Annotated in this window: 54 protein-coding genes and 1 pseudogene (1 of these 55 cut by a window edge); 34 read left to right on the plus strand and 21 right to left on the minus strand. The window is 69.3% G+C overall.

Going from position 1 to position 55984, the window contains the following annotated elements:
- Positions 1-1462: 1462 nt before the first annotated feature.
- Genes ACOJUJ_RS01930 through ACOJUJ_RS01940 form a run of 3 tightly spaced genes read right to left on the minus strand, consistent with a single transcriptional unit; the run spans position 1463 to position 4823 of the window.
- A complete protein-coding gene (locus ACOJUJ_RS01930) occupies positions 1463-1927 on the minus strand; it encodes a response regulator (RefSeq protein WP_420125155.1) in 465 nt (154 codons plus the stop codon).
- 8 nt (positions 1928-1935) lie between these two features.
- The gene (locus tag ACOJUJ_RS01935) at positions 1936-2352 is read right to left on the minus strand and encodes a response regulator (protein WP_420125156.1); all 417 of its coding nucleotides are present in this window, start codon (positions 2350-2352) and stop codon (positions 1936-1938) included.
- A complete protein-coding gene (locus tag ACOJUJ_RS01940) occupies positions 2349-4823 on the minus strand; it encodes a PAS domain-containing sensor histidine kinase (protein ID WP_420125157.1) in 2475 nt (824 codons plus the stop codon). Before ACOJUJ_RS01940 ends, ACOJUJ_RS01935 begins: the two co-directional genes overlap by 4 nt.
- Before the next feature lie 675 nt (positions 4824-5498).
- Between ACOJUJ_RS01940 and ACOJUJ_RS01945 the strand changes: the two genes are divergently transcribed.
- From ACOJUJ_RS01945 to ACOJUJ_RS01960, 4 genes are all read left to right on the plus strand, one after another.
- Positions 5499-6098: a short chain dehydrogenase gene (locus tag ACOJUJ_RS01945; protein ID WP_420125158.1), complete on the plus strand. Its 600-nt coding sequence runs from the start codon at positions 5499-5501 to the stop codon at positions 6096-6098.
- A gap of 183 nt (positions 6099-6281) precedes the next feature.
- The gene (locus tag ACOJUJ_RS01950) at positions 6282-6716 is read left to right on the plus strand and encodes a DoxX family protein (RefSeq protein WP_420125159.1); all 435 of its coding nucleotides are present in this window, start codon (positions 6282-6284) and stop codon (positions 6714-6716) included.
- A gap of 306 nt (positions 6717-7022) precedes the next feature.
- Positions 7023-8243, plus strand: a complete 1221-nt coding sequence (locus ACOJUJ_RS01955) for an RCC1 domain-containing protein (RefSeq protein ID WP_420125160.1) — start codon at positions 7023-7025, stop codon at positions 8241-8243.
- Positions 8244-8581: 338 nt separating this feature from the next.
- Positions 8582-8953 (plus strand): hypothetical protein, encoded by a 372-nt coding sequence (locus ACOJUJ_RS01960; RefSeq protein WP_420125161.1) that lies wholly within the window; start codon positions 8582-8584, stop codon positions 8951-8953.
- A gap of 199 nt (positions 8954-9152) precedes the next feature.
- Here ACOJUJ_RS01960 and ACOJUJ_RS01965 read toward each other — a convergent pair whose 3' ends face one another.
- Complete coding sequence (locus tag ACOJUJ_RS01965; protein ID WP_420125162.1) at positions 9153-9887, minus strand: hypothetical protein; 735 nt, start codon at positions 9885-9887, stop codon at positions 9153-9155.
- A 295-nt stretch (positions 9888-10182) separates the two neighbouring features.
- On the opposite strand from ACOJUJ_RS01965, the gene ACOJUJ_RS01970 reads away from it, so the two are divergent.
- The gene (locus ACOJUJ_RS01970; RefSeq protein WP_420125163.1) at positions 10183-11655 is read left to right on the plus strand and encodes an MDR family MFS transporter; all 1473 of its coding nucleotides are present in this window, start codon (positions 10183-10185) and stop codon (positions 11653-11655) included.
- A 348-nt stretch (positions 11656-12003) separates the two neighbouring features.
- On the opposite strand, the gene ACOJUJ_RS01975 is transcribed toward ACOJUJ_RS01970, so the two are convergent.
- Positions 12004-12201, minus strand: coding sequence for a pinensin family lanthipeptide (locus tag ACOJUJ_RS01975; protein ID WP_420125164.1), 198 nt, complete (start codon positions 12199-12201; stop codon positions 12004-12006).
- A gap of 64 nt (positions 12202-12265) precedes the next feature.
- Positions 12266-12472 carry a hypothetical protein gene (locus ACOJUJ_RS01980; RefSeq protein ID WP_420125165.1) on the minus strand — a complete coding sequence of 69 codons (207 nt, stop codon included), beginning with the start codon at positions 12470-12472 and terminating at the stop codon, positions 12266-12268.
- 161 nt (positions 12473-12633) lie between these two features.
- On the opposite strand from ACOJUJ_RS01980, the gene ACOJUJ_RS01985 reads away from it, so the two are divergent.
- Positions 12634-12813: a hypothetical protein gene (locus ACOJUJ_RS01985; RefSeq protein WP_420125166.1), complete on the plus strand. Its 180-nt coding sequence runs from the start codon at positions 12634-12636 to the stop codon at positions 12811-12813.
- A gap of 163 nt (positions 12814-12976) precedes the next feature.
- On the opposite strand, the gene ACOJUJ_RS01990 is transcribed toward ACOJUJ_RS01985, so the two are convergent.
- Positions 12977-15028 carry a multicopper oxidase family protein gene (locus tag ACOJUJ_RS01990; RefSeq protein ID WP_420125167.1) on the minus strand — a complete coding sequence of 684 codons (2052 nt, stop codon included), beginning with the start codon at positions 15026-15028 and terminating at the stop codon, positions 12977-12979.
- 228 nt (positions 15029-15256) lie between these two features.
- Positions 15257-16159: an SDR family oxidoreductase gene (locus ACOJUJ_RS01995; RefSeq protein WP_420125168.1), complete on the minus strand. Its 903-nt coding sequence runs from the start codon at positions 16157-16159 to the stop codon at positions 15257-15259.
- A 250-nt stretch (positions 16160-16409) separates the two neighbouring features.
- Between ACOJUJ_RS01995 and ACOJUJ_RS02000 the strand changes: the two genes are divergently transcribed.
- Positions 16410-18287, plus strand: coding sequence for a diguanylate cyclase (locus tag ACOJUJ_RS02000; protein ID WP_420125169.1), 1878 nt, complete (start codon positions 16410-16412; stop codon positions 18285-18287).
- A gap of 492 nt (positions 18288-18779) precedes the next feature.
- Here the strand turns inward: ACOJUJ_RS02000 and ACOJUJ_RS02005 are convergent, their stop codons facing one another.
- Both ACOJUJ_RS02005 and ACOJUJ_RS02010 read right to left on the minus strand, forming a co-directional pair.
- A complete protein-coding gene (locus ACOJUJ_RS02005) occupies positions 18780-19865 on the minus strand; it encodes an alpha/beta hydrolase (protein ID WP_420125170.1) in 1086 nt (361 codons plus the stop codon).
- A 235-nt stretch (positions 19866-20100) separates the two neighbouring features.
- Positions 20101-21612, minus strand: a complete 1512-nt coding sequence (locus ACOJUJ_RS02010) for a flavin-containing monooxygenase (protein WP_420125171.1) — start codon at positions 21610-21612, stop codon at positions 20101-20103.
- Between the two features lie 339 nt (positions 21613-21951).
- Between ACOJUJ_RS02010 and ACOJUJ_RS02015 the strand changes: the two genes are divergently transcribed.
- Positions 21952-22371, plus strand: a complete 420-nt coding sequence (locus ACOJUJ_RS02015) for a hypothetical protein (RefSeq protein ID WP_420125172.1) — start codon at positions 21952-21954, stop codon at positions 22369-22371.
- Positions 22372-22474: 103 nt separating this feature from the next.
- On the opposite strand, the gene ACOJUJ_RS02020 is transcribed toward ACOJUJ_RS02015, so the two are convergent.
- A complete protein-coding gene (locus ACOJUJ_RS02020; protein ID WP_420125173.1) occupies positions 22475-23554 on the minus strand; it encodes an aldose epimerase family protein in 1080 nt (359 codons plus the stop codon).
- Between the two features lie 402 nt (positions 23555-23956).
- Between ACOJUJ_RS02020 and ACOJUJ_RS02025 the strand changes: the two genes are divergently transcribed.
- The 20 genes and pseudogenes from ACOJUJ_RS02025 to ACOJUJ_RS02120 all read left to right on the plus strand — a co-directional run bounded on the left by ACOJUJ_RS02025 (position 23957) and on the right by ACOJUJ_RS02120 (position 40896).
- On the plus strand, positions 23957-25090 hold the full coding sequence (locus ACOJUJ_RS02025; RefSeq protein WP_420125174.1) for a hypothetical protein: 1134 nt from the start codon (positions 23957-23959) through the stop codon (positions 25088-25090).
- A gap of 275 nt (positions 25091-25365) precedes the next feature.
- Positions 25366-25815, plus strand: a pseudogene (gene galT, locus ACOJUJ_RS02030) (galactose-1-phosphate uridylyltransferase).
- 242 nt (positions 25816-26057) lie between these two features.
- A complete protein-coding gene (gene galT, locus ACOJUJ_RS02035; protein ID WP_420125175.1) occupies positions 26058-26366 on the plus strand; it encodes a galactose-1-phosphate uridylyltransferase in 309 nt (102 codons plus the stop codon).
- A gap of 31 nt (positions 26367-26397) precedes the next feature.
- The gene (locus ACOJUJ_RS02040) at positions 26398-27885 is read left to right on the plus strand and encodes a family 43 glycosylhydrolase (protein WP_420125176.1); all 1488 of its coding nucleotides are present in this window, start codon (positions 26398-26400) and stop codon (positions 27883-27885) included.
- Complete coding sequence (gene galE, locus ACOJUJ_RS02045; protein WP_420125177.1) at positions 27882-28886, plus strand: UDP-glucose 4-epimerase GalE; 1005 nt, start codon at positions 27882-27884, stop codon at positions 28884-28886. The genes ACOJUJ_RS02040 and galE overlap by 4 nt, the downstream gene beginning before the upstream one ends.
- A gap of 23 nt (positions 28887-28909) precedes the next feature.
- Positions 28910-30091: a galactokinase gene (gene galK / locus ACOJUJ_RS02050; RefSeq protein ID WP_420125178.1), complete on the plus strand. Its 1182-nt coding sequence runs from the start codon at positions 28910-28912 to the stop codon at positions 30089-30091.
- A 480-nt stretch (positions 30092-30571) separates the two neighbouring features.
- A complete protein-coding gene (locus tag ACOJUJ_RS02055; protein ID WP_420125179.1) occupies positions 30572-31228 on the plus strand; it encodes a hypothetical protein in 657 nt (218 codons plus the stop codon).
- Positions 31229-31499: 271 nt separating this feature from the next.
- Positions 31500-32369 carry a phytanoyl-CoA dioxygenase family protein gene (locus tag ACOJUJ_RS02060; RefSeq protein ID WP_420125180.1) on the plus strand — a complete coding sequence of 290 codons (870 nt, stop codon included), beginning with the start codon at positions 31500-31502 and terminating at the stop codon, positions 32367-32369.
- Positions 32370-32987: 618 nt separating this feature from the next.
- Positions 32988-33317: a low molecular weight protein tyrosine phosphatase family protein gene (locus tag ACOJUJ_RS02065; protein WP_420125181.1), complete on the plus strand. Its 330-nt coding sequence runs from the start codon at positions 32988-32990 to the stop codon at positions 33315-33317.
- 70 nt (positions 33318-33387) lie between these two features.
- Complete coding sequence (locus ACOJUJ_RS02070) at positions 33388-33783, plus strand: nuclear transport factor 2 family protein (protein ID WP_420125182.1); 396 nt, start codon at positions 33388-33390, stop codon at positions 33781-33783.
- A gap of 17 nt (positions 33784-33800) precedes the next feature.
- Positions 33801-34367: a hypothetical protein gene (locus ACOJUJ_RS02075; RefSeq protein WP_420125183.1), complete on the plus strand. Its 567-nt coding sequence runs from the start codon at positions 33801-33803 to the stop codon at positions 34365-34367.
- Entirely contained in the window at positions 34364-34906 is a 543-nt protein-coding gene (locus ACOJUJ_RS02080) for an MOSC domain-containing protein (protein WP_420125184.1), read from the plus strand. Before ACOJUJ_RS02075 ends, ACOJUJ_RS02080 begins: the two co-directional genes overlap by 4 nt.
- A 112-nt stretch (positions 34907-35018) precedes the next feature.
- The gene (locus ACOJUJ_RS02085) at positions 35019-35459 is read left to right on the plus strand and encodes an RBBP9/YdeN family alpha/beta hydrolase (protein WP_420125185.1); all 441 of its coding nucleotides are present in this window, start codon (positions 35019-35021) and stop codon (positions 35457-35459) included.
- 90 nt (positions 35460-35549) lie between these two features.
- On the plus strand, positions 35550-35762 hold the full coding sequence (locus tag ACOJUJ_RS02090; protein WP_420125186.1) for a prevent-host-death protein: 213 nt from the start codon (positions 35550-35552) through the stop codon (positions 35760-35762).
- Positions 35759-36016, plus strand: a complete 258-nt coding sequence (locus tag ACOJUJ_RS02095; RefSeq protein ID WP_420125187.1) for a Txe/YoeB family addiction module toxin — start codon at positions 35759-35761, stop codon at positions 36014-36016. Before ACOJUJ_RS02090 ends, ACOJUJ_RS02095 begins: the two co-directional genes overlap by 4 nt.
- Positions 36017-36115: 99 nt before the next feature.
- Positions 36116-36862 carry an isoprenyl transferase gene (locus ACOJUJ_RS02100; protein WP_420125188.1) on the plus strand — a complete coding sequence of 249 codons (747 nt, stop codon included), beginning with the start codon at positions 36116-36118 and terminating at the stop codon, positions 36860-36862.
- A 2-nt stretch (positions 36863-36864) separates the two neighbouring features.
- Positions 36865-37719, plus strand: coding sequence for a phosphatidate cytidylyltransferase (locus ACOJUJ_RS02105; RefSeq protein ID WP_420125189.1), 855 nt, complete (start codon positions 36865-36867; stop codon positions 37717-37719).
- Between the two features lie 7 nt (positions 37720-37726).
- Positions 37727-38875: a 1-deoxy-D-xylulose-5-phosphate reductoisomerase gene (gene dxr / locus ACOJUJ_RS02110; protein WP_420125190.1), complete on the plus strand. Its 1149-nt coding sequence runs from the start codon at positions 37727-37729 to the stop codon at positions 38873-38875.
- Positions 38869-40215 carry an RIP metalloprotease RseP gene (gene rseP / locus ACOJUJ_RS02115; protein WP_420125191.1) on the plus strand — a complete coding sequence of 449 codons (1347 nt, stop codon included), beginning with the start codon at positions 38869-38871 and terminating at the stop codon, positions 40213-40215. Before dxr ends, rseP begins: the two co-directional genes overlap by 7 nt.
- Before the next feature lie 297 nt (positions 40216-40512).
- Positions 40513-40896 carry a TraR/DksA family transcriptional regulator gene (locus tag ACOJUJ_RS02120; protein WP_420125192.1) on the plus strand — a complete coding sequence of 128 codons (384 nt, stop codon included), beginning with the start codon at positions 40513-40515 and terminating at the stop codon, positions 40894-40896.
- A 325-nt stretch (positions 40897-41221) separates the two neighbouring features.
- Here the strand turns inward: ACOJUJ_RS02120 and ACOJUJ_RS02125 are convergent, their stop codons facing one another.
- From ACOJUJ_RS02125 to ACOJUJ_RS02145, 5 genes are all read right to left on the minus strand, one after another.
- A complete protein-coding gene (locus tag ACOJUJ_RS02125; RefSeq protein WP_420125193.1) occupies positions 41222-42043 on the minus strand; it encodes an MBL fold metallo-hydrolase in 822 nt (273 codons plus the stop codon).
- Positions 42044-42148: 105 nt separating this feature from the next.
- Positions 42149-43366 carry a putative sugar nucleotidyl transferase gene (locus ACOJUJ_RS02130; RefSeq protein ID WP_420125194.1) on the minus strand — a complete coding sequence of 406 codons (1218 nt, stop codon included), beginning with the start codon at positions 43364-43366 and terminating at the stop codon, positions 42149-42151.
- A gap of 160 nt (positions 43367-43526) precedes the next feature.
- Positions 43527-44621: a mannose-1-phosphate guanylyltransferase gene (locus ACOJUJ_RS02135; protein WP_420125195.1), complete on the minus strand. Its 1095-nt coding sequence runs from the start codon at positions 44619-44621 to the stop codon at positions 43527-43529.
- The gene (locus ACOJUJ_RS02140; protein ID WP_420125196.1) at positions 44618-45040 is read right to left on the minus strand and encodes a response regulator transcription factor; all 423 of its coding nucleotides are present in this window, start codon (positions 45038-45040) and stop codon (positions 44618-44620) included. Before ACOJUJ_RS02140 ends, ACOJUJ_RS02135 begins: the two co-directional genes overlap by 4 nt.
- A gap of 52 nt (positions 45041-45092) precedes the next feature.
- A complete protein-coding gene (locus ACOJUJ_RS02145) occupies positions 45093-45446 on the minus strand; it encodes a roadblock/LC7 domain-containing protein (protein ID WP_420125197.1) in 354 nt (117 codons plus the stop codon).
- A gap of 221 nt (positions 45447-45667) precedes the next feature.
- Between ACOJUJ_RS02145 and ACOJUJ_RS02150 the strand changes: the two genes are divergently transcribed.
- From ACOJUJ_RS02150 to ACOJUJ_RS02165, 4 genes are all read left to right on the plus strand, one after another.
- The gene (locus ACOJUJ_RS02150) at positions 45668-46231 is read left to right on the plus strand and encodes a hypothetical protein (RefSeq protein ID WP_420125198.1); all 564 of its coding nucleotides are present in this window, start codon (positions 45668-45670) and stop codon (positions 46229-46231) included.
- Positions 46231-47514: a serine--tRNA ligase gene (gene serS / locus ACOJUJ_RS02155; protein WP_420125199.1), complete on the plus strand. Its 1284-nt coding sequence runs from the start codon at positions 46231-46233 to the stop codon at positions 47512-47514. The genes ACOJUJ_RS02150 and serS overlap by 1 nt, the downstream gene beginning before the upstream one ends.
- 88 nt (positions 47515-47602) lie before the next feature.
- A complete protein-coding gene (locus ACOJUJ_RS02160) occupies positions 47603-48889 on the plus strand; it encodes a sensor histidine kinase (RefSeq protein ID WP_420125200.1) in 1287 nt (428 codons plus the stop codon).
- A gap of 436 nt (positions 48890-49325) precedes the next feature.
- A complete protein-coding gene (locus tag ACOJUJ_RS02165; RefSeq protein ID WP_420125201.1) occupies positions 49326-51668 on the plus strand; it encodes an ATP-dependent helicase in 2343 nt (780 codons plus the stop codon).
- A gap of 58 nt (positions 51669-51726) precedes the next feature.
- On the opposite strand, the gene ACOJUJ_RS02170 is transcribed toward ACOJUJ_RS02165, so the two are convergent.
- Positions 51727-52305, minus strand: coding sequence for a hypothetical protein (locus tag ACOJUJ_RS02170; RefSeq protein WP_420125202.1), 579 nt, complete (start codon positions 52303-52305; stop codon positions 51727-51729).
- 271 nt (positions 52306-52576) lie between these two features.
- Here ACOJUJ_RS02170 and ACOJUJ_RS02175 point away from each other — a divergent pair, with 271 nt between their 5' ends.
- Together ACOJUJ_RS02175 and ACOJUJ_RS02180 are read left to right on the plus strand one after the other, a co-directional pair.
- Positions 52577-53356 (plus strand): esterase/lipase family protein, encoded by a 780-nt coding sequence (locus ACOJUJ_RS02175; protein ID WP_420125203.1) that lies wholly within the window; start codon positions 52577-52579, stop codon positions 53354-53356.
- Positions 53357-53434: 78 nt separating this feature from the next.
- Positions 53435-53770: a GNAT family N-acetyltransferase gene (locus tag ACOJUJ_RS02180; protein WP_420125216.1), complete on the plus strand. Its 336-nt coding sequence runs from the start codon at positions 53435-53437 to the stop codon at positions 53768-53770.
- Here the strand turns inward: ACOJUJ_RS02180 and ACOJUJ_RS02185 are convergent, their stop codons facing one another.
- The 4 genes from ACOJUJ_RS02185 to ACOJUJ_RS02200 form a co-directional block, all read right to left on the minus strand.
- Entirely contained in the window at positions 53771-54082 is a 312-nt protein-coding gene (locus ACOJUJ_RS02185) for a type II toxin-antitoxin system RelE/ParE family toxin (RefSeq protein WP_420125217.1), read from the minus strand.
- Positions 54079-54345, minus strand: a complete 267-nt coding sequence (locus tag ACOJUJ_RS02190) for a ribbon-helix-helix domain-containing protein (protein ID WP_420125204.1) — start codon at positions 54343-54345, stop codon at positions 54079-54081. Before ACOJUJ_RS02190 ends, ACOJUJ_RS02185 begins: the two co-directional genes overlap by 4 nt.
- A 341-nt stretch (positions 54346-54686) precedes the next feature.
- Positions 54687-54983 carry a hypothetical protein gene (locus ACOJUJ_RS02195; RefSeq protein WP_420125205.1) on the minus strand — a complete coding sequence of 99 codons (297 nt, stop codon included), beginning with the start codon at positions 54981-54983 and terminating at the stop codon, positions 54687-54689.
- Positions 54984-55287: 304 nt separating this feature from the next.
- Positions 55288-55984, minus strand: the 3' portion of a protein-coding gene (locus ACOJUJ_RS02200) for a zinc dependent phospholipase C family protein (protein WP_420125206.1). It continues 230 nt past the right edge of the window; only the last 697 of its 927 coding nucleotides appear in the window; its start codon lies beyond the right edge, outside the window; its stop codon occupies positions 55288-55290.

Below are 55984 nucleotides of genomic sequence, written 5' to 3' on the forward strand. Positions count from 1 at the left end.
GGAACGGCTCGTAAGGCTGGGCCCGGCGCGACCCGACAAAGATCCTTCGGTCGCGCGCAAGCTTATGTGGTTATGAGAGTTATGGGCGTGCGCTCCCTCAGGATGACAGTGTGCGGCCGGCTGGAGAAGGGGAGGTTTGACAACCCTTCTCAGAGCCCCCGTCCGCCTCCACCTGTCATCCTGAGAGAGGCGCCGCCCTGAACCGTCAGCGATACACGGCACCCCGTGCGCCGACCGAAGGATCTCTATCCGAAGCGCCTCGAACCCTGCCCCACGCCCGTCGGGGCAGGTGAGGTTTGGCGACAGAGGGAGTGGAACGGCTCGTAAGGCTGGGCCCGGCGCGACCCGACAAAGATCCTTCGGTCGCGCGCAAGCTTATGTGGTTATGAAAGTTGGGGGTGTGCGCTCCCTCAGGATGACAGTGTGCTGCCGGCTGGAGCAGGCGAGGTTTGGCAACACCCTCTCAGCCTTAGAGCCCCCGTCCGCCTCCACTGTCATCCTGAGAGAGGCGCCGCCCTGAACCGTCAGCGATACACGGCACCCCGTGCGCCGACCGAAGGATCTTTATCCGAAGCGCCTCGAACCCTGCCCCACGCCTGTTGGGGCAGGTGAGGTTTGGCAACAGAGGGAGTGGAACGGCTCGTAAGGCTGGGCCCGGCGCGACCCGACAAAGATCCTTCGGTCGCGCGCAAAGTTCTGCGGTCACGAAGGTTATGGCGTGCGCTCCCTCAGGATGACAGTGTGCGGCCGGCTGGAGCAGGCGAGGTTTGGCAACACCCTCTCAGCCTTAGAGCCCCCGTCCGCCTCCACTGTCATCCTGAGCGAGGCGCCGCCCTGAACCGTCGCCGACACAGGGCACCCCGTGCGCCGACCGAAGGATCTCTATCCGAAGCGCATCGAACCCTGCCCCACGCCCGTTGGGGGTAGGTGAGGTTTGGCGACAGAGGGAGTGGAACGGCTCGTAAGGCTGGGCCCGGCGCGACCCGACAAAGATCCTTCGGTCGCGCGCAAGCTTATGTGGCTATGAAAGTTAGGGGCGTGCGCTCCCTCAGGATGACAGTGTGCGGCCGGCGGGAGCAGGCGAGGTTTGGCAACACCCTCTCAGCCTCAGAGCCCCCGTCCGCCTCCACTGTCATCCTGAGAGAGGCGCCGCCCTGAACCGTCGGCGACACACGGCACCCCGTGCGCCGACCGAAGGATCTCTATCCGAAGCGCCTCGAATCCTGCGCCACGCCGTTGGGGGAGGTGAGGGTTGGCAACAGAGGGAGTGGAACGGCTCGTAAGGCTGGGCCCGGCGCGACCGGACAAAGATCCTTCGGTCGCGCGCAAGCTTATGTGGCTATGAAAGTTGGGGGTGTGCGCTCCCTCAGGATGACACCGCACCCCCAAGGGGCAAGTGCGATTGGGCGTGGGTCTGAGCCGGGTGCGTGGGCAGAAGAGATCCTCAGGTCGCTCGCCGGCCTCAGCCCGGGGTGGCGAGCCGGTGCCGCACGCCGGCGTTGCCGCCGCAGCAGGTGCTGAACGCCTGCAGCAGACGCTCCGGGGTAAGCAGCGACTTGGGGATGTAGTCGGAGGCGCCGGCCATCACCAGGTCCGCCACCACCTCGGGGTCGGTCTGCCCGGTAAGCATCACCACGGGAACGGAAATGCCGGCGGAGCGCAACCCGCGCAGAAAGGTGAGCCCGTCGCCGTCGGGAAGGTTGAAGTCCAGCAGCACGCAGTCGTACGCGGAATCCGCCAGCTGGCCGATGGCTTCGAGCACCCCTTCGGCTTCGCCGGTCTCGACGGAGATGCCGGTGCGGGCCAGCTGGCGCTTTACGGCCATGCGGTCCACCGCGTCGTCATCCACCACCAGCACGCGTAGTGGAGCGTCGCCCCCCAGCCCCGGGGAGTCGGTCCCGGCGGATCTCTTTACGGTATCGTTCATCGGCACGTTCAGGGAAGCTCCACCAGCGACCAGTACTTGTTCAGCGTCGCCATGGCCTCGCAGAAGTTCTGAAAGGTCACGGGCTTGAGGATGTAGCCGGCCACGTTCAGCTGGTACGCCTCTACCCGGTCGCGCTCGTCGTTGCTGGTGGTGAGCACGACCACGGTGGTGGAGCTGAGCTCCGGGTCGGCGCGAAGGACGCGCAGAAACTCGATGCCGTTCATGCGCGGCATGTTCAGGTCCAGCAGCACCAGCCGGCGCTCGCGCGGGATCTCGCCGCCGCGCAGCATCACCAGCGCCTCCTCGCCGCCCTCGGCCACAAAGAGCGGGTTGGAGATCTTGTTGGTGCGAAAGGCGCGCTGAACGTTCATCACGTCCACCTCGTCGTCTTCCACCAGCAGAATGTTCAGCATGCGATCCTTCATCCCTCGCCCGTTTCTTCCGCCGGCTGGGCCGGCCACAGAAAGTGGAACGCCGCTCCCTGGCCGGGGGCAGACTCCAGCCACACCCGGCCGCCACGGCTTTCCACCATCTTCTTGACGATGGAAAGGCCGATTCCGGTTCCCTCTACCTTGTCGCGCGCCGCCAGCGTCTGAAAGATGGCGAAGATGCGCTCGTGGTACTCCGGCGCGATTCCCGGGCCGTTGTCGCGGACGACGAAGTGGTGCCCGTCTTCATCCCGCTCCGCCGAAACGTCGACCTGCACGCCGGGGCCACCATACTTGACCGCGTTGCTGACCAGGTTCATGAACACCTGCTGCAGCGGCGTACGTTCCGTATACACCACGGGCATGCCGGGGTGCGCCACGATGCGCGTGCCTTCGGGCGGGGCAATGAGGTCGGCGACCTCGTCCAGCAGCGCGGCGGTGTCGATCCGCTCCGGCGCCTCGTGCGTGCGGCCGGCGCGCGAGTACTGCAGGATGCCGTCGATCAGCGCCTCCATGCGGTGCACGCGGCCCCGCAGCAGGCGCATGTGCTGGTGTGCCTCCTCGGTAAAGCGGTCGGCCAGGTCGTCCTCGATCCACTGCGACAGGTTGGCGATTCCGCGCAGCGGGGCCTTGAGGTCGTGCGAGGCCACGTAGGCAAACTGGTCCAGCTCGCGGTTGCTCACTTCCAGCGCGCGCGCCAGCCGCGCCAGCTCCTCGGCCTTCTGCTCTACCTCGCGCCGCGCGCGCACCTGCGTGGTGACCTCCACGGCGTGCACCAGGATGTCGCGGCGGTCGGGATCGTCGCTTTCCAGCGGGCGCCACACCAGGTTCCACCAGGTGTCTTCCAGCACGCCCCACCGCTCCAGCGGCACGTTCACCTCGGGGTCCACGAACGGCTCGCCGGTGTCGTAGGTGTGGTCCAGCGCCTCGAACAGCCCGGTGCCGGCAAACTCGGGAAACACCTCGCGAAACGGGCGGCCCAGCGCGCCGGGCTTGCCCACCGTCTTTTCCCAGGTGGGGTTCACCAGCGAGACCACGTGGTCGCGGCCCGTGTACAGCGCCATCACGGCCGGCGCCTCGGTAAAGATCTGCGACAGGCGGGCGCGCTGCGTCTGGGCCTCGCGCAGCAGCTTTTCGCGCTCGGCCTCGGCCACGGTGCGCTCGGTCACGTCGATCACCGTCCCCGCGAACCGCACCGCCTCCGTTCCCTCGGCGTCGAAGAACGCCTTGCCGCTGGCGCGGATCCACCGGGTGCCCTGGGTCTCCGTCTCCACCCGGTAGTCCGTCTCGTACGTGCCGGTGCCCGCGGGGTCCAGCGCCGCCTGCACCGCGGCGTTGGCCCGGTCGCGGTCGTCGGGGTGAAGGCGCTCCAGGAACACGCCGTAGTCCAGCGGCGCGTGGGGCGGCAGGCCCAGGATGCGGCGCGCACGCTCGTCCCAGATGAGCCGGCCCGAGCGCGGCTCAAAGTCCCAGGTGCCGATGTCGGCCGACTCCAGCGCCAGGCGCAGCCGCTCCTCCAGCCGCTCCACCCGCCGACGCGCGCGCACCTGCTCGCTTACGTCCACCGCATGCACAAAGATGCCGGAGATGCTTCCGTTGGTCTCGGTGATCGGCTGATAGGTGAAGTTCAGGATGTGCTCCACCGGCTGGGCGTCCGGGGTGCTCTGCAGCAGGATGTTGGCCTCGGTGCCCACAAAGGCCTCGCCCGTCTGGTACACGCCGTCCAGCAGGCCGATGAAGCCCTGCTCCACCACCTCGGGCAGCGCCTCGCGCACCGGCTTGCCGATCACGTCGCGGTGCCCCACCAGCTGTTTGTACAGCGGGTTGGCGGTTTCGAACACGTGGTCCGGCCCGCGCAGGGTGGCGATGAACGCCGGCGCGCGCTCGAAGATCTCTGCCAGGCGTCCGCGTTCGGCCTGCAGCTGCCGCTCGGCCATGATGCGCGCCGTGGTTTCTGACACCACATTCAGGTAGGCCACGATGCCGCCCTGATCGTCGCGCACGGGGCTGAGCGCAAAGGTGAACCACGCGTTGGGCTCGCCCGGCGCTGCGGCGTTGTTCTCGGCGCCCGCGCGCTCGATGACGAACGGCGCGTCGTCGGCGTAGATGGGCGGGCCGCCGCCGCGGATCTGTTCGAACATGGGCGCGATCTCGGGCCAGATCTCGCGCCACACCTCGGTGCCGCGGCGGCCCAGCGAGCCGGGGTGCTTGTCTCCCAGCACGTGCCGGTACCCGTCGTTGTAGATGAGCACCAGCTCCGGCTCGCACCACAGGTTGATGGGAAAGGGCGAGTCCATGGCGGTGCGCACGGTCCAGCGCAGCGCGGCGGGCCAGCTTTCGACGGGCCCCAGCGGGGTGGCGGCCCAGTCCATGGCGCGGCACCGCGCGCGCATCTCTCCCTCGCCGGCGAACAGCGCGGCGGCGGCGGGCGTGGGGGCCGGCGCCGTGTGATGGTCGATCAACTGCATGGCTTCTCGGTGGATGAACGGAATCGCGGAAGCTTTTGCAAACCCTGCGCCCGCAATCGTGCTCCGGCAACAGCCCTGCCGCGCGTTGGCCCTCACCCCCGGCCCCTCTCCCGCAAACCGCGCGGGAGAGGGGAGAAGTCGGGCGCGCCCAGGCAGGCATCGAACTGCGTCCGCGGGCGGCCCCCTCTCCCGGCCTCTCCCCCAACTTCGGAGGAGAGGTGACGCGAGCGGACGGTTGGGTGCGCTGCGCATGCCAGTCGTAGAGCCGCAGGCTGTCGGCCACCACCCCTCCCCCGAAGTTGGGGGAGGGGTCGCCAGCCGTCGCGAGGAACGAGCGAAACGCCTGGCGGGGGAGAGGGCCTGGGGGTCGCGCCCGATGGGTCCTCACCCCCGGCCCCTCTCCCGCAAACTGCGCGGGAGAGGGGAGAAGTCGATCCCGCTTCGGCCTGATTCGGAGCGCACTGAACTCTCGGTGCACACCACCCCTCCCCCGAAGTTGGGGGAGGGGTCGCCAGCCGTCGCGAGGAACGAGCGAAAGGCCTGGCGGGGGAGAGGGCCCGGGGATCGCACCCCTTCACCTTCCGGCGCGGCAGTTGCCGGACGTCGCGCGCGGGAGCTTGCCCGCGCGCCGCGATCGACGCGGTGTGCGAGCGGCCACTTTCGGGAGGAATGCAGATGAGGGTGCTGGTGATCGGAGGGAGCGGAACCATCGGCGAGGCGGTGGTGCAGGCGCTGCACGGGCACGAAGTGCTGTCCGCGGGCCGGAGCAGCGGTGACCTGCGCGTGGATATCACGGATGCGGATTCCATCCGGCGGATGTTCGCGCAGGCGGGGCGGGTGGACGCGGTGGTTTCGTGCGCGGGGGGCGGCGCGTGGAAGCCGCTGGACCAGCTTTCGGACGACGACTTTGAGATGAGCCTGCACTACAAATTGATGGGGCAGGTGAACCTGGTGCGCTACGGTGTGGAGCAGGTGGCGGACGGCGGATCCATCACCCTTACCAGCGGTGTGCTGAGCCAGGAGCCCACCCCCGGCAGCGCGGCCATCAGCCTGATCAACGCGGGGGTGGAGGGCTTCGTGCGCGCCGCGGCGCTGGAGATGCCGCGCGGCATCCGCGTGAACGTGGTAAGCCCGCCGTGGGTGAGCGAGACGCTGCAGGCCATGGGCAGGGACCCCGCCGGCGGCATGCCCGCGGCCGCCGTGGCGCGGACGTACGTGGACGCCATCACCGGCGCGCACAACGGCCGGGTGCTGGACGCGCGCACGTACGGCTGAACAGATCCGCGGACGGCGTCATCCGGAGCCGGTCGCCGGCTTCGGATGAGCGCGCGTGCGCCGTAGAAAAGTCTTGACGCGGGGTGTATCTGTTACTACCCTGGTTACAGTTGTGTCCACTTCAGGCGCCCGCCGATGCGGTCCGGATCGGACGGCTTCCGTAACCCAGCGAAAGGGAAACCGATGCACCGACTGCTCACCCCCACGCCGGCGCGCGTGGACCTGGCGCTGCTCATCCTGCGCGTGGTGACGGGGATCATCATGCTGATGCACGGCTGGCAGAAGGTGTTTCAGTACGGCTTTGCGGGCGTGTCGCAAGGGTTCGCGGGGATGGGGATTCCGATGGCGGGCATCGTGGGGCCGTTCATCGCGCTGCTGGAGCTCATCGGCGGCATCGCCCTCATCATCGGCGTGCTGACGCCCCTGTTCGCGGCACTGCTGGCGGCGGACATGGTGGGCGCCATCGTCCTCGTGCACCTGTCGAAGGGCTTCTTTCTCCCCGAGGGATACGAGTTCGCCTTTGCGCTGCTGGGCGCCTGCCTGGCGCTGATGCTGGCCGGCGCGGGCAGGTACTCGGTGGATGGCTCACTCGCGGGCCGCAGGCCCTCGCGCAGCTGACGGGCCTGCCGGACGGCGAATGATGCAGGACGCGGAGAAAGGCTTTCTCCGCGTCCTTTTCGCGTCGTGCATGGGGCGCGGTGGCCATGCCGCCGCGCGTTGCCGTGTGTATCAGGTTCGCGTCATCGGAGCAATCTGTAGGCGAAGTCCAGCAGCCCGGTGCGAGAAGCCGGAGAAAGTGGGTCAACTGTTAATATATAGTGACGGGAAGTGAACATGTTTTCCGTTGACCGCGCGCCGGTGCCGTACGCACATTCCATTCGATCCGCAGTTCCGTCCCCCCACTCCGCGACCGGAGCAGGCCCCATGATCCGCCGAACCCTTCCACGCGCCGCGGCGCTTTCGCTGCTGGGCGCCGCCCTGCTGTCGGCGTGCGCCGACAACCAGCCCACCGCACCCGCGGCCGCGCCGCCGGCGGTGGCGCTGACCGTCATCCCCACCACCGCGTTCGACACGCTGGACTCGGGCGAGAGCCACACCTGCGCGCTCACCAGCGCCGGGCAGGCGTGGTGCTGGGGCCGCAACGCCACCGGCCAGCTGGGCGACAGCACGGCCAGCACCCGCACCACGCCCGTGCAGGTGCTGCAGCAGCCGGGCGTCACCTTTACCCAGCTGACCGCCGGGCAGGAGCACAGCTGCGCCATCACCAGCGCCGGCCAGGCGTGGTGCTGGGGCTACAACGCCGACTACCGCCTGGGCGACAGCACCACCAGCCTGGGGCTGGCCCCGGTGGCGGTCAAGCCGCTGGGCGCCGTGGCGTTCGCCAGCATCGACGCGGGGCTGCAGCACACCTGCGGGCTGGACGGCGGCGGGCAGGCGTACTGCTGGGGCGCCAACGCGTACGGGCAGCTGGGCAACAACGCCACGGCGTACCGCCGCACGCCCGTGGCGGTGCAGCAGCCCGTGGGCGTGACCTTCGCCAGCATTTCCGCGGCCGAGAAGCACACCTGCGCGCTGGACACCACCGGCCAGGCGTGGTGCTGGGGATACGGCGCGGAGGGCGCCATGGGCGGCGGCTTCAGCTTCGGCGACTCCATCCCCGTGCAGGTGACGCACCCGGCGGGCGTGACGTTCAGCTACCTTCACGCCGAGTACCGGCACACCTGCGCGGTGGATACCAACGGCGGCGCCTGGTGCTGGGGCAAGAACGGCAACGGGCAGCTGGGCGACAACACCCTCACCACGCGGTACGACCCCGTGGCGGTTCAGCTTCCAGCGAACGTGACGGTGGCCTCCATCAGCACCGGCTGGGCGCACAGTTGCGCGGTGACCGGCGGCGGACAGAGCTACTGCTGGGGCTTCAACAACGGCGGGCAGCTGGGCGACGGCACGTTCACGCAGCGCAAGGTGCCGGTGGCCGTGTCGCAGCCGTCGGGCGTGGCGTTCGGCATCGTCTCCAACGGCGGGTACACCACCTGCGGCCTGGACGGGGTGGGGCAAGCCTGGTGCTGGGGCCGCAACAACTACTCGCAGATCGGCAACGGCGGCACCACCGACGCCACCACCCCCGCGGCCGTCTCGCACTGACGGCTGAACCGCGGCTCGGCCGACGCAGGGCACGCGGCACGGATGCAGACACGCCCGGCAGCCATCGCGGCTGCCGGGCCTGTTTGACGAACGGCGGTCATTGGCAAATCGCGGGGATCGCCGCCACAATGCGGGGATGCGGTGCCGCGCGGATCGATCGATTCCGGATTGAACCCGGCTGTATGCTGATGATCAGGGAGCAGTCCGGATCGCGCACGGTGCTTGCACCATGCGTTTCCCGCAGCCCGGCTGACGGGTCGGTGCGCGATGGCGGGCACGTGCGGGACCGGCGTGCCCGCTTCTTTGTATCTACCCTGGATTGTTGGCGGCGAGAGTCGATGCCGATACGAGATTTTACCGATGCCGGCGGCGTTCGCTGGCAGGTCTGGGCCACCACGCCCATGCGCGGCGACGTTCGCCCCCAGTTCGCGTCCGGCTGGCTTGCGTTTGAATGCGAGGCGGAGCGCCGCAGGCTTACCCCCATCCCTCCCGAATGGGCGGATGTGGCCGATGGCGAGCTCTGCGTCCTTCTGGCCCAGGCGACCGCCGTAACCCGCGGCGCCGAGGTCGCGCTCACGTCACTTGGCGCCCGTGGCGGTGATGTCGCGGCGTCCCCAGCGCCGCCGCCGCTGGGGGAAACCGTGGCGCGAGTGCGGGCGGTGATGCGGGAAGTGGATGAGACGCTGCGGGGGGACGGAGTGGCGGTGTGATGGTGTGATGGTGTGATGGTGTGATGGTGTGATGGTGTGATGGTGTGATGGTGGGATGGTGGGATGGAGCGATGGAGCGATGGGTCCGGACGCGGGGCGAGGATGAGCGGGTGAACCCGCTGCTGGGAAAGCGATAAGCCCCGTTTCGCTCGCTTGCGCGTGCGGAACGGGGCTTCAACTGCTCGGGATCAGTCGGCGCTCACTCGCGTGGCGACCAGTCTGGAGGCGGGTCCTCGACGCCGCACTCGTCCTGGAAGACGCGGCTGGGTGCCACGCTCAGCACGCTGTCTACCTTCAGGCGATACTGCATCAGCGCTGGCCGGCCGTACTGCGCGGGTCCCCGGAGTGTGCCGCGCACGCGCAGCTGCCAGTACCGCGTGCCATGGCTGTCGGACCGCGTGGACGGCCACGCTCGCGGGTGGCTGCCGCGCCATCCCTGCTCCGGAATGGATACGGCAGCCAGCACGGGCATCCCGGGTTCGACGGCACCCTCCAACAGGTCCGCGCCACGCGCCAGCGGATGGGCCGGATCCTCGCACAGGGCAAGGTAGTCAGGCCTGAACCCGTAGTGCCCGTAGACGAACGTTCCGGTGAACACCTCCGTGCGCTCCGTGGGTGGCCGAATGCCGAACAGCCACGCGGCGTGCAGGGCGGTGGCCCCAAGAAGCACCGCCGATCCGCGCCGAAGCGTCCGCACCTCCCGCCGCGCGACCCCGAGCGCCAGCAGGATGAGGATAGCCGCGGCCGTCAGCGCGCACAGCGGCCACGCCAGCCCCGCGCCGTACCCGCCAAACAGCATGGCCCAGACAGACGCACCGTGATCCTGGCCGAACCATCCCAGGCCTACGGAGCCGGCAAGGATCAGGATAAGGAGAACGCTCATCCCCGTGATGGCGCCGGCAAGGCCGGCCGCCAGCCGATTCAGCCAGCGCATCAACACCTTTTCCTTATCGCGATGGAGGGTTGTGGTCCTCATCTGAATGTTCGGCACGTCGAGCTTCTGACGTGCGCAGTTCCGATGATGCAGGGATGGGACGGCCCTCCCCTCTCGTCGTCGCGAGGTGTATCATCCCGCGAACGAGACCGGCTTCGCGCGGAGTCGATGGAGGGTGCCTCTTCCGCCGGCGCCGTCGAATGTTTGCGTTGGACGCGTTCTGGCTCGTGCGCGGTACGGGGGGTGCAATCCGGCCGCGCTTCGCTTTGTCTGTATCACCTGATCCTACCGTTACGTGAGGGAAACCACGACTCACCGCGCGCTGGTTTTCACGGCGCTGCTGCTGGCGATGTTCATGTCGGCCATCGAGGTCACCATCGTGGCCACCGCCATGCCCAGCATCTCGGCCGAGCTGGGCGGCTTTGAGCTGTACAGCTGGGTGTTCTCGTCGTACCTGCTGGTGCAGGCGGTCACCATCCCCATCTTTGGCAAGCTGTCGGACCTGGTTGGCCGCAAACCGGTGTTCATCTTTGGCGTTGTCGTGTTTCTGCTGGGCTCGGTGGCCTGCGGGTTCGCGAGCACGATGGCCATGCTGATCGCCTTTCGCTTTGTCCAGGGGCTGGGCGCCGGGGCGGTGCAGCCGGTGATCACCACGCTGGCGGCGGACCTTTATCCGCTGGAGGAGCGCGGGCGGGTGCAGGGGTACATCAGCGGGCTGTGGGGCGCATCGTCCATCCTGGGGCCGCTGGCGGGCGGGCTGATCGTGCACAGCATCGGGTGGCCGTGGATCTTCTGGATCAACCTGCCGTTCGGCATCGCCTCCATTGCGCTGATCGTCATCTACCTGCACGAAGGGGTGGAGCGCGAGGCGCGGCGCATCGACTACGCGGGCGCGGCGCTGCTGCTGGTGGGCGTGGGCTCGCTGATGCTGGGGCTCACCCAGGCCAGCGCGTGGGGGCTGACCATGGTGCTGCCGCTGTTTGCCGCGTTCGTGATCGCGGTGTTCCTGTTCATCCGCCAGGAACACCGCGCGCCGGACCCGCTGATGCACATGGAGCTGTGGGGGAACGGCCTGATCCGCTTTGCCAACGTGGCCACGCTCACGTCGGGGATCATGATGATCGGCCTGATCACCTTTCTGCCCACCTACGTGCAGGGGGTGCTGGGCGGGTCGGCGCTGCTGGCGGGCTTCGCGCTTTCGTCCATGACGCTGGGGTGGCCGCTGGCGGCGTTCTACGCGGGGCACCACATCATCGACATCGGCGTGCCGCGGCTGGTGCGCGCGGGCGGCGTGTGCCTGCTCGCCGGCTGCCTGATCATCGCCACGCTGGCGCACTACGGCGCGGTGCCGGCGGGGATCGGCTCGTTCATCATCGGCATTGGAATGGGGCTGGTGAACAGCACCACGCTGGTCGCCATCCAGAGCAGTGTGCCGTGGAACCAGCGGGGCGTGGCCACCGCCAGCAACATGCTGATGCGCATTCTGGGCAACGCGCTGGGCGCGGCGCTGTTTGGCGGGGTGCTGAACTACCAGATGGCGCGCTACCTGGGGCGCGAGGGGCTGGAAGGGCGCGTGTCGCTGGACAGCATCCAGGACCTGATGAGCGAGGCCGCTCCCCGAGCCGCGCAGTTGCCCGCGGACGTGCTGGCGCTGCTGCGCGTGGGGCTGGCGGACAGCCTGCACGTGGTGTTCTGGGGGATCGCGGTGCTGGGGCTGGTCACGGTGCTGGTGGTGTGGCGGATTCCACAGCTGCGCCGGGTGGAGTAACGGCAGGGAGCTCACGCGGAGGCGCGGAGGTCGCGGAGGCGCGGAGAGGGACGGAGGTGGGCAGGTTGGGTGCGCTCCGGCTGCCGTTCGCTGCGGACGCGCAGGTGCCTGGAACGCCGCACACCCCCGGGCCGCCGAGTCCGCGCAGGCGGACTTTGCGAATTTCCAGCGGCGAATTCTTCATTCGCTCCCGCGGGCGGCACGGCACGTAACCCGATCAGCATCACGCAGCCGGACGACGTGGACAATCAACGGAGCCAGCGGAGGAAGGTCTCCGCTGGCTCCATTGTTTCGATGTTGGCCCTTCGTGTACCGCCGTGGCTGAATGCGCGCGTCGGGGCGGTTCGGTCAGATGGCGATGGTGCAGCCGAGGACAGTGCCGCAGCGGGCGGTGCATGACTTACCGTCCTGGCACGTGGCCGCGCGCCCGTCGCAGGTGCCGCGCTGGCTGTAGTGGCCGTGCACGGTGCCGCGCTCCGTGGCCACGGAGGCGGTTTCAAACGACTCCACCTGCAGGCGGTCCAGGTTCAGCTTGATCTTGTTCATCGTGTTCTCCCGTGGGTGATGAGGGATGAGCCGCGAACGGGCCGGCCGCTCGCAGCTGCGCGCGCTACACGCAGTCCAGCTGCGTGCATCCGCTGCGCGTGGCGCAACCGGCGCCGCAGCTGCCGCCGTACTGGCACGTGGCCACCCGGCCGTCGCAGGTGCCAATCCGGCTCCAGTGGCCGTGCACGGTGCCACGCTCCTCGCGTTCCGCGACGGAGGTGTCGAAGCTTTCCACCTGCAGCCGATCGACATCCAGCCTGATCTTGTGCATGCGCGTTCTCCTGGTGACCAGCGAAGAAGGGAGTGATGCGGGGACGTGCCTCATCCGCCGCAAGCCTCGTTCCGCTTCTTGTGTATTGTGTCCGGATAGGTGAATATCTACGATGCGGTGCCGATCCGCCGCCCGCGGGAAAACCTTACCAGGGAGCACACATGAAAAAGCTGATGCTCGACGTCGAATCGCTGGCCGTTGAATCGTTCGAGGTGGAATCACCCGAAGGCGTTCGGGGCACGGTGGAAGGCGCCCAGATGGCCACCTTCCTGTTGAGCCAGTGCCTCTCAGCCTGCAGGCCTTCCGGAATCCAGCACTGCCTCAGCCCTCAGCCCTGCTGATCGGACGTTCCAGCACGACGAACGAAGCGAGGACGCGGGGAACCGATCGTTCCCCGCGTCCTCGCTGTTTTTCTCCGCGCCTCCGCGCCCTCCGCGGCTCCGCGTGAGACCCGTCTTCCAGGATCGGAATCCGCCGCGGAGCCGCTTCAGGTGTCGCCGTCCGTCAGTGTCGGTGGCTTCCGTGGGCGCCGCTCCCCTGCTGCCGCGCCATAGGCTGCCCGTTTTCCGTGATCTGCAGCACCTGCATCATCCCCCGTTCCTCGTGGCCCAGGATGTGGCAGTGCATCACGAAGCTGCCCGTGGGCGGGCCGCACTTGCCGTCGCTGCACCCCGTAAAGTCCTCGTAGCGCTGGGTGATGAACACGTACGCGGAATCCGTGATGACGCTGCCGTTCGCAACGGGCACCGGCAGCGGAAGCACGTCCAGCCAGATCGGCGATCCTCGTCGCGAGGCCGCGTTCAGCTCCTGGTACAGGTCGTAGTACGGGTCCGCGCTCCCCTGCGGCGCGTAGACCGAGTCTACCTGGAAGGGGTTGATGTGGATGTGGAACGGGTGGTTGATGGAGTTGGGGCTGTTGTTGACGATCTTCCAGGTCTGCGTGCTGTCCAGGATCATGGGCATGGGCGTACCGCCCGCGTTGGACGGAACGAAGACGGACGCGTCGTTGAACCGCTGGAACGGGCTCGTTGCGCTGCCCAGGAAGAACTGGGTGGGCGTCGTGTCGTTGCCGGGGCCGGCCGTGTCGGTGAACACGATCACCGCCGTGTCGCGGGCCGCCGCCAGGTCAACGCCCAGGAACTCGGCCGCGCGGGGAACGCGCTCTCCCAGGAACGCCGACAGGTTGCGTCCGCTGAACGGCAGGCCCGGGGTGCGCGGCGCCAGGGTGGGATCGACCACCACCTGGAACACCCGGTAGTCGTTGGCGGTGATCTGGGAGTCGCGCAGCGTCGCCGCGGTATTCAGCGGGATCACCGGCCGGCGGCGGGTGCGCTGGCTGGCCCCCGGAATGTGGCGCACCCGAAAGCGGTGCCTTCCGGCCTGCTGCGGGGCCTGCACGAACACGTCCAGCCGGTTGCCCGCCGCCACCAGCATGAGCGAATCGTTGCCCTGGGCGATGTTGATGGGGGCGTACTGCACGCCGTCGCGCGCCACCTCCACCACAAAGGGCTCTTCGCCCGGAAGGTCCTCGAACCGGAATTCCAGCGTCTTGGTAGCGCTGGTCACGTTCTCGTTCACGATGCGCCAGCGCTGGATCTCGCCCGGGGCCATGTAGATGGTCGGGTAGTTTTGCCCGTTCACCAGGGGCGGAACCTTGTCGAGGATGTTGGTCTTGTCGCCGTGCAGCAGGCCCACCGTGGTGTCCACCTGCTGAAACGCGATCAGGTGCTCGCGGATGTTGAACTCCTTCGTGAACCAGTCCAGCCCCTTGCCGGGATCCTCGACGATAAAGGCGCCCGACATTCCGTTGGCCACCTGCAGGGCCACCGAGCCGTGCTTGTGCGGGTGGTACCAGTGCGTACCGGGAGACTGGTTGGTGGGGATGCGGAACGAGTACAGGATGCTGTCGCCCGGCGCGATGGCCATCAGCACGTCGTCGCCCACCACCGTGGAGGTGCTGTCGGGGGTGACGTGCATCCCGTGATAGTGGATGTTGGTCCAGTTGGGGCCGTGCAGGCAGTCCTGAAATACGTCCGCCGAGTCCGCCGACGCCGGGTAGTCCATGCAGACGTCGTTGAAGTTCGACGCCTCCGTGGGCATGGGAAGCTTGTTCCGCAGCCAGATCTGCACCAGGTCGCCCGGCCGCACCCGGAACGTGGGCCCGGGAAAGCGCGGCGTGAACCGCGGATCGTCGGGCTGGTACGAAGGGTCGGTGGTGGCGGCCAGCCGGTAGGCGCGCAGGGGCAGGGTGTCGGTGGTCACGGTGTCCTTGACCACGGTGCCCGGCTCGACGGCGCCGTCGCGGGTGACGGTAAGGTCCGCCATCATCACGTCCAGCGTGGCACTCAGCACGCCGTTCACAGCGCGCACCGTCAGCGGCTCGCGCAGCGAGTCGTCGTGGGCCGTGGCCGGCGCCGCGGGTCCGGGGCCGGCCACCGGCGCCGCGCGAGGCGCGCACGCCGCCGCGACCATCGCGGCGCCCATGGCGGCGGTGCCCAACAGCTCCGGCAGCAGGCGGCGTAGCCTGCGTGGGGCGAAAACGCGGTCTTCGATCATCGCAAGGCTCTCCAGGACGACGGGTGGATGTGCGGGCCGGACTGCGCCTGGGGACGAACACGCTTCGACGGAAGGGGATCAGCGCGGCCGGAACGGCGGGATCGCTCCCCATCGAGACACAATCAGGCAGAATATGGGTGTGTTTCCGCCCGCACGCAACGACGCTGCTGCTTCCCCGCGTAGCAGGAGCCACAGCCTGTGGATCCCCGCTTCGGAGCGCCACCGGGGCTACTCCGCGGCGTGCGGCGGTTCCGGCACGTCCTGGTTGCCCACGCTGTGCTGGCCAAAGGCGCGGCCCAGGGCCAGGATCTCGCGCTCCAGCCTGGGGATCATGCGGGCGGCGCGCTTCAGGGTGGCGCGCTCGGCAAGGGGGCTGCTGAAGAACTGGCGGATGGCGGCCAGCGGCGCCAGCGACCCGGGGACGAACACCTTGCGGCGGCGGCGCTCCATTCCGTCCACCAGCGCGTCCACGCACTCCGCCAGCGGCGTCACCTTGCCGAACGGTCCGGGAAGCGCCGCCAGCGTCTGGTTGAAGGTGCTCAGCTCGCGCTGCTGGTCGCGCACCAGGTCGGTGTCGATCCACGAAGGGTGCGCCACGCCCACATCCACCCCTTTGTGCGCCACCTCCAGCCGCAGCGCGTTGCCAAACTGCTCCACCGCGACCTTGCTGGCGGAGTAGGGCGCCATGGCCGGCAGCGGCGCCAGCGCGGACGCGGACGACATCAGCAGGTAATAGCCGCGCCGCTCGGTCACGTGGGGCAGGGTGGCGCTGATCGTCCGCACCACGCCGATCAGGTTCACCTCGATCGTCCGCACCAGCGCGTCCACCGGCGTGACGGCCACGGTGCCGTTGCTGGCGATCCCCGCGTTGGCGAACACCACGTCGATGCCGCCCAGCGCGGCCACGGTGGCCGCGACCGCGCGGTCCAGCGCCGCCTGGTCGGTCACGTCCGCCTCGTGCCACACGTGCCTCGGCCCCAGCTCACGGGCCACCTCGGCGAGCAGCCGCGGCTCACGCCCCACCAGCGACACGCGGGCGCCGCGCCTGGCCACCTGCCGCGCCGTCTCCGCGCCGATGCCGCGCGCCGCGCCGGTGATCAGCACCACCTTGCCTGTGAGCGAAGAAGCCATCGGATCGATCCCTGGTTCTGATGTGGATGATGCGCGTCGATGCCGCTGGCCGATCGCGGGCTCCGGATCTCGCCGGTTCGATCCCCCGCGCGATCATCCGCCGGTTGATTTCCTGCGTCGTGATTCCAACGGGGTTTGGTGCCGGGGCGGGTGAGGGATTTCCTTCCAACCTTCCCAATCACGCGGCGCGTCGCAATCTTACCCGTCGCCGCCGGTTGTCCACCCCGGCGCACCCCCCGCCCGGCCCCGCATGCGAATCCCCATCCTTCTCCTTGCCCTCCTGCTTTCCTGTGGCGGCCGGCTGTACGCACAGTCCGCGGCGCAGAACGCGCGCGCCCTCCTGGAACGGGCCGAGCAGATGGCCGAGCGGGACGACACCGCCGCGCTGCCCACCCTCGACCGCGCGCTGGGGCTGCTTCAGGCGCCCGCCGACCGCGCGCTGCGGATGAAGGCGCTGGGGCTGCGGTGCTGGCTGCAGGCCGGCGACCTGGAGCCCGATTCGCTGATCGCCCTGGCCGCGGCGGGGGTGGCCGAGGCGGAGCGCGCGGGCGATGCGCGGGGCCGCGCGGACCTGCGCCTGTGCCGCGGCTACGGCTACGAGGGCGCCGGACGGATGAACGAGGCGGCCGCGGAGTACGAGTTCGCCGTGGCCGAAGGGCGGCGGCTGCGCGACCCGGAGCTGCTGGCCGACGGGCTGATGCTGCGCGGCGAGGTGCGCTACTACCGTGGCGAGATGGGCGCCGCCCTGGCTGACCTTACCGAGTCGCACGACCTGTACGTAAAGCTGAAGAACCGGTCGCGCGAGCGGCACACGCTCAACGACATCGCCAACCTGTACGCCGACAGCCGGGTGGGCGAGTATGACAAGGCGCTGGAGTATTACCGGCAGCTTCTGGCCGCCCACCAGGCGGCGGGGAGCACGGCCGGCATCTCCACGGCGTACTTCAACATGGGCACCACGCTCGAAAACAAGGGCGATCCGGCGGCCGCGCTGCAGTACTACCGCCGCTCCCTCGCGCTGGAGCGCCAGCGCGGCGACCGCGCCGAGATCGCCATCGTGGAACGCTCCATCGGCATCGCCCTTACCAAGGCGGGGCGTCCGGCGGAGGCGCTGCCCGTGCTGGACGCGGCGCTCGCGCACTACGTGCGCACGGCGGACGCGGACGGGCAGGCGCGCGTCCGCCTGTCGCGCGGCACGGCCCTGCGCGCGGCCGGTCGCCCGGCCGCCGCGCTGTCGGACCTGGAGGCCGCGCGGGTGCACTTTGACTCCACCCGCAACACGCGCTTTCTGGAAAAGCTGCACGCCGAGCGTGCGCTGGCCTACGCCGCCACCGGCGACTGGCGCGCCGCGTACGAGGCGCGCGGCACGCAGCAGCGGCTGCAGCAGGCGCTGGCGGAGCAGCTGAAGGAAGAGCACACCTCACGGCTGCGCGTGCAGTTCGACACGCAAAAGAAGGAAGCGGAGAACCGCGCGCTGCTGCTGGAGAACCGGCTGCGCGGGCAGCGGCTGGCCGCGGTGGCGCGCATCCGCCGGCTGCAGACCGTGATCATCGCCCTGAGCGTGCTGATCATGGGGATTCTGGCGGTGCTGGTGGCGCGGCACGTACACAGCGCCCGGCGGCTGCGGGTGATGGCGATGACGGACGAGCTCACCCGCCTTCCCAACCGCCGCCACCTGCTTTCCGTGGCCCACGACCGGCTGGCGGACGCCCGGCGCACGCACCAGCCCATCAGCATCCTGGCGCTGGACGTGGACCACTTCAAGCGCATCAACGACACCTTTGGCCATGAGGTGGGCGACACCGTGCTGCGGGAGGTGGCGGAGACGTGCCGCGGCGTGCTGCGCCACGACGACGTCATCGGCCGCACCGGCGGCGAGGAGTTCATCGTGGTCCTTCCCCGCGCGGATGCGGAGCGTGCGATGGAGATCGCCGAGCGGCTGCGCGCGGCCGTGGAGCGCATGGACTGGGACCACGTGGACCCCGCCCTGCGCGTGACCCTCAGCGTGGGCGTGGCCGAGCGCGCACCCGCGGACGACGACTTCGCCGCCCTCTCCCGCCGCGCCGACGACTCGCTCTACCGCGCCAAGGAGCGCGGCCGCAACCGCGTGGACCTGGCGCCGGCGTAGGTGCATCCCGCGCGGTGCAGGAGCGGATGATTCGGATTGCGGCGGCGGTCCAGCAATGTGCCGTCCGCCCGCGGGAGCGAATGAATTCGCCGCTGGAAATTCGCAAAGTCCGCCTGCGCGGACTCGGCGGCCCGGCGCTAATGAAAACAGAGGTCAGGGTACAGAGGAACAGAGAACGGCCAGAGGACCAGAGGAGGGCTGCGGATCACCTCTGTTCCTCTGGCGGTTCCCAGTTCCTCTATACCTTCCGATGTTGTTTTTCCGGATTCGGTATTATGCAGTTATGAAAGATACGGGCGTGCGCTCCCTCAGGGTGACACCGCGCCCGGGGTGGGGAGCAGGGGAGATCTGGCCGCTTGCGGGTTGGGCAGCCTGATTCTCTCCGCGTCGAACCCGCCAGGCGCGCAGGCCGCGGCCTACGCGAGCAGGTGAAGCCCCGTTCGGCGAGCGTAGCGAGCCGGGACGGGGCTTATGGCACTTCCAGCCGCGGCTTTAGCCGCCTTCGGCGGTGGGGGACGCGCCGATCCCGTCCAGCAGCACCCGCCACTCTTCCGCCACCCGCACCATCGCCTGCCGCGCGCCGGGCGACACGCCGGTCATGTGCAGAAAGCCGTGGCCGTGCGCGTCCGCGCACATCCGCCGCGTGGGGGTGCCGGCGGCGTGCAGCACGTCGGCGTACGCGTCGCCCTCATCGCGCAGCATGTCGAAGCCGGCGGTCACCACCAGCGCGGGTGCCAGGCCGGAGTGGTCCGCGGCGTACAGCGGCGCCACGCGCCAGTCGCGCTCGGGCGTGCCGGTGCCCTCCAGGTAGTAGCGGGTGAACGATGCCCTGTCCTCGTCGCTCAGAAAGTATCCCTGCCCAAAGAACTGCTGCGACGGCCGCGTGTTCTTCGCGTCCGTCGCGGGATAGATGAGCAACTGCGCCGCGGGCGGCCGGTCGCCGCGCGTCTCGATCGCGATCACCGCGGCCAGGTTGCCCCCCGCGCTGTCCCCGCCAATCGTCACGCGGGCCGGATCCGCCTCCAGCTCCGCCGCGTGCGCCTGTGCCCAGCGAAGCGCGGCGCGGGCGTCGTCGAGCGCGGCGGGGAAGGGGTTCTCGGGCGCCAGGCGGTAGTGCACCGACAGCACGTGCACGCGGCCGTAGCGGCAGAGGATGCGGCACGCCTCGTCGTGCGTATCCAGGTCGCCGATGGTAAATCCGCCGCCGTGCAGGTACACAGTCAGCGGCTGCGCATCGGTTTCCGCGGGCGCGTAGTGGCGCACGCGCAGGGGTCCGCCATCACCCGGGATGCTGAAGTCGCGGACGGTGGCCACCTGCGTGGTAGGCCCGCGGAAGAGATGCGACTCGCGGCGGTAGCGTTCGCGCCCCTGCCGCACCGTGGGTTCGCAGAGGTGGTGCGGATGCCGCTTGCGGCGGAGCGCGCGCACCAGCTGCACGTGCGGATCCAGCGCCGCCCCGTCCGCGACCACGGGCGGCTCGCCGGACAAGCGCACGTGCACGTGCCCCGGCAAGCGCACCAGCAGGCGTGCGGCCAGGCTCTCGATTCGTTCGGCGAGGCGGATGGGGCGGTCGGACATGGGGACGAGTGCGAGAGTGCGAAAGTGCGAAAGTGGGAGATACGGACGGATCAAACTGCGTCCGCGGGCCCTCACCCGCTCGCTTAGGCTCGCACCCTCTCCCGCAAGCGGGAGAGGGTATAAACGTCGCGAAAACCTGCGGTGCGTTGCCGCGGTTTTGCTGTTGAAGCCCCGCTGGCGAGCTCCGCGAGCCTTGTGCGGGGCTTATCGCTTTCCCAGCAGCGGGTTTACCCGCTCATCCACCGGGGTTCATCCACCGGGGCTCATCACCGCCTACGCGTCCCCTCCGCCGCTCCATCGCGTACTCCGCGGGCTCAAAGCGGGCGACACGGCGGCGGAAGCGCCAGGTGAAATCCGGCCACAGCGTGCTGTTGCGGCTGGTGGCGTCCAGATACCAGCTGCGGCACCCGCCCGACGTCCACACCGTCCCCGCCATCCGCCGGTCCAGCGCGGCGACGAACGCCTCCTGCGCCTCCACGCGTGGCTGGAGGGCGGCGATGCCGTGCGCGCGCATGTGGCCCAACGCGCCCAGCAGGTGCTCGATCTGCGCCTCGATCATGTAGACCACCGAGGTGTGGCCCAGGCCGGTGTCGGGCCCCATCAGCATGAACAGGTTGGGGAAGCCCGCGACGGTCGTGCCCACGTGCGCGCGCGGGCTGCCGGCCCACACATCCGCCAGCGTGCGCCCGTCGCGCCCGCGCGTGTGCCGGGCCAGCGGTGGATCCGTCGGCTGGAACCCCGTGCCGAAGATGATCGCATCCACCTCGCGCTCCGCTCCGTCCGCCGTGACGATGGAGCGGGCGCGCACCTCGGCGATTCCGTCCGTCACTACCTCCACGTTGGGCTGCGCCAGCGCGGGCAGGTACTCGTTGGACAGAAGGACGCGCTTGCACCCCATCGTCCAGTCGGGCGTGAGCTTTTTCCGCAGCGCGGGGTCGGGGACGCTTTGGCGCAGGTGGCGCAGGGCCACGCGCTGCGCCACGCCCATCGCGCGCGGGTTGCGGAAGGCCAGCACCATCGCCTCGCGCGCCAGGTAGATGGCCCCGCGCACCGCCCGCTGCGCCGCTGGCACGCCGCGGAACAGGCGGCGCTCGCCCGCACCCAGTTCACGCTGGTGGCGCGGCAGAATCCACGGCGGGGTGCGCTGAAAGACGTGCAGCCGCGCCACCTGAGGCTGGATTTCGGGGACGAACTGGATGGCGGACGCGCCCGTGCCGATCACCGCCACGCGCTTTCCATGCAACCCGTACGCGTGATCCCACTGGGCAGAGTGAAACGCGCGGCCTTCGAATCGGTCCAGCCCCGGCAGGTTGGGGATCGCGGGATCGCTCAGCGCGCCGGCCGCCATCACCACCACCTGCGCCGTCAGCGATCCGCGCGAGGTCTGGATGCGCCAGCGCTGCACGTCGTCATCCCACCGGGCGTCCGTCACCTCGTGGTGAAAGCGGACGTGGGGCAGGATGCCGAACTGGCGGGCGCAGCGCCGCAGGTACGTCTGGATCTCCGGCCGGGGCGAGAAGCTGCGGCTCCAGTCGGGATTGGGCGCAAAGGAGAACGAGTACAGGTGCGACTGCACGTCGCAGGCGCAGCCGGGATAGGTGTTGTCGCGCCAGGTGCCGCCCACGTCGCCGGCGCGCTCCAGCACCACAAAGTCGTCCATCCCCCGCTGCTTCAGGCGGATGGCCGTTCCCAACCCCCCGAACCCGCTGCCGATGATGGCGATGCGCACGTCGCTGCCCTGCGCCACGTCTGTCCCTTGCGACTGTTCCGCGGATGATGTGAGTCGATGGATACACCGAACGTCGTTCGGGGATCGGGTGCTGTGCGGCGGTTCTTCCACACGATCAACGTGGCGATTTGGTCAGGTAACGTGCCGTCCTCGTTGCAAGGTCGAATGAATTCGCTGCAACAACCACACGAATTCCGCCTTCGCGGAATGGCCGGCTCTCCGGTGGCTCACGGCGCGGTGCGCGTGGCAGGCGTCGCGTTGGACCCCTGCATCAGGGGGTGCGCCTTGGCGCCGGGCGAAGGCGGATGGTAGGATTCCGGGCTGATCGACGTTCCTCGCCCCCCGCCACGTTTCTGCATGCAGCCGAGTCCCGGGCGCGTGGTCCCGCGTGCCGTTCGCGCTTCCGCGTACGCGACGTTCGCGTTCGCCGTGCTGCAGATGTGGTTCCTTCCCGCGCTTGTTCACCGCGAGGCGGGGCGCTGGGTGTGGGAACCGGGGACGCTGCTGCACGTGTCGCTCAGCCTGGCCATGGCGGTGCTCATCTGGCGCGGAAGCGAGATCGCGACGGCCATAGTGGCCGCGTACGGCGCCTGGCGTCTGGGGCTGTTCCTCCTCGCTGTCGTCCAGGTGCTCAACGGGACGGTGGCGGCCAGGGCAAACGGTCCCGCCTTCGTGGTTTCGCAGGCCGTCTCGCTGCCGTTCGCCATCTTCTGGCTGTGGGGCGGCCTGGCCGTGCTGCGCGCGCGACGCGCCCGCCGATCAGCCGGGTCCACCTGAACTTCTCAAACAGAGCAGCAAAGAGGCGGAGCCGCAGATCGAATCTTCTGCTGCTCCGCCCTTCCGTTTGCTATGCGTGCCTGCTGTTTCCGTCGCTCACCCGCTATTCCGCCGTAAAGCGGTAGACGGTGCGGGAGGTGTAGCGCTCGCCGGGGCGCAGGATGCAGGTGGGGAAGTCAGGGTGGTTGGGCGAATCCGGAAACTTCTGCGGCTCAAGGCAAAAGCCGCGGCGGTAGGCGTACGGCTGGCCGCCCTTGCCCACCGCGCTGCCGTCCAGGTAGTTGCCGGAGTAGAACTGCAGCCCCGGCTCGGTGGTGAACAGCTCCATCACGCGGCCGCTCACCGGCTCGTGCACGCGCGCGGCGGCCGCCAGCGGCGCGTCGCCATCCGCCACCACGAAGTTGTGGTCGTAGCCGCCCGCGTCCGCCAGCCGCGGATCCGTGTCGCCGATGCGCGCGCCGATGGGGGTGGGACGGCGAAAGTCGAACGGGGTGCCGGCCACCTGGGCCAGCTCGCCCGTGGGGATGAGGCCGCCGTCCGCGGGGGTAAAGCGGTCGGCGTGCAGCAGCAGCTCGTGCCCCAGCACATCGCGCGCGAGGTCGCCGGAAAGGTTGAAGTAGGTGTGCTGCGTCAGGCTCACGGGCGTAGCCTGGTCCGTCTCCGCGGCGTAGTCGATCACCAGTGCGCCCTCCAGCGTGAGCCGGTAGGTGACGGTGACGTCCAGATTGCCCGGGTACCCCTCTTCGCCATCCGGGCTGTGGTAGTCCAGCCGCACGCCCACCGTGCCGTCCTCGCGCAGCGGCTCCACGCGCCACGCCTGCTTGTGAAATCCGCCGGGTCCGCCGTGCAGGTGGTTGTCGCCGTCGTTCACCGGCAACTGGTACTCGCGCCCGTCCAGGCGAAAGCGCCCGCCGCGGATGCGGTTGGCGTAGCGGCCGATCAGCGCGCCAAAGTAGGCGCGGTCATCCACGTAATCCTGCAGCCGGTCGTAGCCCAGCACCACGTCGCCAGGGCGGCCTTCGCGGTCGGGTGCGCGCAGGGAAAGGATGGCGCCGCCGTATCCGCTTACGTCCATCTCCAGCCCCGACGCGGTGCGCAGCGCGAACCGCTCCACCGGCGTGCCGTCCGGCAGGTGCCCGAAGAGTGACTGACGGATGGGAATTTGGGAGTCGTCGCGATTCATGGGCGTGAATCAATGTGAAGGCTAGGCCTAGCCTAGGATGCCACGACGCCGGATGTGCCGCGTAGCCAACCGAATAAACCCCCTGGGATACCAGCCGGCCGGCGTTTGCGCCCTCCACGGTGTGCCCGGCCGCGCCGCGAGGGAGCGGGCGGTTAGGTCCAGCCACCCTCGCGTTTTTTTGAGCACGCCGGATACGGGCCTTATAGTGATGAGTGAGCGGATTCTCATGCATTTCGCACGGGGGTGTTCGATGGGCGTCATTGTATCGCGGCAAAGGTTGCTGTCGCAGTTGGGTTTGCCGGCCATGATCATCATCGTGCACTTGGCCGGTGCCTATGCCGGGCTTCGCTGGACCGGACAACCGGGGGTGAGGGTTCCACGTCGTTTTTCGACCGGCTATCGGTGTCTAGCGAAACCTTCTTCGTATACTTGCTTGTTTCAGGAGTCTTCCTGTACGCCGTGGTCGTGGCGCTACGGTGCTTCCGACTCAGGCTGCCCCGCGGGCTACCGCTGGTGGGTGCGGTATTCGCCGTTTCCGTCGCGATCTCCATTCTTCAGGCTGCAGATGCCGGCCGCTTAACTCCCGCGGTGCTCCCGTCGGGGATGTCGCTCTGGGGACTGATATATGTTCTGCTGACGCAGCACCAGGCCGTTCTCGTGCTGTCACTGCTCGCGTTCATCGCCACGATTGCCGGCGTGTACTACATCTGCCGCTCGCTGTTTATGGTCGAGTACATCGGGGCGGGCGTCCAGATCAAGCTACCTGGGCAAACGGTGTACTACGTTCCCATCTATCCGCAGGTAAGCTGGCAGCCTACTGGGATCGTCCTCAAGCAGGGCGAGAGCGTGAGCATCGAAATCAGCGGATATGTCTCGCCGGGCGCGTTGCAGGAACTGTCGGAACTCAACGGTCACATGGACGCCTTTGTCCGGTATCAGCAAACCGGCTCGTGGCCGGACAAGTGGGAGGGAAGGTTCCAGGCGCCTACATGGCCGTACACGCCCCCCATAGGATACTTGGAGGAATGGTACGGTCCCGAGAAAAAGCTGGGCGTGCTCGCCAAACATTCCATCTACGGGGAGGACTATTTCTACAAGAAAGACAGGTTGCTCACCGTCAAGGGCCTGCCTCACAACAAGGTGATCGGGATTCTGTGGTCCGAGGGTGAGGCCCCTCCGCGGCAGGCAGATCTCAAGAATACCGCCTACGATTGGGACAACAAGGATGATCGCGAGCAACTGCTGCTTCTTTCCTCCGTCCAGTATCCTATCCAGGTGGAAGCACGGCGCTCCGGCGAGCTGTGGATTGTCATCAACGACGTGGATATCGCCCGCTGGGACAACGGGGGAATGTTCTTTCTGATACCAGATCCGGAAAAACACCTCACCTCAACTCGCACTACGGGAAACAGAGGCCAGGGTACAGAGGAACAGACAACGGCCAGAGGAACAGAGGACGGAAGGATAGTCTCTGTTCCTCTGGCTGTTCTTGGTCCCTCTGTACCTTCCGATGTTGTTTTTCCGGATTCCGTATGAGGCTTACTCGCAATGCCTGGCGCAGAGCCGGCTGAGGGGCGTGCAGGTCGAAAGCCTCTCCGGAGCACTCCCCGCCATTGACGAACCGGCGCCGCCGTCGCATCCTCCCCGCGATCCACCGTCCACTACTCGCTCCCACGCCGCTCCGGGGCGCGGGATCAAAGGTGCGCACCCTTGCGTACGCCGGCTGCTTCCGTGGCGGATCCGAAGACGATGGCCGGGTTGGGTGAGTTCGCGGGACACACGCACCGCCGCTTCAATCCACTGACGGGCGAATGGGTGCTGGCCTCGCCTACCGCGCCCGGCGCGCTTGGCAGGGCAGGTGGAGCGCCCCGCAGCCGAGCATCGCCGGGCACACGATCCCCGGCTGCCACCTGTGCCCCGGCACTAAGCGTCCCAATGGTGAGCAGACCTTGGACTACAGCGGCACCTTCGTCTTCGACAACGACTTCGCCGCGCTTTACACCGGCGCGCCGGACATAGAGGTGGACATCGGTGAATTGAGGCGGGCGCGTAGCGAGTCGGTGGTGGCGCGCGTAGTCTACTTTTCCCCGCGCCACGACCTGTCGCTTCCGAACCTGGAGCCGGCGGCGCTGCGCGGCGTGGTAGACGTGTAGACGGACAAGTTCGCGCGGCTGGGAAGCCGGCCAGACATCGGTTACGTGCAGATTCTCGAGAACAAGGGGGAGACGATGGGTTGCAGCAATCCCCACCCCCAGGGCTAGATCTGGGCACAGCACTCCGTCCCGCTAATCCCCGCGCGCTGGCGAGTGCTAAGCGGAGCACTTTGCCGCGCACGAGCGGATGCTGCTGCAGGCCTACTTGCGGCTGGAGTTAGAGCGCGACGAGCGGATCGTCTGCGCCAACGACGACATCGTGGCGCAGGTTCCGTTCTGGGCCGTGTGACCCTTCGAGACGCTGGTGGTTAGCCGCACCCCCCCTCCCCCCCCTCCCCGACCTGCTCGCGTTGGGCGACGGCGAGCGCGCGCTGGCGGACATCCTGAAGCGGCTGACCACGCGCTACGACAACCTGTTCGGCGTCAGCTTTCCCTATTCCGCGGGATTGCATCAGGCGCCCACGGACGGCCAGCCGCACCCGGACTGGCATCTGCATATGCACTTCTTTCCGCCGCTCCTTCGCTCTGCCACGTTGTACAAGTTCATGGTGGGATACGAGATGCTGGGCAAGCCGCAACGCGAGATGACCCCTGGAAACAGCGCGGAGCAACTGCCATTCGGCTGGATACACGTCAAGTTCGGCAACTCATGCTCATGAGGGTGAAGCTGCCCGTCCCGTCCGGCGAGCCGTGCAGCCGCTGAATCCGCCGCTGATGCACCGGCTGCGGCTCCCCGCGCCCGCCGACGCGCCGTTCGCCTTCGACGTCGTTACGGACGGCGAAGGGTTCACCGTCACCGGCCCGGACCCGTCCGGCCAGACGGCGACCGCCACGTTCCGGCTGCGCGAGCGGACGCACAACGGCTGGCTGGACCTGTTTGCCGCCATCGCGCCGCGCTTCGGCACGCGGGTGCCGCGCAACCGCCAGCCGGCCGAGGTGCCCACCTTCACCGCGCCCTACCGCCCGCTGCTGACGGAAAACCTGTCGGCCGAGGTGCTGCACGGGTACGGCGATCCCGCCGTGCTGCGCGTGGGCGAGTGGTGGTACCTGGTGGCCACCTCCAACGACGCGCCCGACTCGTTCCCCATCGCCCGCTCGCGCGACCTGCGCCTGTGGGAGCTGCGCGGCTTCGTCTTCCCCCGCGGCCACAAGCCGGCGTGGGCCGCGGACGGTGAGGGGGTGAGCGACTTCTGGGCGGCGGAGATGCACCGCATGGGCGGCGAGTACCGCGTCTATTTCTCCGCGCGGGAGAAGGACGGGCACGACCTGGCCATCGGCGTGGCCACGGCGCCCACGCCCGAGGGGCCGTGGACCACGCCCGACCAGCCGCTGCTGCGTGGCGGGGTCATCGACCCGCACGTGGTGGTGGATGACCGCGGCGCCGCGTACCTGCTCTGGAAGGACGACTCCAATGACGTGTGGCCCAGCCTGCTGAACGGTCTGCTGCACGACCACGCGCGCCTGATCGCGGAGCTGCTGCCGGACCAGGCCGACCAGCGCAGCGCCTCGCTCCTTGCCACGCTCTGGCCGTGGATATGCACCCGCGAGCCCATGGAGCGCTTCTTCGTCCAGCAGCTGCTGATCGAAGTCGTGACGGACGACTTCACCGCCGTCCGCGAGCGTTTGCGCGCGCTGCAGTGGGCTGAGGAGGAGCCCGAGGTGCGCCGGCCCATCCGCGCCGTGCTGGACGCCATGCGCACGCCGGTGTGGGCGGAGTGGCTGTCTCCAGACGGGCGCAGCCTGCTGGGCGAGCGCACGCTGGTGATGGCCAACGACCAGGAGTGGGAGGCGCACCTCATCGAGGGCGTCTGGATCACCCGCCACGGCGGCAAGTACTACGCGTTCTACGCCGGCAACGACTTTTCCACCGCGCGCTACGGCATTGGCGCGGCGGTGGCGGATGCGCCGCTGGGGCCGTACCGCAAGCTGCCGGAGCCGCTGCTGCGCTCCACGGCGGAGTGGTGGGGGCCGGGCCATCCCTCCGTGGCGGAGGGGCCGGACGGCGAGCCGTGGCTCTTTCTCCACGCGTTTTTTCCCGGCGAAACGGGGTACAACGAGTTCCGCGCCCTCCTGGCCGTGCCGCTGGTGCTGGACGGCGAGGGGGTGAGCGTGCGATCCGCGGACGAGCCGCGACCCGCGCGCGAGCGGGAGACGCAGACTACGGGAGAGGTCCGATGAAGGTGCTGGTGACGGGTGGGGCGGGGTACATCGGCAGCGCCGTGGTCCACCGGCTGGTGGAGGACGGCGAGGACGTGGTGGTGTTCGACGACCTGTCGCAGGGCCATCGCGCCGCCGTCCATCCCGATGCCACGCTGGTCGAGGGGCGGCTGGAGGACAGGGGATTGATCGGCCGCGTGATGGCGGAGCATCGGCCCGAAGGCATCCTCCACTTCGCCTCGCAGACGCTGGTGGGCGAATCGATGGAGAAGCCGTTTCTGCACCTGGGCGACAACGTGCGCAACGGGCTCAACCTGCTGGAAAGCGCGGTGGATGCCGGAGTGCGGCGCTTCATCCTTTCCTCCACCGCCAACCTGTTCGGCCTTCCCGAGCGCATCCCCATCGACGAGACCACGCGCATCGATCCGGGAAGCCCGTACGGCGAATCCAAGTTCATCCTGGAGCGCATCCTCCGCTGGATGGACGACCGCTTCGGGATGCGCTACGCGGCGCTTCGCTACTTCAACGCCGCCGGCGCCGTGTCGCCGGAGCTGGGCGAGGACCACGACCCCGAGACGCACCTGGTTCCCATCGTCCTGCAGTGCGCGCTGGGGCAGCGCCAGCAGGTGACCATCTACGGCGACGACTACGACACGCCCGACGGCACCTGCGTGCGCGACTACGTGCACGTGGCCGACCTGGCGGACGCGCACGTGCGGGCGCTGCGCGCGCTGGACCGCGGCAGCCGCACCTACAACCTGGGCAGCGGCCGCGGCTTCAGCGTGCGCGAGGTGATCGAAACCTGCCGCGCCGTCACCGGCCGCCCCATCCCCGAAGTCGTCGGGCCGCGGCGCCCGGGCGATCCCGCGACCCTGGTGGCGTCCAGCGACCGCATCCGCGCCGAGCTGGGCTGGGAGCCCCGCTACGGCGACCTGCGGCAGATCGTCGAAAGCGCGTGGGCGTGGCACGTTGCGCACCCCCACGGCTACGCCGACCGCGGCGCGGCCGCCGCGTCCTCCTGATCCACCGTTCCGGCACGACGAGCATGACAAGCGACAACGGCCCGCGGTCCGCGGTGGTGCGGGCATTCAACGAGCGCTTCGGCGGCCCTCCCGCGCTGGTGGCCCGGGCCCCCGGCCGGGTGAACCTGATCGGCGAGCACACCGACTACAACGACGGCTTCGTGCTGCCGATGGCCATCGACCGCGCCGTCTGGATCGCCCTGCGCCCGCGCTCCGATTCCAGGGTCGTCCTCCTTTCGCTGGATTTTGACGAGGAGCACGGCTTTGATCTGGCGCACCTGGCCAGCTCGGGGACGCAGTGGATCGATTACGTGCAGGCCGTCGCCTGGGTGCTGCAGAAGCGCAACCGCGACCTGCCGGGCTGGGAGGGCGTGGCCGCGGGCGACGTGCCCATCGGCGCCGGCCTTTCCTCCAGCGCCGCGCTGGAACTGGCGGCCGCGCGGGCGTTCGCGGCGCTGGGCGGCATGCCGTGGGAGGCGCGGGAGATGGCGCTGGCCGCCCAGCGCGCGGAAAACGAGTGGATCGGCGTGCAGTGCGGCATCATGGACCAGATGATCAGCGCGTCGGGCGAAGCGGGCCACGCGCTCCTGATCGACTGCCGCTCGCTGGAAACCCGGTCCGTCCCCGTTCCCACGGAGGCTGCCGTGGTCATCCTGGACACCTCCACCCGCCGCGGGCTGGTGGACAGCGCCTACAACGACCGCCGCGCCCATTGCGAGACGGCGGCCGAGGTGCTGGGGGTGCGCGCGCTGCGCGACGTGGACCTGGCCACCTTCGAAGCCCGCGCGGACGAGCTGGAGCCGCTCATCCGCCGCCGCGCCCGCCACGTGATCACGGAGAACGAGCGGACGCTGAAGGCCGCCGCGGCGCTGGAGCGCGGCGACGCGGAGGAGATGGGGCGGCTGATGAACGCCAGCCACGCCAGCCTGCGCGACGACTTCGAGGTGTCGCGGCGCGAGCTGGACGTGATGGTGGAGGTGGCGCAGGCGCACTCCGCCTGCCACGGCGCGCGGATGACGGGCGCCGGCTTCGGCGGCTGCGCGGTCGCCCTGGTCCGCCGCGCCGCCGCCGCCGACTTCGCCCGCGTCGTCGCCGACGCCTACACCCAGCAGACGGGCCTCACGCCGCGCATCTACGTCTGCTCCGCCACCGCCGGCGCCTCGGTGGAGACGGCGGCGGCATCGGCCGAGCCGGCGGCGGTGTAGGGGCGCGACGGGTCCTCTCCCCCGACCGGCCTTTCGCTCGTTCCTCGCGACGGCGGTCGACCCCTCCCCCAACTTCGGGGGACTTCGGGGGAGGGGTGGTGTGGGGCAGGGAATCGCGCGCTGCGGCGGGTTCCGCGCAGCCCCCCGCCGGGCCGGCACCACCGGCCCACCTCCCCCGAAACTGCCGGGGGAGGTTGAACGCGCGCTGACGGTTCCGCGGCGCGATCGAAGTTCTCCCCTCTCCGTGAGGAACGAACGGGGAGGGGCTGGGGGCGGGGCTGGGGGAGGGGCACCCCGGGCGGGCGCAGTCTGATGCCGTTCGTGGACGCGCCATTCAGGGAAACGAAAGTGCCGTCACAGATTCCAACGGCAACTCCGTCAGACAGGGGCTTTATGCACCGATTCCTCCCGGGTTCACTCCTCTGCATGGCAGTCGCGTCCGGATGTGCGCCCGGCCACTCGAGCGGTACCGGGGCAACCATGGCCATGTCCGTCGTCCCCGTGTACGTCGATACCGCGGTGTTTCGCACCGAAGCACAGGCAATCGTGGACGCCTTTGCCGCCGAAGTGGCCCGGGCGCGCGGGGCGGCGCTCGCGGATGCGCCCGGCATCGAGATTCGCAACACGCCGCAGTTGATCTTTTTCAGCGGTAGCGCCAATCGCATCGTCGTTCCCTGGTGGGAGACGATGCAGCCCAAGGCGCGGGCGACGTTCCGCACGTTTGCTGCGGGAGGCGACGCGGAGGCCGAATACCTGTTCCGTGCCTTCTTCAATCGCTTTCTCATCGCGCACGAGGCCGGACACTGGTTCCAGGCCCGCGCCGATCGTCGCGAGCCCACGCTGTACGAGAACGAGAACATGGCGAACCGGCTGGCCGTGGCGTTCTGGCGCACGCAGCCTGGAGGGGAGCGCTTCCTGGCCGAGCTGGAGCGGCTTGCGACAGGCGCGGCCGCGGCGCTTCCGGACCCGACGCCCAGTGGTGAAGACCCCGTCGCGTATTTTGGAGCGAACTACCAGACCCTGGGCCGCGACCCGCTGAAGTACGGCTACTACCAGTTCCGGTTCATGCGGGACGCACTGCGTGAACGGTCGCAGCTTGACTTCGCGCGCATGGTCGGAGGACCCGGTACCCCGTAAGCCGCCCCGAACCGCCGTAGCGCGATCGAAGTTCTCCCCTCTCCGTGAGGAACGAACGGGGAGGGGCCGGGGGAGGGGCACCGTCGGGCGCAGCGAGATCTACTTCGACGAGTCGCCGAACTGTCGGCAACACCAACCTCCCCCAGGGTTTTTTGGGGGAGGTGCGAGCCTCGGCGAGCGGAGGGGGCGCCGCGGGTCACGCAGCAGCGGAAGCTCGCCACGAAGCGGTCGTATCACCCGCGTCGTCGTTCAACACAAGGGAAGGATCCGCATGACCAGCATGGCCGAAGCCCCGCCCCACACCGGCGCCGCGCCGCAGCCGCCAAACCCGCGGTACGACGTCGCCGCCATCATGGGCGGCCTGTACGGCGACGGCATCATCGCGCTCAAGGGCGCCTTCAGCCGCGAATGGGTGCAGCAGCTGCGCGAGGACGTGGACGCCGCGTTCGAGGAAGCGCTCAAGCGTCCCGGCGGCGCCGTGGGCCGCGGACCCAAGCGGTACTACGTGGAGATCCACCCCGAGGACATCCGTGGCTTCACCGAGCTGGTGACGCACCCGTGGGTGCACGCCGTCTGCGAGGCCGCACTGGGGCCGGACTACAAGTTCGTGGAGATCGGCTTCGACGTTCCCGGGCCGGGTGCGCAGGACCAGCCCTGGCACCGCGACTTTCCCGCTCCGGAGGACACCACCGTGGGCCGGCGGCTGAACTCACTGGCCTTCAATCTCACCTGCGTGGACGTGTTCGAGGACATGGGCCCGTTCGAGATCGCGCCCGGCACGCAGTGGGACACGGCCGAGCACTTCGAGCACGAGATGTTTCCGCCAAAGTCGTTCTATCCGCGCTACCTGGAGCGCGCCCAGCGCAAGATGCCGAAGATGGGCGACATCTCTTGCCGCTCGGCGCTTACCATCCACCGCGGGACCGCCAACCACAGCGACAAGTCGCGCCCCGTGCTCGTGCTGGGCGTCGACGCGCCCACCGCCAACAACGCCGAGCGCCACGACCTGCAGTTCACCCGCGCCTTCTGGGACGCCATGCCCCAGGACCTGCGCCGCCGCTTCGCCTGCCGCGTCGTCGACGAGCTGGAGCCCATCCACCAGGCTCACAGCATCGAGGGGCTGATGATGGGCGAGGCGTGAGGGGCTGAGGCTGAAAGGGTGTTGCTGAATCTGCCCCGGACCAGTCATACTGAGGGAGGCGCCGCTCCATAGCTTGTTCATACACAATACTCTGGCGCCGACTGAAGGACCTTGCCGGCATAAGCGTGAGGCTGGCTTCATGCCCCGCATCTGGCCTCACGGTGGCGGAGAAAAGGTCCTTCGGTCGCGTGTAAGCTTTTGTGCTCCTGAAGTTTACGCGTGGCGCTCCCTCAGGATGACTGTGTGCTTCGTTATGAAGAACTGAGGTTCACCCTCTCAGGATGACATCACTTCGTGATTCGACGTTTTAGCAACACCCTCTGACGCTGACGGATTGGCCTCACACGGCATCAACGGGGTCAGCGGAGTTGTTCTCTGCTGACTCCTTCGTTTTTCGATCGCCGCGCCCGACTGTCATTCCGAAGGATGCGCAGCGCCGAACCCGGCTTTCACTCCACCCCCTGGTGCGGGCTGAGGAATCTACTTTCGGCGTGCTCGCAGCCTGTCGCCAGTCGCGGACCAGCGGCGACATCTGGATCTTTGGCGGCGAGGGGAACATCTTCCGTCGTGCTCTCGGCTGACAATGCCGCGAAACATGGACTCCCGAACCGCTGATTCTTGAAGATCCTCTTCGTCTGCAGCCGCAACCGCCTGCGCAGCCTTACGGCCGAGCGGCTGTTCGATGGCGTGAACGGACACGAGGTGCGCAGCGCCGGCACGGAGCAGGGCGCGCGCCTCCGGGTGACCGCCGGGCACCTGGGCTGGGCCGACCTCGTGGTGGCGATGGAGAAGCGCCACGTAAGCCGGATGCGCGAGAAGTTCGCCGATGCGCTCGCGGGCCGGCGCCTGGTCTGCCTCCACATCCCCGACGAGTACGCCTTCATGGATCCCGCCCTCGTCGAGCGGCTGGAGGCGGAGATGGCGGCCTATCTGGTTCCAGACGAATAGCCGTTCCAGCGCCACCGACGTCGATCATCCACCGAAGCCGTTTCTCATCCACCGTCATCGCAGAGGCTGCGTGTCGTCCGATCCGCTCCGCATCGTCCACGATTGGCTCGCCGCCGTAAACGCGGGTGACGTACAGGGCGTGCTTGCGCGTACCGCGCCGGACGTCGTGATCGTGGGCCCGCGCGGCACCGCACGCGGGCACGAGGTGCTGCGGGCGTGGCTCGGCCACGCGGGCGCCACGTTCCAGACGCGCGAAACCTTCGGGGCGGGCGATGCCGTAGTCGTCGCCCAGCACGGCGTGTGGCGCGACGTGCCGACGGGCGAGGTTCGCGGCGAGGCCGACGTGGCGACGCGCTTTCGCATCGACGGCGAACGCGTGGCGGAGATGGAGCGCTACGACGATCTCCACGCCGCGCTGCACGCCGCCGGGCTCACCGCAGCCGACCGCCAGGCGGAAAGTTCGTAAACGAGAGAGGATCGATCATGCGCGTGATCTTTGACGCGGGGCCGCAGCGGTGGAAGATCTGGTTCGTCCTGGTGCTTTCGCTGCTTGGCGGGGCCATGCTCGTATGGATGGGCGGGTACGTGCTCCAGAGCTACGGGCTGGATCCGCGGGAAGGTGGCGTCTTGAAGCCGCTGGCGATCCGCGTCCTGTTCGGCATCGGGTTCGGAGTGTCCGGGATCGCCATCATCGCGGGCATCCTGCTTTACCTGCAGCTGTACGTGATGCGCATTGAGGAGGATGAAGCGAGCGATGCGTTCCGCGTCACCGTCGCCGGCTTCGGGCGTCCGCGCACCATCCAGTTGGGCGAGGTGACGGGGATGGGATACAACCACGGGATGTTCGACGCGGGCGGGGTAAGCGTGAACGCGCCGTGGTACAGCCTTCGTCTGCGTGGCCGCCGCTTCGGGCTGATCGTGGATCTGCAGGGCGACTTTCACGATCAGCAGGCGGTCGAGCGGCTTCTGGCGGGCGAGCAGCCCCCCGTCGCGGAGCGCAAGCCGACGCGCACGTATCGAAAGCACCTTGCCAGGCAGCGCCGGCGGTGAGCGGAATCGTCACGGCCGTAAGCCGAAGCCGCAGGCACTCGTTCAGCAAACCGAACGAGCTGTTCATCCGCCTGGTCGCGGGGCTGGGCGTGGAGGGCGACGCGCACCTGGGCGAGACGGTCAAGCACCGCTCACGCGTCCGCTTCACTCCCCACGCGCCCAACCTGCGCCAGGTGCACCTGATCCACGAGGAGCTGCACGACGAGCTACGCGCCGCTGGATTCGACGTGTCCGCCGGCGAGATGGGCGAGAACGTCACCACGCGCGGGCTGGATCTGCTGGGACTTCCCGCCGGCGCGCGCCTGCACCTGGGCGATGCCGCCGTGGTGCAGGTGACCGGCCTGCGCAACCCGTGCGTGCAACTGGACCGCTTTCAGCCCGGGCTGATGGCCGCCTGCCTGGGGCGCGCCGCAGACGGAAGCCTGGTGCGCAAGGCCGGCATCATGTCCATCGTCCTCACCGGCGGCGACGTGCGCCCGGGCGACCCCATCCGCGTGGAGTTGCCCCCGGAGCCTCACCATCCGCTGGGCGTGGTATGACGGGGGTGGATGATCGTCCGCCGCGCGTGCTGATCGTCCCCGGCTGGGAGAACAGCGGCCCCCAGCACTGGCAGAGCTGTGGGAGCGCGCGGACCCGCACCGCTTTCACCGCGTGCAGCAGCGCGATTGGGACACGCCCCATCCGGACGACTGGGTCCGCGCGCTGGACGATGCGATCGCCGCGGAGCCTGGCCAGGTGGTCCTCGTGGCGCACAGCCTGGGGTGCATCGCCATCGCGCGCTGGGCGGCGAGCTCCGTGCGCCCTGTCGCCGGCGCCCTGCTCGTCGCCCCCGCCGACGTGGAGCGCGCCGACGCGCCGGAGTCCATCCGCTGCTTCGCCCCCGTCCCCCTGCAGCGCCTCCCCTTTCGCACTCTCCTTGTCGCCAGCGGCACCGACGAGTACCTGTCGATGGACCGCGCCGAACACTTCGCCTGGTGCTGGGGGAGCGAGTTGATCTCGCTGGGCGCCGCCGGCCACATCAACACCGCCGCCGGCTTCGGTCCCTGGGTGGATGGCGAAAGGCTGCTGGATGCGCTCTGCTCACACACGTGATGCAACCGGACCGGTAAGCTGGCACACGACTCGCGGCTCCGTGTACCATCCGGTTCGCTGGTGCCCTCAACACACATACGAGTTGTGCCGATGAGCGTGACCGACGACCTTCAGTACGTGACCGACGCGGAAGGGAATCCAACCGCGGTCCTCGTGCCGATCGATCTCTGGAACGAAATCGCTTCCGAGCGCGAAACGGAGTACCTTCTCCGTAATCCCGCCATGCGCGCACGACTGCTTGCCGCTCGCGCTCGCACGGAAGGCATTTCGCTGGATGACGCGATCGCGAAGCTCGGGCTGTGAAGGATGTGCTGTTTGATCCCGAGGGTTTTGAGGATCTCTCGTGGTGGATCGAAAAGGATCGTGCTACCGCGATCCGGATTATCAGGCTGATTCGCGACGTGCAACGTGACCCGACCGGCGGGATAGGGAAGCCTGAAAAGCTCAAGCACGAACTCGCCGGCTGCTGGTCGCGCCGCATTGACCAGGAACACCGGCTCGTGTACGAAGTTAAGGGCGAGCACATCCGCATTCTTTCCTGTCGACACCACTATTGATTCGCCGCCCGGCCTGGGATTCCCACGCCGGGTCGCTTTTTGCTGACCGCGAAAAGCACTTGCTTTGACAAACCAGCGACGCGCGGCCATCTTACCCGAATGTCTTGCGAGCAGCTCCTCCAGCAAATCAAGCTGAACGGGACGGTCCCGCGGCACGTGGCCATCATCATGGATGGCAACGGCCGGTGGGCCCGCGAGCGCGGTCGCCCGCGCGAGTTCGGCCACCGCGCCGGGATGACGGCCGTACGCGCCGCCGTCGAGGCCGCGGGCGACGCGGGGGTGGAGGTGCTCACCCTCTTCGCCTTCAGCAGCGAAAACTGGCACCGCCCCCAGGGCGAGGTGTCGGCGCTGATGGCGCTGCTGGAGCTGTACGTCCGCAAGGAGCGGCGCGAGCTCAAGGAAAAGGGCGTGGAAGTGCGCGCCATCGGTGACCTGCACCGCCTGGGGCCCCGCACCCGCGCCGCCATCCAGTCCATCGTCGACCACACGCGCGGCTGCGAAAAGATGCGCCTTAACCTGGCCATCAGCTACGGCGCGCGCGACGAGATCGTTACCGCCGCGCGGCGGCTGGCCGAGCGCGTCCGCGAGGGCACGCTCATGCCGGGGGAGATCGACGAGGAATTGTTCGCCGGGCAGCTGTACTTCGCCGGCGATCCGGACCCCGACCTGCTCATCCGCACTTCGGGCGAGCTGCGCATCAGCAACTTCATGCTCTGGCAGCTGGCCTACACGGAGATGTACGTTTCCGACGTGCTGTGGCCGGACTTTGGCCGCGAGCACCTGTACCGCGCCATCCTCGACTACCAGCGGCGGGAGCGGCGCTTCGGCCGCGTTCTGGCCACCTGACCGTGGCGGCATCGGAGACGCGCACCCGCGTCCTCGTCGCGATCCCCGGCATCATCGTCGCCCTGGGCGCCATCTACGCGGGCGGCTGGGTGCTCGCCGCGCTGCTGGCGCTGCTGGCCGCGCTCACCGCGCGCGAGCTGTACGTGATGGCCGCGCGCAAGGCGCCGCGCCCGCTGGCCGCGCTGGGCATGGCCGGCGCCGCGGCGATGGTGCTGGCCGCCGGCGCCGCGCCGCGCGACGGGCTGGACAACCCTCTCCCCGCGGGCATCCTCATCCTCCTGGCGCTGGTCGCCCCCGCCGTGGCCATCTGGTCGCGCGGCGTGGAGGGCGAGCCGCTGCTGTCCGTCGCCACCACCGTGTTCGGCGCGGGGTACGCGGCGCTGCTGGGGTTCGGGCTGTACCTGCGCCACCTCCCCGGCGTCCATGACGCGGCGCACGCCTCCGCCATCCTCTTTGCCCCCGTGCTGCTGACCTGGGCCAGCGACTCGTTCGCCTACTTTGGCGGCCGGGCGATGGGAAAGCGCAAGCTCATCCCCAGGGTCAGCCCCGGAAAAACGGTGGAAGGCGCGCTTTCGGCCGTGGTGGGAACCGTGGTGGTGGGCGCGGCGTACGCCATCTTCCTGGGCCGCTTCGGCGGCTACGTCCCCACGGTCGTCGAGGGCGCGCTGCTGGGGCTGCTGATGTCGGTGTCGGCGCAGGTGGGCGACCTGGCGGAGTCGGCGTGGAAGCGCGACGTGGGGGTCAAGGATTCGGGGACGCTGCTGCCGGGGCACGGCGGGGCGCTGGACCGCTTCGACTCGCTTCTCTTCACCCTGCCGCTGGGGTACGCCTTCTTCCGCTTCGTCGTGGGGCTTTGAGGGACGGATGAAGGGCGTCGCCATCCTGGGTGCCACCGGCTCCATCGGCGCCAGCGCGCTGGCCGTGCTGGAGCAGCACCCCGACCGCTTTCGCGCCGTCGCGCTGACCGCGCACCGCAGCGTGGACGCGCTGCAGGCGCTGGTGCTGCGCCACCGCCCCGCCCTGGCCGTGGTTTCCGACGTGGAGGCGCCGCACGGAGGCGACGGCGCTACGAGGTGGCTGTCCGGCCGCGAGGCGCTGCTGGAGGCCGCCACGCACCCGGACGCCGACATCGTCGTCAACGCCCTCGTGGGCGCGGCGGGGCTGGAGCCCACGCTGGCGGCGCTGCAGGCGGGAAAGCGCGTTGCGCTGGCGAACAAGGAGTCGCTGGTGTGCGGCGGGCCGCTGGTGCTGGAGGCGGCGCGGTGGGGCGGGGGAGAGCTGCTCCCCGTGGACAGCGAGCACAGCGCCATCCTGCAGTGCCTGGCGGGGACGCGGACGGGAGACGTGCGGCGGCTGGTGCTTACGGCGTCCGGCGGCCCGTTCCGGGAGATGGATCCCGCGCTGCTGGAGAACGTGACGCCGGCGGACGCCCTGCGGCACCCCACCTGGGCCATGGGTTCCAAGGTCACCATCGACAGCGCCACGCTGGCCAACAAGGCGCTGGAGGTGATCGAGGCGCACTTTCTGTTCGGCGTGCCGTACGAGCGCATCGAGGCGGTGGTGCATCCGCAGTCCATCATCCACTCCATGGTGGAGATGGTGGACGGGTCGGTGCTGGCGCAGATGGGCTTTCCCACGATGGAACTCCCCGTCCTGTACGCGCTCGGCTATCCGGAGCGGCTGCCGTACGAGTGCCGCCGCTTTGATCCCGTTGCGGCGGGGGCGCTGACCTTCGAGGCCGTGCGCACGGACCGCTTTCCCGCCTTTGCGCTGGGTGTAGAGGCGGGGCGGGCCGGCGGCACGGCTCCCGCGGTGTTCAACGCCGCCAACGAGGTGGCGGTGGCCGAGTTCCTGGCCGGCCGCGCCCCCTTTGGCGGCATTGCCCGGGCGATCGCCGACGCGCTCGCCCGCTGGCCCGGCGGCCCGGTGCACCAGCTGGACGACGTGCGCCAGGCGGACGCGTGGGCCCGGCGCGCCGCACACGAATCCCTTTCCCGGCTGGCCCCGTGCTGACGATTCTCGCGACGCTGATCGCGCTTTCCGTACTGATTCTGGTCCACGAGTTCGGGCACTTTTTCGCCGCGAAGTCGGTGGACATCGCCGCGCCGCGCTTTTCCCTGGGCCTGGGCCCGCGTGTCGCGGGCTTCAAGTGGGGCGAGACGGACTTCGTCATCAGCGCCATCCCGCTGGGCGGGTACGTAAAGATGGCGGGGATGGAGGACGACGAGGGGATGGAGGTGCTGGAGGGCGGCGAGGCCGCGCCCCCGGTGGACCCCGCGCGGACCTTCGATTCCAAGCCGATCTGGGCGCGCACCTGGGTGATCTCGGCGGGCGTCATCATGAACCTGCTGTTCGCCCTGCTGGCCAACATCGTCCTGGCCTTTGCGCAGGGCGAAGCGTACATCGCCGAGACGCGGCTGGCCCCGGTGACCGGGCTGGGCGGCACGGCCACGCAGGTGGAGCAGATCCCGGCCGGCTCGCGCATCGTCTCCGTGGGCGGCGAGCAGGTGACCAGCTGGGACGCCATGCAGCAGAAGCTGGAAGCCGCGCCCGCCGGCCCCGTGAGCCTGGGGTTCGAGGGGCGTCCCGCCGTCACGCTGGCCGTCCCAGCCCCCGGCCCCTCGCGGGACACGCTTCTTTCCGCGCTGCGCCCCATGGCGGCGCCGGTGCTGGGCGTGGTGATGCCGGACGGGCCCGGCGCGCGGGCCGGGCTGCAGGCCGGGGACCGCATCGTCGCCATCGACGGGCAGCGGATCGACACCTGGACGCAGGTGGTGGAGCGCATTCGCTCCAGCCCCGGCAAGGTGCTGCGGATGGACGTGGAGCGCGAGGGCCAGCCCCGCAGCGTGACCGTCACCCCGCGCAGCGAGCGGGAGGGCGGAGTACTCGTCGGCAAGTTCGGCGCGTCGGAGCAGGCGCCCGAGCTGCAGTACCGGCGCCTTGCGTTTGGCCCGTCGCTGGCGCTGGGGTGGCACCAGACGGTGCGCATGGTCCAGCTTCTCCTGGAGACGCTGCGCGACCTGTTCACCGGCGCGCTCTCCCCGCGCAACCTGGGCGGCCTGCTGGCCATCGGCGAGGCGTCGGGGCAGAGCGCGGAGCAGGGACCGTGGGAGTACCTGGGCTTCCTCGCCTTTCTCTCCGTAAACCTGGCGGTGCTCAACCTGCTGCCCATCCCCATTCTGGACGGCGGGCACCTGATGTTCCTGGCCATCGAGGCGGTGCGCGGCCGGCCGCTGTCGCTGGAAGCCCGCATCCGCCTGTCGCACGTGGGGCTGATCATCGTCGTGGGATTGATGCTCTGGGCCAACGGCAACGACGTCGTCCGCCTGGTGGAGCGCTACTTCGGGAGCTAGAGGCGAGCGGGAACGGGAGACAGGTTTCGCGGGATCGCCGGATCCGCACACCTGTCTCCCGTATCCCTCCCCTTGTCGCCGTGTCTTCCTTGTCTCCCGGTCCTCTCCCCGGATCTACCTCCCGAATCCGTATCAGACGCCCGGGGTTGAACTAATCCCCCTTTCCGTGGTAAAATAGAGGGTTGTTCCGCGGCTCTTCCGAACGACCCCATGGTTCGGCCGGGTACGCTGGTCCCCCCGCGGGCGCCGCAGGTCGAGTCGGGCGCCGACCCACACCAATCACAGCGAGACAGTCGAATGGAACGGACTCAGCTCGAGGCCATCGAGCGTCTCCTTGTTCGTGAGCGCGAGAAGATCCTGCGGTCGCTCGGCCGGTTTCAGCAGCAGTCCAAGCTGAGCCGGGAAAGCGCCGACGCGGACCTTTCCAGCTACTCGTTCCACATGGCCGACCAGGGCACCGACGCGATGGAGCGCGAAAAGTCGTTCCTGTTCGCCAGCAAGGAGGGGCGGTACCTCTACCGGATCGAGGAAGCGCTGCGCCGGCTGTACAAGGATCCCGAAGGCTTCGGCATCTGCCACGGCTGCAAGAAGGACATCCCCTTCCAGCGCCTGGAAGCCCTGCCGCACGCGCGGTACTGCCTGGACTGCAAGCTGCGCGAGGAAGAGGAAAAGGCGGCTTGAGGGCAGGGAGTAGGGAACAGGAAATAGCCTGCAACGGCGGAAGGGCGGCTCTCCGGTGAGGAGGGCCGCCCTTCGTGCGTCCGACGGGAATTAGGGCGGCTAAAGCCGCGGCTCGAAAGGCCACAAGCCCCGTCTTTGCTCGTTCCTCGCAAAACGGGGCTTCACCTGCTCGCGCTGGCACGGGCCTGCGCGCCGCGACGGTTCGCGGGTTCGGACACCGCGGCCGCGGCAACGTCCCGGAGCCGGATGCGACGTTTATCCCCTCTCCCACGCAGTTTGTGGGAGAGGGGCAGGCGAGGAACGAGCCGGGGTGAGGGTCCGAGCGCTAAAACAGCGCCATCTGCGCGGGGAGCCGCAGCATGCGCATCCGCGTGACGTCGATGGACTCCATCGGCGCCTCCTGGCGGGCCACGTCCAGCATCCCGCTGAAGCGGCGCCGGGCCAGCGCCTCGCCCACAACCTCCTTGGCGAGCGACGGGTCGTTGGCGGCCTCGCTCATGTGCGCCAGCACCACGGCGCACAGGCCGTCGTGGAACAGCTCGCCCACCAGTTCGGCGGCGGCGCGGTTGCTCAGGTGGCCGTGGCTGCCGCCGATGCGCGCCTTGACGGACCAGGGGTACGGGCTTTCGCGCAGCAGGATCTCGTCGTGGTTGCTCTCCAGCACCAGCACGTCGCACCCCCGCAGCGCGTGGCGAACGGGCGCCGTGGCGCGGCCCAGGTCCGTGGCGATCCCCAGCTTCTCTCCCGTCTCGCACTCCGTCACCGTCACCGCCACGGGGTCGATGGCGTCGTGTACGGTCAGGAACGGCGTCACCACCAGCCCGCCGATCTCCACCGGCTGGGCGCTGGACCAGGCGCGCACGTCCTCGCTGCCGTCCAGCAGGTCGCGGCAGACGTTCTTCGTCAGATCGGTAAGGTAGAGCGGCAGGTTCCAGCGGCGCGCGGCCACGCCCATCCCCCGCGTGTGGTCGCCGTGGTCGTGCGTGATGAGCAGCGCCGTGAGCGAGGCGGGATCGCAGTCCACCGCGGCCAGCCGGCGCTCCAGGTCGCGGCCGCTGAAGCCCGCGTCCACCAGCAGGCGCGTGCCGGCGGACTCGATCAGCACCGCGTTGCCGCGGCTGCCGCTGCCCAGGATGGTAACCTTCAAAGAGGTACGAAAGTACGAGGGTACGAAGTACGGAACTGCTGAAGCACGGGAGTGAAGTACGAGAGTCGGTCGCAGCGGAAACGTACTTTCGTACTCCGTACCGCCCTACCTCGAAACGTCCCAGGCCCGCCGGAGCTGGCCCGCGGCCGAGTCCGAGAGCGTCACCTTGCGGCGCGCCATGGCGCGGCCGGCCACGTCCAGAAACTTGTCTACCCGGTACGCCGTCAGGTCCTCTCCGGTTCCCCAGCTGAAGGGGGGGACGTACTTGGGCGGCAGCAGCGCGCCGTACAGGTTGCTCCCCGCGCCCACCACGGTTCCCGTGTTCAGCAGCAGGCCGATCCCCGTCTTTACGTGGTCGCCCAGAAAGCAGCCCACCTTCAGCTCGCCCGTGTCCTGCTCGCCCGCGGGCGTCCACAGCCGCACGGGGCCGTAGTTGTTCTTCAGGTCGCTGTTGGTGGTCTCGGCGCCCAGGTTGACCCACGCGCCCAGGTAGGCGTGGCCGATGTGCCCGTCGTGCGCCTTGTTGACGTAGTTCAGGCAGACGCTCTGCGCAAACTCGCCCCGGATGCGGCACCCTTCGCCGATCGTCACCGCCTCCAGGTGCCCGCCCAGCACGATGGAGTTGCGGCCCACGTACGCCGGGCCGGCCAGCCGCGTGAACGCCTTGACCGTCACGCCATCATCCAGCCAGATGGGACCGGCCGTGGTGTCGAACACCACGCACGGCTCCACCTGCGCGCCCTGCCCCAGCAGCAGCGGGTGCTCGCCGAACTGGTGGCTCCCCGCCGGCAGCGCCGCCGTCCCCGCGTCGGGAAAGAGCGCGGCCACGTCCGCCGTCACCTGCGCCGGGTTACCCGACATCAGCTCCCACACGGGGCCGATCATCCGCCCCTCCAGCTCCACCGCCCCCGTGCGGTCCAGGATGGTAGGCGGCGAATCGAAGAACTCCGGGCCGGGCGCGGGCGTGCCGTCCGGCGCGAACCACCCCGCCACCTCGCCGTCCACGATCAGCGCGCCCGCGCCGCCGCGCCGCGCCGCCCACACCTCGCCGCTCCCCCACGCCGGCACCGCGCGCGCGGAAAGAAAGAGCCGGTCGCCGTCCGCCGGCGCGTCGGCGTAGCCCAGCACGGGGGGGGCGTCACCCTCCTCGAATCCCAGCAGGTGATCGGGGCCCAGATGCGCCACGCACCGCGCGCCGAACACGCGCTCGGCGCGGCGCCGGGTGATGAACGCGCCAAAGCGCAGCTCGCCGCCGGGACGCGTGAGCGCGAACGGCTGCCAGCGGCGCGAAACCGCGTCGTCGAAAAGGATGAGGGAAACCATCAGTGCGAAAGTGCGAAGGTGCGAGAGTGCGAAAGTGGGTCTGTGCGGATTCCGTCCGCCGTGCGCGGACCATGCACACCGTAGACCGGAGCGGCCTCATGACCGGCGCCGCGTGCAGAGCCGGTCACTTTCGCACTCTCGCACTCCCGCACTTTCGCACTTATCCGAGCGTGCGCAGGCCCTCCGGCAGCTGGTCCAGCATCTTCTTTAGGTCGGGGGCGCGCTCGCGGTCCGCCACAAAGGTCACGCCGGCCGTGCGGACGACGACCAGTCCGTCCACGCCGAACGCGACCACCGGGCCGTCGTCCGCGTAGAGAACGCTGTCGCGCGAATCTACCGCGTGGGCTTCACCGAGCAGAACGTTGCCGTGCTGGTCGGGCGTGCGCGTCCGGGCGACGGCATCCCACGCGCCCACGTCGTCCCAGGCAAAGGTGGCGCGGACGACACCGATGCGGTCCGAACGCTCCAGCAGCGCCTCGTCGATGGAGATGGTCGGCGCCACGCGGAAGAACTCCTCCGTGGCGCCCTCGCGCAGCAGCGGGATCAGCTCGCGGAACTCCGGGGCGTGGCGCTCCAGCCCGTCCAGCAGGTCGGCCGCGCGCCAGACGAAGAGCCCCGTGTTCCACAGGTACACGCCGGACTCCAGGTACCTCTCCGCGGTTTCGCGGTCCGGCTTTTCCACGAACTCCGCCACCGTGTTCCCCGGCTCGGGGTGCGTGTCGGCCTCCAGCGCGTCCAGCGGCGGGCCCAGGCGAATGTAGCCGTACCCCGTCTCCGGCCGCGTGGGCGGCGCGCCGATGGTGAACAGCCGCCGGTGCCCCGCCGCCAGCTCCGCCGCGCGGGCGATCAGCGCGCGAAACGCTTCGGGGGGATGGATGACGTGGTCCGCGTGCAGCGACACCATGATGGCGTCGGGATCGCGCCGCTCCAGCTCGGCCGCGGCCCAGGCCAGCACCGGCGCCGTCCCCGCCGCCCGGGGCTCCAGCAGCAGGTTGCCGGGGCCCAGTTCCGGGAGCGTTTCCAGGATCGGCTCCGCCAGGTGCGCGCCGGTCAGCACCCGCAGCCGCTCCTGGGGGATGAGCGGAACGATGCGCTCAACCGTGTCGCGGATGAGCGGCTTTTCGGAGGCCAGCGGAAGGAGCTGCTTGGGACGGCGGGGCGTGCTGACGGGCCAGAAGCGCGAGCCCACGCCACCGGCCAGGATCACCGTCCACAGGTGCGGGTTCTCGCTGCTCCGCGTGCCCGTGTCGCTCACGCGCCGTCCTCGCCGCCGCCGCTGGCGGGGCCGCCAAAGATCTCGTCCACGCGCGCCAGCAGCTTCTTGGGGCTGAACGGCTTGGTGAAGAAGTCGGTGGCGCCCAGCTCCAGCGCCTGGCGCCGGTCGGCGTCCTGGCCCTTGGCGGTAAGGATGATGATGGGGGTTTCGCGGCGGTGCGGCAGCCGGCGCGCCTCGGCCAGCACCTCAAGCCCGCTGGCGTACGGCATCATGATGTCCAGCAGCACCACGTCGATCGGCTCGTCGCCCTGCAGCTCTTCCATGGCCGCGCGGCCGTCGGAAACCAGGGTGACCTCGTACGGGCCCTGTTCCAGCTTCATCTGGATGATGCGGCCGATGTGCGGCTCGTCGTCGGCCACCAGCACGCGGCGGGCGGCCCGGGTGTCGTCTGCGGTCATCCTCGACGGGAGCAGGGGGGAACCACGGCCCCGGCGGCGGGGTTGTACGCCCTCACACCAGTCCGGCCAGCTCGCCGCGGCGCCGCGAAAGCTCGCGAAGCAGCGGCGCGAAGCCCGCGTCGCCGCGCAGCAGCACCGCCAGCAGCACCTCGGCGGAGAGCACCGAGACCAGCGCCACCCCGTCGTCCAGCCGGATAACGATGGTGGACGCGTCGCCCTGGCCCGCCGCGCGCCCCAGCGACGACGCGGCGCCGGCGATCCCCGGCACCATGGCGCTCACGGTTTCGGCGTCCAGCCCGGGTCCGCCGGTGTGGGTAATGAGCAGGCCGTCGCGTCCCAGCACCAGCACGTGCTCCACGCCCGGGTGGGCGGCCAGGGAGGCCAGGGCCGTCTCCAATGCGGGCATTCGGGCGTTCTCCGCTGCGGTGTTCAGGGGGCCGTGCAATGGCGGTCAACGTACCCGCCGGGGCTCGCCCCCGTCAACCCTGGCGGGGCCGCGGCACCTTGACGCCGCCCCCGCCCGGTCCGTAAGGTATCCCCTGCGTCCGCCCCCGCGGCAGACGCCTTTTTTTCACGCGTCACCGTTTCGCGCACGCGCGCGGGTGGCGCTGCGCTCAGGAGTGGTTCGTGCGCTTTGCCCGTTTGTTCGTTCTGCTGACCACCGTTTTCGCCTCGTCGGCCCTGCTGGGTGCCTGCGACGACGATCCGCTTCTCGGTGACGTGCAGCTCAGCACCGATACGGTCACCATCACCGTCCCCGGCAACCTGCAGCCGTCCGCGCTGGACATTGCCCGCGCCACCCTCCCCTTTACCCTGCTGCGCCGCCCGGAGCTGGTGCAGGACGCGGCGGAGTGGGACATCGCGGTGCGGCGCACGGGCGCGGGGATCTCGTTCCTGCCCTTTGACCAGCCGGGCTCGCCGTACCGCGGCGCGGGGATCCGTGTGACGTCGGAAAACTACGACGCCATTCAGGAGGCGCCGCGCGCGACCGGCGCCTACGGCGACCAGCTGGTGCCGGTTACCGTCAACGGCGTGTACCTGTTCCGCTCGCGGCAGTATCCCACCCAGGGCGGCCTGTGCCAGAACTACGCCCGGGCCAAGGTGCTGGCGGTGGACGCGGCGGCGGGGACGGTGCGGCTGGCCATCGTCATCAACCGCAACTGCGACGACGAGCGGCTGGCGGACGACTGATGCTCGACGTCAAGCTCATCCGGCAGGACCCCGGCGCCTTTCGCGCGCGCCTGTCCGCGCGCGGGGCCGGGGCCGACGCATCGCTCGACCGCGTGCTGGCGCTGGACGCCGAGCGCCGCGCCCTGGTCGCGGAGGGCGACGGCCTCAAGGCGCGGCGCAACGCCGTCAGCCAGGAGGTGGGCGAGCGCAAGCGGCGCAAGGAATCCGCCGACGACCTGATCGCCGAGATGGGGCAGGTGAACGCCCGCATCAAGGAGATCGACGCCCGCGTGCGCGAGGTGGAGGGCGAGTCCGACGACCTGCTGCTGCGCATCCCCAACCTGACGGACCCCTCGGTGCCCCCGGGTGGCGAGGAGAGCAACACCGTCGTCCGCAGCTGGGGCGAGCCCCGCACGCTCGACTTCGAGGCACGGCCGCACTGGGACATCGGCGCGGAGCTGGGCCTGTTCGACCTTCCGGCCGGGGCCAAGGTTTCGGGGAGCGGCTTTCCCGTCTACAAGGGGATGGGGGCGCGGCTGCAGCGGGCGCTCATCAACTTCTTTCTGGACCTGCACACGCGCGAGCACGGCTACACCGAGGTGGAGCCGCCCTTCGTCGTCACGCGGGAATCGATGCAGGGGACGGGGCAGTACCCCAAGTTCGTGGAAGAGGGCGATGCGTACGCGCTGCCCGAGGACGGGCTGTACCTGATCCCCACCAGCGAGGTGCCGCTCACCAACCTGCACCGCGACGAGCTGCTGGAGGCCGGCCAGCTTCCCATCGCCTACACCGCCTACTCGCCCTGCTTTCGGCGCGAGGCGGGGTCGGCGGGCAAGGACACGCGCGGGCTGCTGCGGGTGCACCAGTTCGACAAGGTGGAGATGGTGCGCTTCGAGCGGCCGGAGGACTCGGATGCCGCGCTGGAGGCGCTGACCGGGCACGCCGAGCGCGTGCTGCAGCTGCTGGGGCTGCCGTACCGCGTGCTTCTGCTGGCGTCGGGGGACACCGGCTTCAGCTCGATGAAGACGTACGACCTGGAGGTGTGGGCGCCGGGGGTGGGCCGGTGGCTGGAGGTGAGCAGCGCCAGCAACTGCGGCGACTTTCAGGCGCGGCGGGCCAACATCCGCTACCGCCCGGAGGCCGGGGCCAGGCCGGAGTACGTCCACACGCTCAACGCGTCGGGGGTGGCGCTGCCGCGCACGGTGGTGGCCATCCTGGAGAACGGCCAGCAGGAGGACGGCTCGGTGATCGTCCCCGAGCCGCTGCGCCCGTACCTGGGGACGGACCGCCTGGTCCGCCCCTGAGGAGCGCGCTCCCCGGGCGCGCTGAACCGGCGGCCCCTTTCGCCCTCGCGCACGCCATGCGGATCCACGCGCACCCGCGGGCCCGCCCGTGAACCGCCGCCACTGGCCCACCGCGCTGGCCCTGCTGGCGGCGGCCATCCTGGCGTGGTACCTGGTGTACAGCCAGTTGCTGGTGCGCGAGATGCGCAAGGACGCCGAGGTGCACTCGCGCATCGTCGTCCGCGTCCTCGCCGGGCTGAACGACCCCGACGCGGACCTCATCGCCACCATGCTGGGGCTTTCGGGCGACATCCAGCGGCTGCGCGTTCCCATCGTCTACACCGACCTGGACGGCGTTCCCGCGGTCTGGGTAAACCTCCCCTTCGAAGCCGCCCAGGGCGACACCGCCGACATGATCCGCGTGCTGGAGTACGCGGAGCACCTGGCGGCGCACAATCCGCCCATGAGCGAGCCCGGGCTGGGCACCATCTACTTTGGCGACCCCCCCACGGTGCGCCGGCTTCGGGTGGTGCCCTGGCTGCAGGTGGGCGCGCTGGTGGGGCTGCTGGCGGCGCTGGCGTCGGTCATCCGCCACAACGTACGCACCGAGCGCGAGCGCATCTGGGCGGCCATGGCGCGCGAATCCGCGCACCAGATGGCCACGCCTCTCTCCTCCCTTGCCGGCTGGGTAGAGATCCTGCGGCTGCCGGACGAGGACCGCGAGGGGATGGCGTCGCTCCCGGCGGTGGCGGGGGAAATGGAGGCGGATCTGGACCGGCTGGAGAAGGTGGCGCGCCGCTTCGAATGGATCGGCCGGCCGGTGCAGACGGAGGCGGTGGACGTGCGGACCATGCTGCGGCTGCTGGAGCGCTATGTGCGCGTGCGCCTGCCGCAGCTGGGGCGCACGGTGGAGCTTTCCGTGGACGTGGCCGAGGGAACGCCGCCGGTGCTGGGCAACAGCATCCTGCTGGAGTGGGCGCTGGAGAACCTGGTCAAGAACGCGCTGGACGCGCTGGCGGGCTCCGGCGGCAGCATCTGCATCGAGGCCGAGGCGCCGGGCGAGCGGCACGTGGAGATCCGCGTGATCGACGACGGCCCCGGCGTGTCGCCCGCCGTCCGCTCCACCCTCTTCGACCCCGGCATCACCACCAAAAAGGGTGGATGGGGCGTGGGCCTTTCCCTCGCCCGGCGGATCGTAGAGGACGTGCACGGCGGCAAGCTGCGCCTGGAGCCTTCGGACCGCGGCGCGCGCTTCGTGATGGTGCTCCCCTGCGCGCCGGACCCGCAGCCCACTGAGCGCGTAGGGCGCCTGCCGTGGGATCGCCTTGCAGCCCGCCGCGTGCGGACGGGCGGGGAATCGGGGAATCCCGGCGGCGGATCCGGCGCGCGGAGCTAGATTCGCGCGACCCGCGGCGCCCCCTCCGGGCGAGCACCACTCGCCCACCTCCCCCAAAACAACCTGGGGGAGGTTAGCTTTGGGGCTGGGATCGCCGCGGTTCGGACGACGTGGAGCGGGATGGTGAGCCGCCCCCCTCCCCGGCCCTCCCCCGCAAACTGCGCGGGGGAGGGAGGTGCGACGCCCCTTTCCGAAGCGGGATCGAAGTTCTCCCCTCTCCGTGTGCAACTACGGGGGGGGGGCGGGGGGCGGGGGCACCCCGCGGACGCAGTTCGATGCCGTTCGAAGCGGGATCGAAGTCCACCTCCCCGAAGTTTTTTTGGGGGAGGTGCGAGCCTGAGCGAGTGAGGGGGCGCTCCGCGGACGCAGTTCGATGCCGTTCGAACCGCCGAGTTCCCGCGGCGACTACACGCATGACTGAAAGCAGCGCAGATCGATGGCGTTCGACCTTTCGCACCTGAATCCGGAGCAGCGCGAAGCGGCCTCGCACTTCGAGGGGCCGCTGCTCGTGCTGGCGGGCGCGGGCTCGGGCAAGACGCGCGTGCTCACCACGCGCATCGCCTGGCTGGTGGAGGAGATGGGGGTGGACCCGGCCAGCATCCTGGCCCTCACCTTCACCAACAAGGCCGCGGGCGAGATGCGCGACCGCGTCCGCAAGATCCTGGGGCGCGAGCCCACGGGAATGTGGATCGGCACCTTCCACTCCATCGGCGTGCGCATCCTTCGCCGCGACGCGCAGCGGCTGGGGTGGAGCCCCGGCTTCAGCGTGTACGACGCGGACGACGCCGACGGGCTGACCAAGCGCATCATCCGCGACACGCTGCAGCTGGATCCCAAGAAGTGGACTCCGCGCGCGGTGCACGGCGCCATCTCCGCGGCCAAGAACGAGCTGACGGGACCAGACACGTACGCCGACCGGGCGCTGGATCCGTTCGAAAAGGTGGTGGCGCAGGTCTACCCGCTGTACCAGAAGGCGCTGCGCGACGCCAACGCCTTCGACTTCGACGACCTGCTGGTCAAGCCGGTGCAGCTGTTCCGCGACAACCCGCACGTGCTGCGGCGCTACCAGGACCGCTTTCGCATCCTGCTGGTGGACGAGTACCAGGACACCAACCGCGCCCAGTACGTCTTCCTTCGCCAGCTGGCCGAGGAGCACCGCAACCTGTTCGTGGTGGGCGACGACGACCAGTCCATCTACGGCTGGCGCGGCGCCGACATCCGCAACATCCTGGACTTCGAAAAGGACTTTCCGGATTCGAAGATCATCAAGCTGGAGCAGAACTACCGCTCCACGCAGATCATCCTGGACGCGGCCAACCGCGTGATTGCGCAGAACGTAAACCGCAAGGGCAAAACGCTGCGCACCGACCACGTGGGCGGCGAGCAGATCACCTTGGTGGAGGCCGCGGACGAGTCGGACGAGTCGCAGTGGATCGCGGAGGAGATCCGCGGGCGGATGGCGGACAGCCCGGCGCTGGCGCTGCGCAACTTCGTGGTCCTGTATCGCACCAACTCGCAGTCGCGGTCGGTTGAAGAGGCGCTGCGGCGGGAGCGGATGGCGTACCGGGTGATTGGCGGCACGCGCTTCTACGAGCGCCGCGAGGTCAAGGACGCGCTGGCGTACCTGCGCCTGGTCGCCAACCCCGCGGCGGACGAGGCGTTTCTGCGCATCGTCAACGTGCCCAAGCGCGGGATCGGAGACACCACCGTCGCGCGGCTGGCGGAGCACGCGGCGGCTCGCGGCATCCCGCTGCTGGCGGCGGCGGAGCAGGCGGGGGCGATTGACGGGATCCGCGGCGGGGCGGGGAAGGCGCTGCCGGAGCTGGCGGCGCTCATCCGCAAGTACGCCGCGCTGGCGTCCACCGGCGGGATGGGGCTGGACGTCCTGCTCCGCGAGCTGGTGATGGAGTCGGGGCTCGTCGAGGCGCTCAAGGCGGAGGGGACGGAGGGGAAGGACCGGATCGAGAACCTGGAGGAGCTGGTGAACGGCGCGGCCGAGGTGCAGCGCCGGCTGGAGGAGGAAGATCCGGACCTGATGATGGAGCTGGAGGCGGCGGGGGAGGATGAATCCGCGCGGCCGCTGGACGTGTTCCTGGGCCACGTAGCCCTCGTCGCCGACATCGACCAGCACGATCCCCAGGCCGACGCGGTGTCGATGATGACGCTGCACAACGCCAAGGGGCTGGAGTTCCCCTTCGTCTTTATCGCCGGGCTGGAGGACGGCCTATTCCCGCTGATGCGGGCATACGACGAGCCGGCGGACCTGGAGGAGGAGCGCCGCCTGTTCTACGTCGGCGTCACGCGGGCGGAGCGCAAGCTGTACCTGACGCACGCCAAACGGCGGCGGCGGGGCGCGCAGTTCATGGACAGCACCCCATCGCCGTTCCTGGAATCCGTGCCCGAGGAGCTGACCGAGGCGCGGCGGACGGCGCGGGTGAACGAGCGGATGTCGTACCAGCAGCCGTGGAAGTCGTCCAGCGCGTACACCACGCGGCGCGAGCGGCTGTTCGGGGGCGCGCCGTCGTGGAAGGCGCCCTCGTCGGGTCCGTCCCGCCGCGGCGCGGACGAAGATGAGACGTACCAGGTGGACTATTCGGATTCGCAGGACCTGCCGTCCATGCGCAAGGGCTCGCGCGTGCGGCACCCGTCGTTCGGGGCGGGGACGGTGATGGAGCTTTCCGGCCACGGCACCGACGTCAAGGCGGCCATCGAGTTCGACAACGTGGGCCGCAAGGTGGTGGTGCTGAAGTACGCCAACCTGGAGCCGGAGTGGGAATGATGCGGAGTGGCGGACGGAGCGCCGCAGTCGCCGCGCGGCGCTCCGCCCTCTCCCTGGGTCAGCGGTACGGCTGCCCGTCGATGTGGATCTCCAGGTCGTCGAACCACGCCCGGCCGCTCCCGGCCAGGAGCGTACCGATGTAGATGGCCGTCGCCTCCTGGGGTACGTCGAGCACGATCTCGAAGCGCTGCCAGTCCGTCGTTCCGCTGGGCCCCTGGTCGTGCATGTTGTCGATGGCGAGCGTGGTCGTCGCGCCGTCCACCCGCATCCAGAGCCCCGCCCACGGATTCTGCGCGCCGTCGGTAACCGCCACACTGGCCGTGCGGATCCATCCGCTGTAGCGCACCGTCTTGCCGCGCGCGGCCTCTACGGGCAGGGCGCGCCCCGAGGTGCCGAAGGTATCGTTGCCCAGGTACTGCAGCCGCAGGCTGTGCTCGCCTCCGTGCACCACCTCGGTGTCGCTGAACAGGGAGTACCCCGCTCCGCCGACGTACCCCCAGCCGTCGGGGCGTCCGTTGGTCACGTCTTCAAAGCCAAGGTTGAGCGTTTCGCTGGGACCGGTAGAGGACTCGGAGCAGCCGGCAAGGGCCAGAGCGGCCAGCACCGGCACGGTGCGGCGGACGATCGACAGGATCATGAGGTTTTCGTGGCAGGGCGTGGAAACACGGGCAGATGCAGCCCCTGGGGGGCAAGAACGCCGCCCCGTTTGTCACGCGGTGCAAGTGCATGGCACGAAATCCGATGCGGGGGATGGCGCGCGGATGAGTGACGGAGCAGATGTTCGATTGGAGGGACACCGCGGTCCGGGTAAATGGACACGTCCGGCGCGGCGATGCTGTGAGAAAACCCCGGCTTCATCGGCAGCGAACCGCTTGCCCGCCGGCGTTCACGAGTCTGGAGCGGGAGTGATGACGACGATGCTTCGCGGGGGACGGCGGATGCTCGGCAGGCGTGCGCGGACGTTGTGCGCCGCCGGCCTGGGCGTGCTGCTGGGGGTGAGCGCGTCCGCCGCCGCGCAGGTGTCTCCGCCACCGTCGGGCGTCGAGGCCCGGGCGGCGGCGGAGGCCAAGGATACGCGCGAGCTGGTGGTGCTGGTGCACGGGATGGGGCGGTCGCCGGCGTCCATGTGGCTGCTGGCGCGGCGGCTGGAGGCGGACGGCTACCGCGTGCTCAACTTTGGCTACCCCAGCACGCGCGGTACCGTCGCGGAGCTGGGCGCGCGGCTGGCCCGCCGCGCCGGCCAGCGGACGGGCGCTGCGCCACGGGTGCACTTCATCGGCCACAGCCTGGGCACGGTCGTCATCCGCTCCATGCTGGCGCAGGACCCGCCGGAGCGCATGGGGCGCGTGGTGATGCTGGCCCCGCCCAACCAGGGCGCGTCGGCGGCGGACCGCTGGGCGCCCCACCTGGGTAGCATGATGCCCGCCATCCGTGAGCTGCGCACGACGCCGGAATCCACCGCGCGGACGCTGGTGCTGCCGGAAGGTGTGGACGTGGGGATCATCGCCGGGGCGCGCGACCGCAAGGTGCGCGTGGCCGAGACGTATCTTCCCGGCGCCCGCGACCACGTGGTGGTGAACGGCTTTCACAGCTTTCTGATGAACCGCACGGACGTGCACCTTCTCATCGCCCGCTTTCTGCGCAACGGCCGCTTTTCCACCGCCGCGCCGTCTGCCAGCGGGCGCTAGTGCTCACCACCCTCCGCGAGTACCGCGAGGCCCGACTACGACGCGGTAGTCCACGTCTGGCGCGACGCCGGGCTCACGATCAAGCCGTCCGACACGCTCCCCGAGCTGCGGAAGGTGATGGAGCGGAATCCCGGGCCGTTCCTGGTGGCGGAGGCGGATGGATCGGTTGCCGGAATGGTGATCTGCGCGTGGAACGGCCGGCGCGCCTGGATCTACCACCTGGCGGTGCTTCCGGCGCTGCAGGGGCGCGGGATCGGGCGCAGGCTGATGGATGAGCTGGAGCGGCGTTTTTTCGCCATCGACGCAATCAAGCTGAACCTGCTGGTGGAGCAGGGGAACGCATCCGTCGCGGACTTCCACCGCAACCTCGGCTACGCCCCCGACGACTCGCTGTTCATGACAAAGCGGATTTGATCAGCGCGGGCGGCGTTTGGGAAACGCCTTGTTGATGTCCCGGCGCTCGTGCAGGACGCGAAATACGTGAATGTCGTCTCCCTTTCGCCTGTAGAAGATCACAAAAGGCGGCGATACGAAGCTGCGCAGCATGGGCCGGAGTTCGGTGCGCGGCCGCCCCATGCCCGGAAACTCCGCGAGCTTCTCCATCACGGCGATGAGCCGGTCGATGATCCGGTCACCCAGCTCGGGATTTCCGGACTCCTCCGCAACATATCCTGCCGCCTCGACCAGATCACGCTGTGCGGAAGGCGCAAGCGCGAACCCGCTCAGGGCGCGCGTCCCGTTAGGCGGCGGAACTCGGCCTTTGCCTGCTTCGCGGCCAAAGCACCCGGAATGCCCTCACCACGCTCCATTTCCGCGATCCCGATATCGATGTCGGCTCGCAGCGAACGGAGCTTTGCTTCTTCCTCTTCAGTACGGTCGGAGAGCGCATCCAGAGCGTCGGTGACCACATCCTCAGCGGAATCGTACTCACCGGATTCGATCTTCTCCGCAATCCTGCGCTCAAGTTCGGGGCTAAATGAGACAGGCATGAGCACTCCTGGTTGAAAGCATTCGTATCTTCAATCGTAAAGAGTAGCCCGTCTTTTGTCAATCCCGTCCATTTCTTGACGCGGCGCAGACTCATATCATACCGTTCCTGTCAATTCGCTGTGCATTCTGACCTTTACGACTGGATCTCACGCGGAGGCGCGGAGGAAGCGTCATTCTCTCCGCGCCTCCGCGCCCTCTGCTGTCTTCGTGAAAACAGCAGTAGAACTCCGCATGCACGAAGAACCATGGGAATCGGTATCACCTTCGGCGCATGAATAAAGGCGGGCGGCTCTCAATGGCCGCCCGCCTTGTCATCCGCCCGGAAACCGCCAGCGGCCGGTCAGCGGAAGCAGAGCGGGGCCGACGAGTTGGTTCGCGCGATGGGCACCGCGCCCGGCTTGCGAATGTTGCCGCGGCTGAACTGCGCGCTGACCATGGTCGCCTTGTATTGGTACGCCTGGTGCTGCGCGCGCGCCTGGTGCAGCTGAAAGCCGCGGTTCAGGCGGCTGGCGCCGTCGGACATGGGGTCCGCGGACGAGAACCCGCACCCGGTGTTGAAACTCATCCCCGCGCATCCCGACGCGCCAAGCGCAACCAGGACGGCAAGGGCGGGGGCGGCAAAGCGGCGGAGCGTCATAGGGTCCTCCTGTTGCGGCGGTTTCCGGCGGTGGATCTGCGAAAATCCGGCCCTGCAAACAGTCCGCCAGCGGGGCCGGCAGGCCGCTGGGGCTGGAGCGAGAACGCGCGGCCGATCGGGACCGGGACAGCCCACGCGCCAGACGTTTTCCCAAACCTGCTTCGGCCGACCGTCTTCCGCAATGCACCCGTGACGAGCGGCGCACGCGGCGTGACGAACGCCGCCCGACCGGCGGAAGATTGGACACGCCACCAAGCCGGATACCCCTACGTGACCCAAACCCCCCGCCAAACGGCGAGGCGGCTCAGCCCACGCTGGACGGCAGGTGGTGGCGCGAATCCTCGGGCAGCGCGCGCAGGTGGCCGAACGGAATCTCCGGCAGCGGAAAGAAGTTGTCCGCCATCTCGTGCAGCAGCGCGGGGTTCTGCGCCGCGCCGTCCTGCATCGCCATCCGCCGCACCTGCTTGCTCATCGTCAGGTTGCGGTCGCCGATGGGGTCCAGCTCCGCGCAGATCGCCTCGCCGCGGCGGTCCAGGTAGTCCACCACGTAGTCGAACGAGCGCTCCAGGTACCCCACCACCGCCTGGTCCGAAAGGTCCCACCGCGAGCGCGACACCATGGTTCCGAACACCGACTGCCAGCGCTCGCTGTCCTGAAACCGGATCATCCCCCGGAAGATGCGGCGGTTCGTGCGAAAGGTGAACAGCGTGTGGCTGAGCACCTGGTCGAACAGCGCGTCGGCCTCGCTGTGGTCGTGCTCCATCACCACGTGCCGCGCCAGCCGCCGGTAGCGCTCGTCCAGGTGCGTGTCCATCCGCGCCTCCCAGTACGAGTGCCCCACGCCGGAGGTGGACGAGGTGAGCACCAGCTGCCGGGGGACGAAGTAGTTGTGGGCGATGGTGTCGGCGGCCAGGTGGCACAGGTAGCCCAGCGACATGGACTTGAGCCGGTCGTTGGGCGCGCGGCTGTGGATCTCTTCGCCGATGTGCCAGTGGTGGCAG

The organism is Longimicrobium sp. (assembly GCF_048594345.1).
Classification (GTDB): domain Bacteria; phylum Gemmatimonadota; class Gemmatimonadetes; order Longimicrobiales; family Longimicrobiaceae; genus Longimicrobium.

What these genes read in the sequence shown, in the direction of transcription:
- ACOJUJ_RS01930 (WP_420125155.1), bottom strand. Translation starts at nt 1,927, where the DNA reads ATGAACGATACCGTAAAGAGATCCGCCGGGACCGACTCCCCGGGGCTG.
- ACOJUJ_RS01935 (WP_420125156.1), bottom strand. Translation starts at nt 2,352, where the DNA reads ATGAAGGATCGCATGCTGAACATTCTGCTGGTGGAAGACGACGAGGTG.
- ACOJUJ_RS01940 (WP_420125157.1), bottom strand. Translation starts at nt 4,823, where the DNA reads ATGCAGTTGATCGACCATCACACGGCGCCGGCCCCCACGCCCGCCGCC.
- ACOJUJ_RS01945 (WP_420125158.1), top strand. Translation starts at nt 5,499, where the DNA reads ATGAGGGTGCTGGTGATCGGAGGGAGCGGAACCATCGGCGAGGCGGTG.
- ACOJUJ_RS01950 (WP_420125159.1), top strand. Translation starts at nt 6,282, where the DNA reads ATGCACCGACTGCTCACCCCCACGCCGGCGCGCGTGGACCTGGCGCTG.
- ACOJUJ_RS01955 (WP_420125160.1), top strand. Translation starts at nt 7,023, where the DNA reads ATGATCCGCCGAACCCTTCCACGCGCCGCGGCGCTTTCGCTGCTGGGC.
- ACOJUJ_RS01960 (WP_420125161.1), top strand. Translation starts at nt 8,582, where the DNA reads ATGCCGATACGAGATTTTACCGATGCCGGCGGCGTTCGCTGGCAGGTC.
- ACOJUJ_RS01965 (WP_420125162.1), bottom strand. Translation starts at nt 9,887, where the DNA reads ATGCGCTGGCTGAATCGGCTGGCGGCCGGCCTTGCCGGCGCCATCACG.
- ACOJUJ_RS01975 (WP_420125164.1), bottom strand. Translation starts at nt 12,201, where the DNA reads ATGAACAAGATCAAGCTGAACCTGGACCGCCTGCAGGTGGAGTCGTTT.
- ACOJUJ_RS01980 (WP_420125165.1), bottom strand. Translation starts at nt 12,472, where the DNA reads ATGCACAAGATCAGGCTGGATGTCGATCGGCTGCAGGTGGAAAGCTTC.
- ACOJUJ_RS01985 (WP_420125166.1), top strand. Translation starts at nt 12,634, where the DNA reads ATGAAAAAGCTGATGCTCGACGTCGAATCGCTGGCCGTTGAATCGTTC.
- ACOJUJ_RS01990 (WP_420125167.1), bottom strand. Translation starts at nt 15,028, where the DNA reads ATGATCGAAGACCGCGTTTTCGCCCCACGCAGGCTACGCCGCCTGCTG.
- ACOJUJ_RS01995 (WP_420125168.1), bottom strand. Translation starts at nt 16,159, where the DNA reads ATGGCTTCTTCGCTCACAGGCAAGGTGGTGCTGATCACCGGCGCGGCG.
- ACOJUJ_RS02000 (WP_420125169.1), top strand. Translation starts at nt 16,410, where the DNA reads ATGCGAATCCCCATCCTTCTCCTTGCCCTCCTGCTTTCCTGTGGCGGC.
- ACOJUJ_RS02005 (WP_420125170.1), bottom strand. Translation starts at nt 19,865, where the DNA reads ATGTCCGACCGCCCCATCCGCCTCGCCGAACGAATCGAGAGCCTGGCC.
- ACOJUJ_RS02015 (WP_420125172.1), top strand. Translation starts at nt 21,952, where the DNA reads ATGCAGCCGAGTCCCGGGCGCGTGGTCCCGCGTGCCGTTCGCGCTTCC.
- ACOJUJ_RS02020 (WP_420125173.1), bottom strand. Translation starts at nt 23,554, where the DNA reads ATGAATCGCGACGACTCCCAAATTCCCATCCGTCAGTCACTCTTCGGG.
- galE (WP_420125177.1), top strand. Translation starts at nt 27,882, where the DNA reads ATGAAGGTGCTGGTGACGGGTGGGGCGGGGTACATCGGCAGCGCCGTG.
- galK (WP_420125178.1), top strand. Translation starts at nt 28,910, where the DNA reads ATGACAAGCGACAACGGCCCGCGGTCCGCGGTGGTGCGGGCATTCAAC.
- ACOJUJ_RS02055 (WP_420125179.1), top strand. Translation starts at nt 30,572, where the DNA reads ATGGCCATGTCCGTCGTCCCCGTGTACGTCGATACCGCGGTGTTTCGC.
- ACOJUJ_RS02060 (WP_420125180.1), top strand. Translation starts at nt 31,500, where the DNA reads ATGACCAGCATGGCCGAAGCCCCGCCCCACACCGGCGCCGCGCCGCAG.
- ACOJUJ_RS02075 (WP_420125183.1), top strand. Translation starts at nt 33,801, where the DNA reads ATGCGCGTGATCTTTGACGCGGGGCCGCAGCGGTGGAAGATCTGGTTC.
- ACOJUJ_RS02090 (WP_420125186.1), top strand. Translation starts at nt 35,550, where the DNA reads ATGAGCGTGACCGACGACCTTCAGTACGTGACCGACGCGGAAGGGAAT.
- ACOJUJ_RS02100 (WP_420125188.1), top strand. Translation starts at nt 36,116, where the DNA reads ATGTCTTGCGAGCAGCTCCTCCAGCAAATCAAGCTGAACGGGACGGTC.
- dxr (WP_420125190.1), top strand. Translation starts at nt 37,727, where the DNA reads ATGAAGGGCGTCGCCATCCTGGGTGCCACCGGCTCCATCGGCGCCAGC.
- ACOJUJ_RS02120 (WP_420125192.1), top strand. Translation starts at nt 40,513, where the DNA reads ATGGAACGGACTCAGCTCGAGGCCATCGAGCGTCTCCTTGTTCGTGAG.
- ACOJUJ_RS02130 (WP_420125194.1), bottom strand. Translation starts at nt 43,366, where the DNA reads ATGGTTTCCCTCATCCTTTTCGACGACGCGGTTTCGCGCCGCTGGCAG.
- ACOJUJ_RS02140 (WP_420125196.1), bottom strand. Translation starts at nt 45,040, where the DNA reads ATGACCGCAGACGACACCCGGGCCGCCCGCCGCGTGCTGGTGGCCGAC.
- ACOJUJ_RS02145 (WP_420125197.1), bottom strand. Translation starts at nt 45,446, where the DNA reads ATGCCCGCATTGGAGACGGCCCTGGCCTCCCTGGCCGCCCACCCGGGC.
- serS (WP_420125199.1), top strand. Translation starts at nt 46,231, where the DNA reads ATGCTCGACGTCAAGCTCATCCGGCAGGACCCCGGCGCCTTTCGCGCG.
- ACOJUJ_RS02165 (WP_420125201.1), top strand. Translation starts at nt 49,326, where the DNA reads ATGGCGTTCGACCTTTCGCACCTGAATCCGGAGCAGCGCGAAGCGGCC.
- ACOJUJ_RS02170 (WP_420125202.1), bottom strand. Translation starts at nt 52,305, where the DNA reads ATGATCCTGTCGATCGTCCGCCGCACCGTGCCGGTGCTGGCCGCTCTG.
- ACOJUJ_RS02175 (WP_420125203.1), top strand. Translation starts at nt 52,577, where the DNA reads ATGACGACGATGCTTCGCGGGGGACGGCGGATGCTCGGCAGGCGTGCG.
- ACOJUJ_RS02190 (WP_420125204.1), bottom strand. Translation starts at nt 54,345, where the DNA reads ATGCCTGTCTCATTTAGCCCCGAACTTGAGCGCAGGATTGCGGAGAAG.
- ACOJUJ_RS02195 (WP_420125205.1), bottom strand. Translation starts at nt 54,983, where the DNA reads ATGACGCTCCGCCGCTTTGCCGCCCCCGCCCTTGCCGTCCTGGTTGCG.